This window comes from Streptomyces iconiensis (assembly GCF_028657195.3).
Classification (GTDB): Bacteria; Actinomycetota; Actinomycetes; order Streptomycetales; family Streptomycetaceae; genus Streptomyces; species Streptomyces iconiensis.
The window spans coordinates 1-57,087 of record NZ_JANCPR020000056.1 but is presented as its reverse complement, the minus strand read 5'-3'; the positions used below and the strand labels follow the sequence as shown (position 1 = coordinate 57,087).

Sequence of the window (57,087 nt, the reverse complement as noted above, 5' to 3'; positions counted from 1 at the left end):
GGTCCAGGGCGCGCGGGCGCGCGGGTCGCCGAGTGGCAGGTCGAGGACGGCGCGTACGTGGTTGGCGAACTGGGAGGTGACGGCGCCGTCCTGGGTCCAGTGCCCGGAGTTGTGCGGGCGCATGGCCAGCTCGTTGACGAGCAGACGTCCGTCGCGGGTCTCGAACAGCTCGACGGCCAGGTGTCCGACGACGCCGAGTTCGTCCGCGACGCGCAGCGCCAGCTCCTGCGCGTGCGAGGCGGCCTCGCCCGAGAGCCCGGGTGCCGGCGCGATCACGGTGTCGCAGACGCCGTCGACCTGGATGGATTCGACGACGGGGTAGGCGACGGCCTGGCCGTGCGGTGACCGTACGACGTTGGCGGCCAGCTCCCGCGCGAAGTCGACCTTCTCCTCGGCGAGCACGGGCACCCCGGCCTTGAACGGCTCGGCCGCCACGGGGTCCCTGGGCCCCCGTACGATCCACACGCCCTTGCCGTCGTAACCGCCGCGCACCGTCTTGAGGACCACGGGAAAGCCGTCGCCGGCCCCGTCGCCCCCGCCGTCGCTGCCCTCCGCGCCCTCCGCGCCCTCCGCGCCCTCCGCAGCGAAGGCCGCCACATCGGCCGCGTCGCTCACCACGCGGTGGCGCGGCGCCGGGACGCCCAGTGCGGTGAGGCGGGCGCGCATGACGCCCTTGTCCTGGGCGTGGACGAGTGCGTCGGGCCCTGGCCTTACGGGGATGCCGTCGGCCTCCAGGGCGCGAAGGTGCTCCGTCGGCACATGCTCGTGATCGAAGGTGATCACGTCGCAGCCGCGGGCGAAGCTCCGCAGTGTGTCCAGATCGCGGTGGTCGCCGACGACGACGTCGCTCACGACCTGTGCGGCGGAGTCCTGGGGAGTGTCCGAGAGAAGCTTGAACCTGATGCCGAGGGGGATGCCCGCCTCGTGGGTCATACGGGCGAGCTGACCGCCCCCGACCATGCCGACTACCGGGAATGTCACGGATCCCAGGGTACGGGGCCCCGCCCGGTGCCCTCCCCCTGGCCGTCTCCGGGGTACGGGACCCCGGCCGTCTCCGCCCCGGAACCCCACGGACCCCAGCCGTCTCCGGGGCCGGGGTCCGTCGTGGTCACCCCCTCCCGGGGGTACCGGGTGGACGGTGAGAGCATGGCCCGCCACCGGGAAAACCGGCTGCGGCATTGCCCTACGGAACGATTCTCCGGCTGGCTAGCATGGGGCAGCGGACGTCGCCGACCGGCACGCCGACCGAAGGGGCTCAGCATCACTATGGGTGAATGGCGCACAGTGCGCCCGCGACTTGAACGGCTTGTGCGGGAACTCGCCAAGTTCGGCGCCGTGGGCGCCCTGGGGTTCCTCGTGAACGTCGCGATCTTCAACCTGTGCATCCACACGTTCCAGCTCGCGCCCATCCGGTCCGGCGTGATCTCGCAGGTCGTCGCCATCGCCACCAACTATCTGGGCAACCGTTACTGGACGTACCGGCACATCGACAAGAGCCGCGTGCACCGCGAGACGTCGCTGTTCTTCCTGTTCAGCGGGATCGCGCTGGTCCTGGAGAACGGCATCCTGGCGCTGTCGCACTACGGCCTGGACTACACCTCGCCGCTCGCCGACAACATCGCCAAGAACGTCGTCGGGCTCGGCATCGGCACGGTCTTCCGCTTCTGGTCGTACCGGACCTGGGTCTTCCGGGTCAGCGACGACGGGACCGCCAAGGAGGCCCAGGGCGGCGAGGACGCCGGGAACGGCACGGACGTACCGGGGACCGCCGGTGCGGGCAAGCCCCGCGCCGCTGCCACTGCCGGGCGGAAGCGCGTACGCGGGGGCTCACGGCACGTCGACGGCCTCGCGGCTCAGGAAGAGCGCGAACACGGGCGGCAGCTGCTGAAGTAGCTCAAGCCGCCCGCCGTCGGCCTCGGCCAGGTCGCGGGCGACGGCGAGGCCGAGCCCCGTGGAGTTGTGACCGCTCACGGTGCGCTCGAAGACGCGGGAGCCCAGCGCCTCGTCCACTCCGGGGCCCTCGTCCGTGACCTCCAGCACGACCTGGTTGCCCGTGACGCGCGTACGCAGTGCGACGGTGCCGTCGCCGTGCATCAGCGAGTTCTCGATCAGGGTCGCCAGCACCTGCGCGACGGCGCCCGGGGTGCCCACGGCGCGCAGCCCCGACTTGCCCGAGCTGACGAGGGCGCGGCCCGCGCTGCGGTAGGCGGGCTTCCACTCCTCGATCTGCTGCTTGACGATCTCGTCCAGATCGAAGCTGACGGCCGAACCCGAGCGCGGGTCACGGGAGTTGGTGAGCAGCCGCTGCACCACGTCGGTGAGCCGCTCGACCTGTGCGAGCGCGATCGTCGCCTCCTCCTTGACGGTGGCCCGGTCCTCGGGGTCGTCGGTGTCGGCGGTCGCGATGATCTCCTCCAGCCGCATCGAGAGCGCCGTCAGCGGGGTGCGCAGCTGGTGCGAGGCGTCGGCCGCCAGGCGGCGTTCGGCGGTGAGCATGCGCCCGATCCGGTCGGCGCTGCCGTCGAGCACGTCGGCGACCCGGTCCAGCTCGGGCACGCCGTAGCGGCGGTGGCGCGGGCGCGGGTCGCCGGAGCCGAGGCGTTCGGCGGTCTCGGCGAGATCGGTGAGGGGCGCGGCGACGCGGTGTGCCTGGCGCACGGCCAGTACGGCGGCCGAGATGACGGCGAGCACGGCGACGGCGAGGATGATCAGCAGGGTGCGGCCGACCTCGGCACGTACGGCCGAGCGGTCCTCCTGGACGGTGACGCGCTCGCCGTGCGCGCCGGTCTCCCGCGCCTCGACGACGTCGTCGCTCGGCGGCGAGCCCACCTCGACGGGCTTCTTGCCGGGCATCTCGATGCGTACGTAGCGCTCCCGGGACGCGGTGACCCCGATCGACTCGGGGGTCACGCGCTCACCGGCGACCACCCGGCTCTCGACGGTGGACACGAGGCGGACGGCCTCGGACCGTACGTTCTCCTGGGTGCTGTTCTCGATCGTGCGGGTCTCGACGATGACGAGGGAGACGCCGAAGACGGCGACCACGACGAGAACGACCGCGAGGGTGGACAGGATGAGCCGACGGCGCACGTGCCGGCCGTCCTAACTCTTCTCGAAGCGGAACCCGACGCCGCGCACGGTGGCGATGTAGCGCGGGTTGGCGGCATCGTCGCCGAGCTTCTTGCGGAGCCAGGAGATGTGCATGTCCAGCGTCTTGGTGGAGGACCACCAGGTGGTGTCCCAGACCTCCCGCATGAGCTGGTCGCGGGTCACGACCCGGCCCGCGTCGCGCACCAGGACGCGCAGCAGGTCGAACTCCTTCGCCGTGAGCTGGAGTTCCTCCTCGCCCATCCAGGCGCGGTGCGACTCGACGTCGATGCGCACGCCGTGCGTGGCGGGCGGCTGCTGTGGCTCGGCCGGCGTACCGCGCCGCAGCAGGGCGCGCACGCGGGCGAGCAGCTCGGCGAGGCGGAAGGGCTTGGTGACGTAGTCGTCGGCACCGGCGTCGAGCCCGACGACGGTGTCCACCTCGTCGGCGCGTGCGGTGAGGACGAGTACGGGGAAGGTGTGACCCTCGTTGCGCAGGCGGCGGCACACCTCCAGGCCGTCCATACCGGGCAGCCCCAGATCGAGCACGACCAGGTCGATGCCCTCCCGCAGCCCGGCGTCGAGTGCGGTGGGGCCGTCCTCGCGCACCTCGACCTCGTAGCCCTCGCGGCGCAGGGCGCGGGCGAGCGGTTCCGAGATCGATGCGTCATCCTCGGCGAGCAGTACACGGGTCATGAAGCGATGGTAGTCCGCGTAGCCGAGCGTAAGGCTCTCCCGGTGCCCTGGTGACGATCACCTGTTGATCATTGGGTGGAATGAACACGTCACCAATGAATCCCCCGGAGGGTTGCACGCTTCCCCTGTGATCTGCGTCGCAAGCTCTTCCGTCGGGCCGCCGACGGTGACATATGGTGAGTGCACTCATGTAGTGAACGTCAAGGACCTCTTGGCCCACAGCTCCACAGGCCGGGGGTCCTTTCACGTGTGCGGGACCGTCCGGATGGCAGCGCGGCCCGCAGCGCAAGGCAAGGAAGACACATATGGCTCCCAGCCTGACGAAGGACACTCCCGGTAACCCCGGCAAGACCTTCCTCGGCCACCCTCGCGGTCTGGCCACCCTCTTCATGACGGAGATGTGGGAGCGCTTCAGCTTCTACGGCCTTCGCGCTCTTCTGGTCGTCTACCTCGTGGCGGGCGGTCCCGACGCGGGCGAGGGCGGCGCGGGCCACCAGGGCGGCGGCCTGGCCATGACCCTGGCGACGGCGACGGCGATCTACTCCGTCTACAACGCCACGGTGTATCTGCTCACGATGCCCGGCGGCTGGTTCGGTGACCGGGTCTGGGGCCCGCGCAAGACCGTCGCCGTCGGCGCCGGGATCATCATGGTCGGCCACCTGACGCTGGCGCTGCCGGGTCAGGCGAGCTTCTTCATCGGGCTCGCGCTCGTCGCCACCGGCTCGGGGCTGCTGAAGGCCAACATCTCCAAGATGGTCGGCGACCTGTACAACGGGCCCGAGGACCCGCGTCGCGACGGCGGGTTCACCGTCTTCTACATGGGCATCAACACGGGCTCGTTCCTGGCGCCCTTCGTCATCGGCACCGTCGGCCAGACCGTCAACTGGCACCTGGGCTTCGCACTCGCCGCCGTCGGCATGGGCCTCGGCCTGGTCCAGTTCCTCCTCGGCTCGCGCCACCTGGACGAGCGCAGCAGCCAGGTGCCCTCGCCGATCACGGCGCAGGAGCGCTCGACCGTCCTGCGCAAGTCCCTGATGTGGCTGATCGTGGCCGTGGTCTTCTACGGCATCGTGGTCGGCACCGGGCACTTCACGCTGAACTGGGCGATGGTCCCGCTCACGGTCCTCGGCCTGGTCATTCCGGTCGGCATGCTCGTACGCATCAAGCGGGACAAGGAACTCACCACGGCCGACCAGGGCCGGATGACCGGCTACATCTGGTTCTTCGTCGCCGCGGCGATCTTCTGGATGATCTACGACCAGGGCGCCTCGACCGTCCAGGCGTTCGGGGACGCGAAGACCTCGACACAGATCTTCGGCTGGTCCTTCCCCTCGACCTGGTTCCAGTCGATCAACCCGCTGTTCATCATCCTGCTCGCGCCGCTCTTCGCCTCGCTGTGGCTGGCGCTCGCCCGGCGGGCCAAGGAGCCGAGCACCACGGCGAAGTTCGGCTTCGCGCTGGTCGTCACCGGCCTCTCGTTCTTCGTTTTCATGATCCCGATGAGCACGGCTGCCGACGGCACCAAGGTCACGCCGATGTGGCTGGTGCTGATCTTCCTGATGCACACCATCGCCGAGCTGTGCCTCTCCCCCGTCGGCCTCTCGGTCACCACCAAGCTGGCCCCCGCCAAGTACGGCAGCCAGCTGATGGGCGTGTGGTTCCTCGCCGTCACCGCAGGCGACAGCGTCACCGGGCTGCTCTCCATAGGCGGCGCCAACCTCAGCACCACGGGCATGGTCGGCATGGAGGCCGCGCTGGCCGCACTGGCCGGGGTCGCGGTGTTCATGTACCGCAAGAAGATCACCTCGACGATGGACGAGGTGAAGTAGCCCGCGACCGCGGGCCCGTAGCCGCGGAGCCGCAGGCCCGTAGCTACGGTTCCGCAGCCGCGGACCCGTGACCCCAGGCCCGTGACCCCAGGCCCGTGACCGCGGGCCAACTCGCCGAGGCGGCAGGCCGTTCCGGAACCCCGTACGGGGGACGCCGGAGCGGCCTGCTCCGCTTCTGCCCGCCCCCTCGCCATTCTGGACGGGCACATCCGTACCCTCCGGCGAGGAACTCCCCATGGCGTCAGCCAAGACGTTCTTCGGCCACCCGCGCGGGCTGGCCACCCTCTTCCTGACGGAGATGTGGGAGCGCTTCAGCTTCTACGGCATGCGCGCGCTGCTCGTCCTCTACCTCACGGCTGCCGCCTCCGAGGGCGGCATGGGCATGGCCACATCGACGGCCGTCGCCCTCTACTCCGTCTACAACGCGACCGTCTACCTGATGTCGATGCCCGGCGGCTGGCTCGGGGACCGCGTATGGGGCCCGCGCCGTACGGTCGCGATCTCGGCCTTCGTCATCATGCTCGGCCACCTGATGCTGGCCACCACCGTGCCCGCGCTCTTCTACACCGGGCTCGTCCTCATCGGCGTCGGCTCAGGGCTGCTGAAGGCCAACATCTCCACGATGGTCGGCCACCTCTACCAGGGCCCCAACGACCCGCGCCGCGACGGCGGATTCACCGTCTTCTACATGGGCATCAACATCGGCGGCTTCGCCGCGCCGCTGCTCATCGGCTGGGCGGGCCAGAAGGTCAGCTGGCACCTCGGCTTCGGGCTCGCAGCCGCCGGCATGGCCGTCGGCCTGATCCAGTTCCTCGCCGGAACCCGGCACCTGGCAGAGCACTCGGCGCTGGTCCCCAACCCGCTGAGCCACGCGGAGCGGCGCCGCGCGCTGCGCAACACCGGCCTGGGTGTGCTGGTCCTGGCCGTCTTCTACGGCGCCGTCGCGCTCGCCGATGCCTTCACCCTCGACTGGGTGCTGTGGCCCGTCAGCATCGCGGGGCTCGCGCTGCCCACGTACTACTTCACGCGGATGCGGCGCGACAGAGAGGTCACGGCGGACGAGAAGCGGAAGCTGACGGGCTACATCTGGTTCTTCGTCGCCGCCGCCGTCTTCTTCATGATCTTCGACCAGGCCGGCTCGACCCTGAACCTGTTCGCCGAGCACAGCACCTCGGCCGATCTGCTGGGGCTGACCTTCCCGACCAGCTGGTTCCAGTCCGTGAACCCGCTGTGGGTGATGATCCTGGCGCCACCGCTGGCGGCGCTGTGGGTCAAGCTCGGCAGCCGTAACCCGTCGACCACGACGAAGTTCTCCCTCGGCCTGATCGGCGTCGGGCTGGCGTTCGGCGTGATGTCGCTGGCCATGGCCGCCTCCGCCGGGGGCGAGAAGGTCAGCCCGCTGTGGCTGATCGTCGTCTATCTCATCCAGACCCTCGCCGAGCTGTGCCTCTCTCCCGTCGGCCTCTCGGTCACCACCAAGCTGGCCCCCGAGAAGTACGCCAGCCAGCTCATGGGCGTGTGGTTCCTCGCCGTCACCGCGGGCGACTGCGTCTTCGCGCTCCTCCAGCTCGTCATCGAGGGCGCCGCCAGCGGGCGAACGGGCTTCGCCGTACAGGGAGCCGTCGCCGTCGCCGCCGGGCTGGTGTTCCTCGCGAGCCGCAGGCGGGTGAACGCGCTGCTCGGGACCGTCAAGTGAGCGCGGAGCCGGCACGGAGCGAGCGTGAAGCCGGCACCGAAACGGGCACGGGAACGGGAACGGGCACGGGAACGGGCACGGAAGTGAGCCCCGTGCGGCCCGTACGCCGTTCCCGTTCGGACCCCGCCCGGGTGCGGCGCGGAACGCCGCCGGTGACGATGTGGCCGTGCGCCGAGTGCTGTGTGTCCTCGCCGTCAGCATGGCGATGCTGCTGGGTTCGTCCTTCGCGGTTCCCGCCCCCGAGGCGGGCAGCGCGCGCGGACCCGTGCGGGCCGAGGACGCCAACGGCGCCTTTGTGCCCTTCGCCTACGGGCGGCACCCCCGCCAGCGACTCCTCGCGCTCTGGGAGGGCAACGGCGTACGCCCTGAACCGCGCAGGGGCGCCGTCGTCGTCCTGCACGGCGGCTACTGGACGGCCGACCGCTCACCGCACTGGAACACCTGGTCGGCACGGTTCGCCGAGGCCGGGTTCGCCGTCTTCGACATCGAGTACCGGCGCAACGTCGATGCCCGATGGCCCGGCCCCCGCGACGACGTACGCGCCGCGCTCGGCTGGATCCGGCGGCGTGCCCCCTACTTCGGCGTGAACCCGGGCCGCGTCTTCCTCGTCGGCTCCTCAGCCGGCGGCCATCTCGCCCTCAACGCGGGGCTCCTCGGCGCCGGGCACGCCCGGGTCGCGGGTGTCGTCGGCCTCTCCGCCGTCGCGGAACCGCTGCGTGCCTGGCACGACGGCGCGGGCACCGCGCCCGCACGCGAGCGCCGCGTCCGCGCCAACGCGCGCGTCCTGGCGGGCTGCGACCCCGCCGACTGCCCCCTCGTATGGGCCGACATGTCGGCGGCGCAGCACGCCTCGGCCGGCGATCCCCCGGCGCTGCTCCTGCACTCCCGCTGGGACTTCGTGCCCGCCACGCACGCGTGCGCGCTGGCCCGTGCCCAGCGCGCACGCGGGACACGGGCGGGGGCCGTCACCGTCGTCACCGTCCCCGGAACCCGGCACGGCGGCCCGCTCCTGGACCACCCCGGCACGTTCTCGCTCATCCTCAAGTGGCTGCGCGCCCGATCCGTGACACGTGCCTGAGCCGTGACGCGTGCCTGAGCCGTGACGCGTGCCTGAGCCTGAACCTGACGCGTGCCTGAGCCTGACGGTCCGCGCCTGTGCGTCCCGCGTGCCTGAGCTACGGCGGGCCGTCCACGGGGCCCGGGCCCGGCCCAGGTCTCGGGGTGAGTGTGGTGTCGGGTGTGAACCACGGGAGGGTACTGGTGGTTTCGGACGGGGGTGCGGGCGCGGGCGCGGGTGAGGCAGCGGGCGGGCGGGCACGGCGCCGGGCCGCGTGCGAGGGCTCGCGGACCTGCTGCTGCGGCAGCCGCGAGCGGAGGCGCTCCTTCCAGGCGCGGCGGTCCGAGACGATCTCGCCGGGGCTGCGTGGGCGGGCACGCTCCACGACCGCCATGCCGAGGCGGAAGACGGCCAGCGGCACCACGGCGAAGAGCAGGATCCAGAAGAGGGTCACGCCCCAGGGCCGGCCCACGTCCCAGGGCTGTTCCGTGAGCACCTTCTCGCCGTACTTCGCGGCGACCGTGTAGTCCCCGTGGGCCCCGGACGACAGCTCGACAGGCAACTTGACCTGCGCCTTCTTACCGGGATCCACCGTGCCACGCCACTGCTGGCGCTCCCACTCGGGCGCGAGCACACCGTGCGCCGTACCGATCTCGAAGACGGGGTCCTTGGCGCGGTCGGCGCCGAGATTGCCCACCGTCAGGACGAGTTGGCGCTGTTCGGGCGCGCCGAACCAGTTGAGCAGTCCGCTGTCGCCCTCCAGCCGCGCGGCCAGCACGGACAGCCGCCCGCCCGTACGTTCCTTCGGCAGCGGCTTGACGGGATGCCCCGCCACCTGGAACTTCGCGTCGGCCGACGCATGCGCGCCCGTCACCGTCGTCGCCCGTACGACACAGGGGCACGGCTTGGGCGGCTCGGTGACCGGGATCTTCTTGGTGAAGGTGCCGTCCTTGCCGGTGGTCACGGCCCTGCCCTCCGCGTTGGCGCACGCGTTCGTGCCGCCGATCGCGTTCTGGCCGCAGACCAGGAGCGTGAGCAGCGTGTCGGAGCGCCAGCCCTTGCCCCGCACGGTGACGCTGCCGCCCGTGCCCGCCTCGCCCTTGGAGAGGGTGATCGTGGGACGCGCCACGGCAAGCGCTGCCGCGGGCGCCGCCGCTGACGCCGCCACGGGCGCCGCGGGCGCCGCCGACGGTTCGGCCGCTGGTGCCGCCGCGGCGGGGGCGCCCGGCAGCAGGGCCAGTGCCAGGGCCACCACCAGGGTGCCCAGCGTCGCGCGTGCCGTCGTCCGGATGCTCGTGCTCACTTCGCCGCTCCCGTCAACTCACGCTGTCCGCCGCTGTCCTGGTCGCCGGGCCCCTCGCCGGCCGCCGCGCCACCGCTCTCCCCGCCGTCCCCGCCCTCTTCGCTCTCTTCGCCGTCCCCGCCCTCTTCGCCGTCCGGCGGGGCTGACCGTGCACGTGCCGCCGTGCGTCTCTTCCGCACGTACCAGCCCGTCTTCCGTACGTACCAGCCAGCGCCGCCGGCCGCGAGGGCCAGGAGCGCGAGACCCGTACCGATACCGGCCCAGGGCACGGCGGTGTACGAAGCGGTGGCCTCTCCCCGCGCGCCGCCCTCCGCCGTCACCCGCAGCCGTACGTCGGCCAGTTCGAGGTCGGGCGCGTTCGGCCACGGCTCATGGAGCGTGACGCGCTGACCCGGCAACAGCTCGACCGGAAGCGGGCGTTCCGCGCGGTGCAGCAGCTGCCCGAAGCCCCCGTCGGCGCTCACGGCGAGGCGGGGCCGCAGCGCGGTGTTGCCCCTGTTGACGAGGGTGTACGCGATCGAGGCGCCGTCGCCCTTGTCCCGCACGGCGGCCTTCTCGACGCTCAGCGCGGCGAGCGTAGGGCCGCTCACCCGCAGGTGCACGCGGACTCCCGACTCGCGGTCACCGTCGCTGACCACGACGGCCGACGGGTGGTCGCCCGGCACCGCACCCGCGGGAACGGACACCGTGAACGGAACCTCCGCACGGGTACGCGGCGGCACCTTCACGGAGTCCTCCGCGAGGGCCAGCCACTTGCCGGCGCCCTCGCTCCTTCCCTTGCCGCGCACGGCGAAGCCGCCACCGCGCGCGTTGTACGCGTCGGCGCCGCGCAGCCGGAACGTACGGGCCCGCGCGCTCTCGTTGGTGAGCGCGAGGGTGTCCTTGAGGACGGCGCCTGGAGCACCCTCCAGGTAGAAGTAGGAGCGCGCGTCACGGGACTTCTCGCCCTGTGGCGGCGCGGGCGAAGCCGACCAACGGGGCTCGTCCTTCGACGACTTCGGCTTCTTCGCCTGCGTTGTCTGCGTTTTCTGCGTTTTCTGTGCTGGCTGTGCTGGCTCCTTCAGCGGCTTCAGCTGCTTCGACTGCTTCGACTGCTTCAGGTCCTTCGCCGCCGGGACGGCCGAGGCGGGCGCACCGGCCGCGAGTACGACGGCGAGTGCGGCCACGAGTACGGAGAGGACGGCGCGTGCCGTCAGCGACGGCGGCGGAGTCCCGGCACTTCTCCGGGTGCGGGACGGCGGTGGGCCACCCCCCGTTCCCCGGTGCGGAGGCGCGGGTGCGCCGGGGACGGGGGGCGGTGCGGATGGCGCGGAACCGGCGAACGTACGGCGCTGTGCGCGTACGCCGTGGCCCGGCGCTGTACGGCCCCCCACGGTCTAGTGCCGGACCGCGGCCCTGCGCCGCGTCACCCACAGCGTGCCGGCGACTCCCGCGAGGAGCACCGTCCCGCCGAGTGTGCCGAGCGCCACGGCCGAGTCGGCCGGGCCCGTCTTGGGCAGTTCGCCGCCGCTCGGTGCCGACTGGCTGCCGCCCGATGCGGCTGCCTCGCCGCCGGAACCGCCCGTGGCCGCTCCGCCGCCGGTGTCACCGCCACCGCTGCCGCCCGTGTCCCCGCCGCCACTGCCGCCCGACGCCTTCACGTCGAGGGAGAGGGAAGGCTTCGGGTTGTTCTTGGGCGTACAGGTGGTGGTGGTACCCATCGCCTTGATGGTCAGGGTGCTGGCGGTGAAGGTGACCTTGCCGCTCTTCTTGGGTGTGTACGTACCCGTCAAGTCCGGGATCTTGATCGGGGTGTTGGCCGGAATGGCCTTGTCGTTGCTCGCCCCGGTCATCGGAACGTTGCCGGTTTCGGCACCGCCGAGCTTGACGAGGGCGCTGGGCTTCATCGCGCCCTTGCCCAGTTCCACAGGGCTGGAGGAGACGCCCTTCTGGAACGACATCGTGAGCTTGTAGCCGCTGCCGCTCTTGGTGCTCTTGATGTCGATCGGCGAGACCGCGCCCTTGTTTCCGATCGGGGTCTTGCACTGGTAGTCGACGTCGACCGTCGCGGCGCTCGCGGCCGGAGCCGACAGCATCACCGCTGAACCGGCGACGATCGCCGCCACCGCCGTAGCGGCGGCGGAACGACTGTGGCGCTTCTTGCTGTGGGACACCGGGTTTCCCCCTTCATCCTTGCTCGCAAGTTACTGACGACACATCAGATTGGGCGCTGACAGTACGCCCGACCCCTTGCCGATGGAAGACCAATTACGCGTCACCGCGAGGGGTTCGTCACAGCGGCGATCCACCCCAAATCATCCGGGGAACCCCCAAACTCCCCTCTCCACCTTCCAGTTGGGCCCAGTCGGCCCCTGCCCCGACCCCCTTGACCGCCGGGCTCCTTGGACCCCTGGCCCCTGAACTCCGCCGGCGGCGGCACGCCTCGCTCCCCCGCGACGGCGAGCAACCACAACGACGAAGGCCCGGCGGAACCAGATTCCGCCGAACCCAGTCCGCCGTGGCGTGCCGCCGTTACGGCGGGGAAGAGGGGGCGGCGGCGCGCGGCAAAGGTGAGGGTCCGGCGGAATCGGATTCCGTCGGACCCTGTCGGCTGTGGCGTGCCGCCGTTGTGGCGGGAGGAAGGTGGGCTCAGAGGTGCGGGGGGAGTGCCGGGTGGCGGGTCAGTTGGGGGCGGCGAGTTCGGCCCAGACCGTTTTGCCGGGTCCGTTGGTGTTGCGGACGACACCCCAGTCCAGGCACAGGCGCTGGACGATGAACATGCCGTGGCCGCCGGGCCGCCCGGCCCTGTGCGGGGTGCGCGGGGACGGCGCACCGCTGCCGAGGTCGACGATCTCCAGGCGCAGCACCTTCGAGCCGGCGCCGACCCGCAGTTCCTCGGGCCCGTTCGCGTGCAGGCACGCGTTCGTGACGAGTTCGGAGACGACGAGCAGCACGTCTTCGGCGGCGGCACGCTGGTCGCCCGTGGAGGCGGGGAGCCAGCCCCAGTCCTCCAGCGCCTGGCGCGTGAAGTCACGTGCCCGGGGCACGGCGCCGGTGGCGCCGACGAGCCGCAGCCTGCGGACCTGCCGCATCGGCTGGCCGCCCTGCCGCGTGGTCACGGCAGCCGTCACCGTGGCGGCACTCTCCGCAGCGGTCTCCATGGTGCCGCTCCCCCCTTCCGCATCGGAGTCTGTCTCTGACCCACTGTTGTCAGCACGCGTACCGGCCCGGGAGGCGCTGTCCGTGCCCCTCCCGGAGACGTCGCCCAAGGGAGCGCCGCCGACGGCGGCACCGGTCACGGAGGAGGCGCCACCGGCGGAGGCGTCACCCGCGGCGGCGGCGGTCGCCGAGGCGCCCTCGGGCTCCGGGCCGCAGTCGCCCGCCGGGTGCGGCCGGGTGGTGCTCATCAGTGGTTCACCTCACCGATCACCGGTTTACCGATTCGCCTTCTCGCGCCTGCCCGCGACGGGGCTGAGCACGTTGTCCACGAATGCCTGACAGATTCAGAGGTCTCCTGCCCGGCCCCACGGTGAGAACACCCACTGATTCAGCCGGACTGGTGTGATGCGCGTAACGCACTGGTTACGCACGGGGCTCGCGTTACGCGCCTGACGGATGGCCGAGCGCGGCTTCAAGATCATCATGCACGGTGAAAACGGCGCTCGCGCCGGTGATCTCGAAGACTCGCGCCACAACGGGCAGCATCCCGGCGAGATGGACCCCGCCTCCGGCCGCCTCCGCCTTCAGGCGCGCGCCGAGCAGGACGTTCAGCCCGGTGGAGTCACAGAACTCAAGCCGCGAGCAGTCCACGACGAGGCGGTTGTAGCCGTCCTCGACGCTCCGCTCCAGCGGCTCCCGCAACAGATCCGCGGTGTGGTGATCGAGCTCACCCTCGGGAGTCACCACGGCACTGATTCCCACGTGCCGTACGTCGACCGTCAGCCGGCCCCGGCTTGTACTGCCGGGCATCCCGCGGTCCATGCACACCCCTTCTGGTTCGCGTAAGGGTCTTCACTGCTTCCCCCGTCAAGCGGTTCGAACCCTACGCCCTTGACGCTTCTACCGGTAGCCGAACACCTAACAGATTGGGTCACATTCGGACATAAGGAACTTGCTATGGCTATGGAGAAGCAGGTAGGTCTAGTAGAGATACCGAACAACGTCGGCTTTGGAGGCGCCGCACCCCGCAGTGCACGTCACGGCATCGGCAGCCATATGCCGAGAATGATGGAGGACACCATGTCACCCCGGCTCGACAACGGGATATCGGATACCACCGACCCGACCGTCCCGGAGCAGATCCTTCCGGAACGGCTGCCGGACCGACCGGACACCGAAATCCTGAGCGTGGAACAGGTCACGGAGACGGCGGAAGCCGATCTGTTCGACCACCTCCAGCTCCCTGAGATCCCACCGTACGACGAGGTCGGTCCGCTCGACGCGCGGGCCCTGTCCAAGACGCTCTTCGAGCGCCTGGAGAACCTCGAAGAAGGCACGCACGAATTCGCCTACGTACGGAACACCCTGGTTGAACTCAACCTCGCCCTGGTGAAGTTCGCGGCCTCCCGGTTCCGCTCGCGCAGCGAGCCGATGGAGGACATCGTGCAGGTCGGCACCATCGGCCTGATCAAGGCGATCGACCGCTTCGAGCTGAGCCGCGGCGTCGAGTTCCCCACCTTCGCGATGCCGACGATCGTCGGCGAGATCAAGCGGTTCTTCCGCGACACGTCCTGGTCGGTGCGCGTACCCCGGCGCCTCCAGGAACTCCGCCTGGACCTCGCCAAGGCGGGCGACGAACTCGCCCAGACCCTGGACCGCGCCCCCACCGTCGACGAGCTGGCGCGGCGGCTGAGGATCACGCCCGAGGAAGTCGTCGAGGGTATGGCGGCGAGCAACGCCTACACGGCCAGCTCGCTCGACGCGCAGCCGGAGGAGGACGACACCGAGGGCGCGCTGGCCGACCGCATCGGCTACGAGGACCACGGGCTCGAAGGCATCGAGTACGTCGAGTCGTTGAAGCCGCTGATCGCCGAACTCCCGGCCCGCGACCGCAGAATCCTCTCCCTCAGGTTCGTCGCGAACATGACCCAGTCGGAGATCGGCGAGGAGCTGGGCATCTCGCAGATGCACGTCTCCCGGCTGCTCTCCCGCACCCTGGGCAAGCTCCGCAAAGGGCTGATGCTCGACGAGTGACACGGGCCGCACCGCGCGAACGCGGTGCGGGCACCGCGTGCCGAGGGCCCGGCCGGACGACACCGTCCGACCGGGCCCTCGGTGCGTTGTGTGCGTTCCCGCGCCGACGAGGGGGTGCCCCTGTCTGTGCCTTGCGGACCGCGGGTGGTTGGTGGCTTGTCGCGCAGTTCCCCGCGCCCCTTCACATCAGGTGCGCCCCACACTCACACGCGGTCCGCGTGGGGGGCGACCGCACGGGCTCCCGCCACCTCGGCCCGTTCACCCGGCTCCAGGTGAACGGCGGCCCGTTCGGCCGTGCGCCGGGCGCGGGGGCCGGTCGTCAGTACGCCGAGAACGAGGACGGCGGCGCCGCACCCCGCGATGATCCACCAGGCAGTGCGTTCGGCCCCGGCGAAGCCGTCCGCCGCTCCCCCGCTCTCCGCCGTCGCCGCGGCCATCACGGCGCCGACGACGGCGACCCCCAGCGAACTGCCCACCTGGCGGCTGGTGGAGGCGACGGCCGAGGCGACGCCCGCCTGGGAGCGGGGCATGCCGGAGACCGCGGTGTTGGTGATGGGCGCGTTGACGAGCCCGAAGCCGATGCCGAAGACGACATAGCCCGTGAACAGCACCCACAGCTCCAGATCGGCGCGAGCCGTCAGCGCGAGGAGCACGCCGGAAGCGGTGAGCGCGACCCCGGAGGCCACCAGGGGCAGCCGGGGCCCGCGCGAGCCGACGAGGCGCCCGGACAGCGGGGCGAAGAACAGCGTCATCACGGCCATCGGCAGCGTGTACAGGCCGGCGTGCAGCGCGCTCAGTCCCCGTACGTCCTGGAGGTAGAGGGACGTGAGGAAGAGGAACCCGCCGAGCGAGGCGAAGGCGCACACCGCGACGACCGTTGCGCCCGCGAAGGGGACACTGCGGAAGAAGCGCGGGTCGATCAGCGGTTCCGCGCGCCGCCGTTCGTACCACAGCAGGCCGGCGCACGACCCGACCGCGAGCGCGCAGCACCCGGCCACCAGCGGCGATCCGAAGCCTCCGTGCGGGCTCTCGATGATCCCGAAGGTGAGCGAGCCGAGCAACACGATCATCAGCGCCTGGCCCACGGGGTCGGCGCGGCGGGCGCGCGGGGCACGCGACTCGGGAACGTAGAGCGTGGTGAGCAGGAGCGCGACCAGTCCGACGGGCACGTTGACCCAGAAGATCGCCTGCCAGCCGCTCACGTCCACGAGCAGCCCGCCGAGTACGGGCCCCGCCGCCATGCTGATCCCGACGACGCCGCCCCACACGCCTATCGCGCGGGCCCGCTCACGGGGTTCGGTGAAGGTGTTGGTGATGATCGACATGGCGACGGGGTTGAGCATCGAGCCGCCGATGGCCTGCACGGCGCGGGCCGCCACCAGCCACTCCAGCCCGGGTGCGAGGCTGCACAGCAGCGAACCGGCGACGAACAGCACGAGCCCCGTACGGAAGACCCGGCGCCGCCCGATCCGGTCGGCCGTCGAACCGGCCAGCATCAGCAGCGAGGCCAGGACGAGTGTGTAGGCGTCGACGACCCACTGGAGGCCGGAGACCGAGGCGTTGAGGTCACGCCTGATGTCGGGCAGCGCCACGTTCAGCGCCGTGGTGTCGATGCTGACGATCAGCAGCGACATGCAGCAGATGCCCAGGACCAGCATCCGCCGCCGCGCGGTGAGCACACCGCCCGGCGCCCCGTCCTCGCCCGCTCGCGGTGCGCCCGCGCCCCGTTCCGCCTCGCTCACGCCGCGTCCCCCTCTCCCCTCCGTTCGCCGGAGGGCCACCTGACCAGTTTGTACGCCTCCAAGTATGTGCAGGGTGCAACCAAGCCCGTGGCCGGGGGCCGGGACGCTCCGGGAGGTCAGGGGGCGGAGGGTGCCGGAGGGGCCAGGGGTCAGCCGCCGGGCCGCACCAGCCGCGCCTCGTAGGCGAAGACCGCAGCCTGGGTACGGTCGCGCAGGCCGAGCTTCGTCAGGACGCGGCCCACGTGCGTCTTGACGGTGGACTCGGCGACGACCAGGTGTGCGGCGATCTCACCGTTGGACATGCCTTGCGCGACCAGCACCAGCACCTCGTTCTCCCGGTCGGTCAGCTCCGCGATGCTGGTGCTCGCGACCGGGCGCGAGGCGCCCAGCCGGGAGAACTCGGAGAGCAGCCGCCGGGTCACCGTGGGCGCGAGCAGCGCCTCGCCGGAGGCCACCACCCGTACGCCCTCGGCCAGTTGGCCCGCCGTTGCGTCCTTGAGGAGGAAGCCGCTGGCACCGGCGCGCAGGGCCTTGTACACGTACTCGTCCAGGTCGAAGGTGGTCAGCACCAGCACCTTGGCGCCCGTGTCCGCCGCGACGATCTCGCGGGTGGCCTCCAGCCCGTTCATCCCGGGCATGCGGATGTCCATGAGCACGACATCGGGGCGCAGTTCGCGCACCTTCTCGACGGCGGTGCCGCCGTCCTCGGCCTCGCCGGCCACCTCGATGCCCGGCATCGCGCCCAGCAGCACGGAGAAGCCCTCGCGCACCATCGCCTGGTCGTCGACGATCAGCACGCGGATCACGCGGCGCCCCCCTGTACGGAGCCGGAGCCGCCCTCGCCCCGCGGAGCGTCCCGCGGCTCGTCACACGGTGCGTCCCGCGGCTCGTCGCGAGGCGTGGTGGCGGTCGGCAGGAAGGCGGCCACCTCGAAGCCGCCGTCCTCGGTGTGGTCGGCCGTCATCTCGCCGCCCAGCATCTGCACACGCTCCCGCATGCCCAGTACCCCGTGTCCCGCGCCAGGTGACGGCTTCGCGAGGCGCTCGCGGGGGCCGTTGACGACGCGTACCCCCAGGCCGCCGAGCACATACGAGATCTCCACCCGCGCCGCCGCGCCGGGTGAATGCCGCAGCGCGTTGCTCAGTGCCTCCTGGACGAGGCGGTAGGCGGACAGTTCCACGCCCTGCGGCAGGGGCCGCACCGCGCCCGTGACCACGGCCTCCACCTCAAGTCCCGTGCCTCGTACGCTGCCGAGCAGCCCGTCGAGGTCGGCCAGGGTGGGCTGCGGTGCCTCCGGCGCCGTGTCGGCGAACGCGTCCATGCCCTCGGTCCTCACGAGGCCGAGGATGCTGCGCAGTTCGGTCAGCGCCGCGACGGCGTTCTCGCGGATCGTCGCGAAGGAGGCGGCCAGTTCGGGCGGGGTGTCGGCGACCCGGTACGGAGCCGCCTCGGCCTGGATGGCCACGACGGACATGTGGTGCGCCACCACGTCGTGCAGCTCGCGGGCGATGGTCGCGCGCTCCTCCAGCAGCGTGCGCTGCGCCCGTTCCTTCGCCGTGACCGTCTCCGTCTCCACCGCGTGCCTGTGCTCGTCCCGCCAGGCGCGCACAGCGGCGGCGGCGACCAGGAAGAGCGCCGAGACGCCTCCCATCAGCGGCAGTTCGCCCCCCGCTCCCTGGGTGAGCGTGTTCAGCACGATCGCCGTCCCGAACGAGATCAGCCACATCTCCGCCGCCATCCGCGGCCTGGTGCGCAGCACCACCAGCGTCATCACCAGCAGATGGATGACCAGCGAGAGCGCCGCCCAGGACGAACTCCCGACCGCGTTGAACAGCACGGCGACGACGCCACCCGCGTACGAGACCCAGTAGGCGAGCACCGGGCGGTGGACGACCGCCGCGAGCGGGACGCTCACCAGGAAGCACAGCGCCAGCGAGAGCACGGAGGAGAGCGAACCGAAGTCGACCGCCTTGGCGATGCCCAGCAGGAACACCGCCAGCGCACCCCCGTACGCCACGCCGTGCGGTGCCCAGCGCCCGTACTTCGCGAGCCCTGCGGGCAGCAGCCGCAGCGGCCCCCGTGGCTGCGCCAGTGGCGGCAGCGGGCGCTGCGCGAAGGCGTCCGTGAACAGGTCCTCGCGCAGCCTCGCCAGCGCTTCGTGCGCGGGCCTGTCATGCGCCGGCCTGTCCCGGGGATCCCGGGTGTCCCAGGTGTCCCGGGTGTTCCGGGTGCGTGGGTCGGGCGAAAAGGTGTTCCCCGCGTGGGGCGGAGCGTCGGCACTGGTCTGCGTCATGCGCTTCACAGTAGGCATCGCCCTCCCGCGCGGCGTCCCCACCAGTAGGGATCTGCCGGGGTCCTCTTCAAGTACTACACGGACCACCCGGGGGCGGGGCACGCGGACGCCAGGGTGCGGCTGCGGGAAATGTCAGCTGGATCAGCTGAATTGTTTCGTGGATTTCTTTTCCGTCGGACTGGTTTTACGCAGCCCGGAAATGCAAAGGTCGTGCGTCGCACATCGTTTGAGGCTTGATTGCCCGAGGAGAAAACGCACGTGAGCTATCCGTACGCCACGCAGCAGCAGCCGTTTCCCCAGCAGCAGGGCGTGCCGCCCGCACCGCCCAGGCGTCCGGCCTTTGTCGTGGTGGTTTCCGTCGTCACCGCGCTGTCAGCCGTCTTCTCCCTCATAGGCGCTTTCCTCGTCTATGCGGGCGGCAAGGAATTCGCGGACGACTACCTGCGGCAGGCCATGGACGACAATCCCGATGCCGTCGGCCTTCCTGACGGGCTCACCTCGGCCGACATCAAGGGAATGTCGGGTCCGATGTGGAACGAGGCCGTGAGCGGCCTCCAGGACACGGTCACGGTCCGGGCGGGCTTCGCCGTCTTCTTCGCACTGTGCCTGCTGCTGTTCACCGTCTTCATGCTGCGCACGGGCGCGCGCTGGGCCCGGGTGCTGATCACCGTGGTGGCGGTGGTGCAGTTCATCCTGCCGCACACGCTGATCCTGGGCGACGAGCCGCCCAACAGCCTGTTCATGACCAGCTTCCCGGCCGTGCTGCTGGGCGTACTCGCCCTGATCCTGGTCTGGTTGCCACCCGTTGGGCGCTTCAACAAGGGCCACAAGGCGGCCGGTTCGGTCCGGGTCTGAACCCGGCCCACCCGGTTCGGCGCCGCACCCCGTACGTCCGGGGGTGCGGCGCCCACGTGTTCTCACCCGGTGCTCACACGCCTACCCGCCGGGCGTTCGCCATGGATCATTGCGGCTGCGGCTGCGCGGGGGCTGGTCGCGCAGTTCCCCGCGCCCCTTCGGGGCGCGCCCGAACCTCGGGGCGGACCGGCCCTCGGGACGCGACCGAACCCCACCGGGCTTCGGCGAAGCCGCCTACGCGCCCACCCGCGCGCCCCGCTGCCAGACCTCGCTGACCAGGGGCACGCCGGGGCGGTAGGCGAGGTGGACGTGCGAGGGCGCGTCCAGCAGGACGAGGTCCGCGTGGGCACCCGGGGACAGGCGGCCGATGTCGTCGCGGCGCAGCGCCCGCGCGCCACCGGCCGTCGCTGACCACAGCGCCTCGTCCGGAGTCATGTTCATCTCCCGTACCGCCAGGGCCACACAGAACGGCATCGAGGAGGTGAACGAGGAGCCCGGATTGCAGTCCGTCGACAGCGCGACGGTCGCGCCCGCCGCCAGCAGGCGGCGTGCGTCCGGATACGGCGAGCGCGTGCTGAACTCGCATCCCGGCAGCAGCGTCGCCACCGTCCGCCCCTGCGCCAGCGCCTCGACGTCGTCTTCGGTCAGGTGCGTGCAGTGGTCGGCCGAAGCGGCCTCCAGCTCCACGGCGAGCTGGACCCCCGGCCCGTACGACAGCTGGTTCGCGTGCACCTTCGGGATCAGCCCCTTGGCCTTGCCCGCCGTCAGGATCGCGCGCGACTGGTCGGCGTCGAAGGCGCCCTCCTCGCAGAACACGTCGACCCACCGTGCGTACGGGGCGCACGCGTCGAGCATCTCGCCCGCGACGAGCGCCGTGTACCCGTCCGGGTCGTCCGCGTACTCGGGCGCCACGACGTGCGCGCCCAGGAACGTGACCTCGTCCAGCTGCCCCGCGGCCACCCGCAGCGCGCGTGCCTCGTCCGCGACGCTCAGCCCGTACCCGGACTTGGTCTCCGCCGTCGTCGTACCCTGCGCCCGCATCTCGCGCAGATACGCGGCCAGCGTCGCCGCCAGCGCCTCGTCCGACGCCTCGCGGGTCGCCCGCACCGTCGTACGGATGCCGCCCGCGGTATAGGCGCGGCCCTCCATCCGAGCGTTGAACTCCTGTGTCCTGTCGCCCGCGAACAGCAGGTGCGAGTGCGAGTCGACGAACCCGGGGATCGCCGCCCTGCCCCGCGCGTCGTGGTGCTCGTCGGTGGCCGGCGCGCTTGCCGTGGGGCCCGTCCACGCGACCTTGCCGTCCTCGATGACGAGGGCGGCGTCCTCGATGATCCCGAGGCGCGAACCGTCGCCCTGGGCAGGGTCGTTGGTGACCAGGCTTGCGATGTTGGTGAGGGCTGTTGTGGTCATGTACGGGTCCTTGGTCGGTTCCGGTGTTGCCCCGCCTCCGGTGCCGTCCCGCCACCTCGCGTGCGGGCCGCGTCCCCTGTCGGAGGCACGGTCTCGATCGGAAGCACGGTCTCGGTCGGAGGCACGGTCTCGCCCGGAGGCGCGGTCTTGGTCAGGGGCTCGGTCTCTGTCAGGGGCGCGGTCTCTGTCAGGGGCGCAGGGAGGCGATCGCTTCCGTGAGTGCCGTGGCCACGGCGGGGACGGTGGTGTGTTCGCCGTCGCGGACGACGTGCCGGCCCCCGACGACGGTGTGCCGTACATCGGCTGACGTGGCAGCGAAGACGGCGCTCTCCCCCGCCAGGCGCGCGACGGGTCCCGCCGTACGTACGGAGTCGAGCGCGACGGTGACGAAGTCGGCCAGCGCACCGCGTTCCAGCCGCCCGGCCTCGGGCCAGCCGAGCGCGGCGTGGCCGTCCTCGGTCGCGGCGCGCAGCAGCTGGCCCGCCGTCCAGTGCCCCCGTGTACGGCTGCGCAGGCGCTCGTTGAGTTCGAGCGCGCGCGCCTCCTCGAACAGGTCGATCACGGCGTGGCTGTCGGAGCCGAGCGACACCGTGGCACCCGCGGCCCGGAGCGCGGGTGCTGGGCCGATGCCGTCGGCGAGGTCGCGTTCGGTGGTGGGGCACATGCACACACCGGTGCCGCTGCCGCCGAGGGCGCTGATGTCGCCGTCGGACAGGTGCGTGGCGTGCACGGCGGTCGTGCGGCGGCCGAGCACGCCGTGTTCGGCGAGCAGTGCCGTGGGGCTCTGGCCGTGCACGCGCTCGCAGGCGGCGTTCTCGGCCGTCTGCTCGGACAGATGGACGTGCAGGGGCGCCTCGCGCTCCTGTGCCCATGCGGCGACGGTGCTCAACTCCCCTGCGGGCACGGCCCGTACCGAGTGGATCGCGGCACCGGTACGCACATGCGTTCCCTCCGGCTTGAACTGCGCGGCGCGCTCGGCCCAGGCCCCCGCCGTGCCGTCGGAGAAGCGCAGCTGCTGCCGCGCGAGGGGCTGGCCCCTGCCGTGCGGGCCGATGCCGGAGGCGAGGTAGGCGGTGTCGAGCAGCGTGAGGCGGATGCCGGCGTCCGCGGCGGCCGACACGAGCGCGTGGCCCATGGCGTTGGGGTCGTCGTACCGCTCACCGCCAGGGCCGTGGTGCAGGTAGTGGAACTCACCGACACACGTGATCCCGGCCAGCGCCATCTCGGCGTACACGGCACGCGCCAGCGCGTAGTACGAGCCGGGCGTCAGCTGCGAGGCGGTCTGGTACATCGCCTCGCGCCAGGTCCAGAACGTGCCGGAGCCCACCTGCACCGTGCCGCGCAGGGCCCGGTGGAAGGCGTGCGAGTGCACATTGGCCAGCCCGGGAAGGGTCAGCCCCCGCAGCGGTACGGCACCGCGCGGGGGTGCGTCGACACCCGTACGGACGGCGCCGAACCTGCCGTCGGCGCCGATGTCGAGGACGACTCCCGGCTCCACGATGTCGTTGAGCCAGGCGTTCTCGCACCAGTACGTCACCGGCGTCGTACGTTCCGTCCGGGTCGTACGTTCCGTCTGCCTCGTACGTGCCGGGGAGGACGATGCGGCGGAGTGCGGGGTTTCGGGCGTCACACGAGACCTTCCAGAACGTCGGCGAGTGCGGTCACGCCCGCCACGCAGTCGTCCTCCGTCGCCGACTCGGCCGGTGAGTGCGAGACGCCGGTCGGGTTGCGGACGTACAGCATGGCCGTGGGGACCGAGGCGGACAAAATACCCGCATCGTGGCCGGCACCGGTCGGCAGAACGGGCGCGTCGCCGAGCCGGGCGGCGAGCGTGTCGCGCAGCGCGTGGTCGAACTCCACCAGCGGCGTCGTGGACTCGCGCGTCACCCGCACCTCCACACCGTCCCGCACCCCGCGCTCGCCGGCCGCGCGTTCGATCTCCCCGACGACGGTGGCGAGCGTCTCCTCGTCGGGCGCCCGCGAGTCGAGCCAGCCGCTGACGAGGGAGGGCACCGCGTTGACGCCGTTCGGCTCGACGGACACCTTGCCGAAGGTCGCCAGCGCACCCGCGATACGGGCCTTCTTACGGGCCGCGAGCACGGTGTTGGCGTAGGTGAGCATCGGATCGCGGCGGTCCTCCAGGCGCGTGGTGCCCGCGTGGTTGGCCTCGCCGTTGAAGTCGAACCGCCACCTGCCGTGCGGCCAGATCGCCGAGGCGACCGCCACCGCGTGCTCCGTCTCCGCCAGTGCGCGGCCCTGTTCGATGTGGAGTTCCACGAACGCGCCGATACGCGCGAGCCGCACCGGGTCGGCCCCGAGCCCGTCCGGGTCGTGCCCCGCCGCCTCCATGGCCCGGGGCAGCGACACCCCGTCCTCGTCACGCAGCGCGTGCGCGCCCTCCACCGTGAGGGAGCCCGTGGCCAGCCGTGACCCCACGCACGAGAGTCCGAAGCGGGCGCCCTCCTCGTCCGTGAAGTTCACGATCCCGAGCGGACGCGTGAACTCCGTTCCCCTGCGGCGCAGTTCGTCGTAGGCGGCGAAAGCGGAGAGCACGCCGAGTGGCCCGTCGTAGGCGCCGCCGTCCGGCACCGAGTCCAGGTGCGAGCCGGACACCACGGCGTCGCCCGCCGCCGGGTCCCCGTGCCACGCCCACTGGTTTCCGTTCCCGTCCACCTCGTAGGCGAGCCCGCGCGCCTCCGCCTGCTCGCGGAACCACGCGCGGCACTCGGCGTCGGCGGGGGTCCACGCGTAGCGGCGGTAACCGCCCCCCGTGTGCCGCCCGAGGGGCTGAAGCTCCTTCCACATGGCGTGGAAACCTGAGGCGTGGAGACCCGCACCCCCGCGAGGGGACGCGTCCGCGCGCACACCGGGTGAAGCGGGCACATCACGCGATGCGGGCACCGTCACTCCTCCCCCTCGCGCATGGGGATACGGACGCCGCGCTCGGCTGCGACGGCCTCCGCCTCCTCGTACCCGGCGTCGACGTGCCGGATGACGCCGGAGCCGGGGTCGTTGGTGAGCACGCGGCGCAGCTTCTCGCCCGCCAGCGTGGTGCCGTCGGCGACCGTCACCTGCCCCGCGTGCAGGGAGCGGCCCATGCCGACGCCGCCGCCGTGGTGCAGCGAGACCCAGCTGGCCCCTGAGGCGACATTGAGCATCGCGTTGAGCATGGGCCAGTCCGCGATGGCGTCGGAGCCGTCGCGCATGGACTCGGTCTCGCGGTACGGGGAGGCGACGGAGCCGCAGTCGAGGTGGTCACGGCCGAGGACGAGCGGGGCAGCCAGCTCGCCCGAGGCGACCATGTCGTTGAAGCGCTCGCCCGCCGCCGCCCGCTCTCCGTAGCCGAGCCAGCAGATGCGCGCGGGGAGTCCCTGGTAGTGCACGCGTTCACCGGCGAGGCGGAGCCAGCGGGCGAGGGACTCGTTCTCGGGGAAGAGGTCCAGGAGCGCGCGGTCGGTGGCCGCGATGTCCTGGGGGTCGCCGGAGAGCGCCGCCCAGCGGAAGGGGCCCTTGCCCTCGCAGAAGAGGGGGCGGATGTAGGCGGGGACGAAGCCGGGGAAGTCGAAGGCCCTCGCGTAGCCAGCGAGTTGGGCCTCGCCCCGGATGGAGTTGCCGTAGTCGAAGACCTCGGCGCCCGCGTCCTGGAAGCCGACCATCGCCTCGACATGGCGGGCCATCGACTCGCGCGCACGGGTGGTGAAGTCGGCGGGCTTGTCCTCCGCGTACGCGGCCATGTCGGCGAAGTCGACGCCTGCGGGCAGGTAGGCGAGGGGATCGTGCGCCGAGGTCTGGTCGGTGACGATGTCGATGGGCGCACCCTCCGCGAGCAGCTGGGGCAGCACCTCGGCGGCGTTGCCGAGCAGGCCGATCGACAGGGCGCGGCGTGCGTCGCGCGCCTCGACGGCGAGGCGCATCGCGTCGGCCACGCTCTCGGCACGTACATCGAGATAACCGTGCTCGATGCGGCGTTCGATGCGGGAGGGGTCGCACTCGACGACGAGCGCGACGCCACCGTTCATGGTGACGGCGAGCGGCTGCGCCCCGCCCATGCCGCCGAGCCCGGCGGTGAGCGTGATGGTCCCCGCGAGGGTGCTCTCCCCCGCGCCCGGCCCGCCGGAGGTGGCGGACCGCCGCTGGGAGGCGAGCTTGGCCGCGACAGCGGCGAACGTCTCGTACGTGCCCTGGAGGATGCCCTGGGTGCCGATGTAGATCCACGAACCGGCCGTCATCTGCCCGTACATGGTGAGGCCGAGCTGCTCCAGGCGCCGGAACTCCTCCCAGTTGGCCCAGTCCCCCACCAGGTTGGAGTTGGCGATCAGGACACGGGGCGCCCACTCGTGTGTGGTCATGACGCCGACGGGACGGCCCGACTGGACCAGCATGGTCTCGTCGTCACGGAGCGTACGCAGGGTGCGCAGCATCGCGTCGAACGAGTTCCAGTCGCGGGCCGCCTTGCCCGTACCCCCGTAGACGACGAGCTTGTCCGGATGCTCGGCGACCTCGGGGTCGAGGTTGTTCTGCAGCATGCGGAGAGCTGCTTCCTGCTGCCAACCCCGGGCGGTCATTCCGGTGCCGCGCGGTGCCCGTACGGGGCGCGGTCCTGCCATGGGCCCTGCCTCCTCGATCGAGTGCCAGCTGCCATCTGGCGTGGTGGCGTCGTGACCGTTGTGACCGTTGTCCGGGCGGCGTGGCCGCGCTGCCAGGCCGTGCGGCCCGTGCCTGCGCGGCTGCCGTACGGCCGTTGCCTGCGCGGCCGTACAGCTGGGTGCCGCCTGCAGTTGTCACGCAAGTATTCAACTACCTTATTCGCTGAATATTCTTAGTCAACGGGTACCGCAGAACCAGGACCGGGTGCTGCCGCGCCGGGACGCGTGCTTGGCTGGCCCCCATGAGCGCCGATCCGATGAGCCACGCGGCCTCCCGTGCCGCCCACCGCCGTGACCTCGCCGTACGCGCCGCCGTCCGGAGCGGGCTGCTCGGCGACGACCACGCGCCGGTCGTCGCACTGCTGGACACCGCGTCCGTACGGGAGGCGGCGCGCGAGCTGCACGCCGCCTTCCGCGAGGTGGCGGCCCCGGACCAGCACGTACTGCACACGTTCGCCGTGAAGGCCGCCTCTCTCGTGCCGGTGCTGCGGCTGCTGGCAGCCGAGGGGCTGGGCTGCGAGGTCGCCAGCCCCGGCGAACTCGCGCTCGCCCGCGCCGCCGGTGTCGAAGCGGCCCGCACCGTCCTGGACTCCCCCGCCAAGACCCGCACCGAACTGCGCGAGGCCCTCGCCGCCGGTGTCGCGCTGAACGCCGACAACCCGGGCGAGCTGGCCCGCCTGGACGCGCTCGTCCCCTGCTCCGGCTCGGCCCCGCAGGTGGGCCTCCGGGTCAACCCGCAGGTGGGAGCCGGTGCCATCGGCGCGATGAGCACGGCGACCGCGACCTCCAAGTTCGGCTTCCCGCTGCGCGATCCCGGCGCACGCGAGGCCCTCGTACGCGCCTACCGTGAACGCCCCTGGCTCACCCGGCTGCACGCACACGTCGGCTCCCAGGGCATTCCGCTGGAGTTGATGGCCGAGGGCGTACGCGTGGTGCACGCGCTGGCCGAAGAGGTGAACGCCGCCGCAGGACGGCGCCAGATCGACACCCTCGACCTGGGCGGCGGCCTCCCCGTCAACTTCGCCTCGGACGAGACCTCACCCTCCTACGCCACCTACGCACGCCTCCTGGCCGACACCGTCCCCGGCCTCTTCGACGGCTCGTACCACCTGGTCACCGAGTTCGGCCGCTCGCTGCTCGCCAAGGCGGGCACGGTGGTCGCACGCGTCGAGTACGCCAAGTCGGCGGGCGGCCGGCACATCGCCGTCACCCACGCGGGCGCCCAGCTCGCCGTACGTACGGTCTTCGCGCCCGACGCCTGGCCGCTGCGCGTCGCCGCCTACGACCCCAAGGGCCACCCGAAGACCGGAGCACCCGTCGTCCAGGACGTCGCGGGCCCCTGCTGCTTCGCCGGCGACCTGGTCGCCCGCGAACGCCCCCTCCCCCTCCTCGAAGAGGGCGACCACACCGCCCTCCTCGACACCGGCGCCTACTATTTCTCCACCCCCTTCGCCTACAACTCCCTCCCACGGCCCGGCGTCTACGGCTTCACGCTCACCGAAGACGAGACCGTGTCCTTCACCACGGTCCGCGAACCCCAGTCCCTCGCCTCGATCGTCACCGACTCGGGCGCGGCACACGCGGACGCGCTGCTGGACGCCTGACCCGTCAGGACCTGCCACCGCGACAAGCAGACGCCCGGACTTCCGCCGCGCTACTGTCAGGTATCGGAACACCCGCGACATGTCGCGGGGGCCCGGTACGGCGCACGAGAACGCAGGAGGCCATGATGAGCGAGCAGCCGTGGACCATCGAGCGGATCCAGGAAGCGCTCGGCTCCCCCTCACTCGCTCAGCGCTTCCTCTCAGAGATCAACAAGGCACCCGCGCACCGGCTTCTCCACGTGTTCGCCAAGTGGGAGCGGATCGCGAAAGACATGGATGCGGCTTTCGAGGACAGCGACGCCATCGTCGCGGCGGCCGAGCGGGGCGAAGAGCCGCCGGGCGACTGGATCGACGGCAGCGAACGGCTCGTCGCACACCTCGGCTGAGTCCCCAGCGAACTGGGGGCCGGGCCTGCCCGGTTCGCCGCTCCTCGTTGACGAACGGTCCGTGGACATCGACCGGTTCGCGCCGGGCCAACGGTGCTCCGCGGCGGCTCATTGCGGGACCCGCAGCGGCGGGACATAGGACCTCTCGCCGTAGATGCGCGGTGTATTGACACTCTCGCCCCCAACTCCGAAGCTTTCATCGGATGTTAGGGAGGAGCGCCTGTGAAGCGTCTGAGCTGTCCGCGTCGTTCGAGTCGTCGTCCGAACCCGCGCATGCCACAGCGGCCGGCCCGTCGTACGGGGCTTTTCGGCGTCGCCTTGGCGCTGCTGCTGAGCACCGCCTGGGCGGGGGGCACGGCAGCGGCGGCGCCGGAGAGCGGGGCGCAGCAGACGCAGCGGACGCGGGGGATTCCCGGGGAGATCGAGCGGTCCTCCGATCCCCGGGTCGCCGCCTGGCAGCGGCTGCAGTACGGGATGTTCATCCACTGGGGGCTGTACTCGGAGCTGGGCGGCGTATGGAAGGGCAAGCCGGTCACCAAGGGGTACAGCGAGCAGATCCAGATGTGGGCCGACATCACCCACTCCGAGTACGCGGAGGTCGCCAAGCGGTTCCGGGCCGACAAGTTCGACCCGAAGGCCATCTGCGGGCTCGCCAAGGACGCGGGCATGAAGTACGTGGTGATCACCAGCAAGCACCACGACGGCTTCGCGATGTTCGACACCGGCACAACGGACTACGACATCACTCAGCGCACCCCCTACGGCAAGGATCCGCTGAAGCTGCTCGCGAGCGAATGCCGCAGCCAGGGGCTGAAGTTCGGGGTGTACTACTCCCTGGTCGACTGGCACGCGGGGCACGGCTTCGATCCGGACAACAACAACCCGATCCCCGCGTCCATGGAGCCGCTGATCGCCGCGCAGCTGCGGGAGCTGATGACGAAGTACGGGCCGATCTCCGAGGTGTGGTTCGACATGTCGTCGCCGACGGCGGCGCAGAGCCGCAAGTTCGCCGGGATCGTACGCAAGCACCAGCCGGGCGCCACCGTGAGCAGCCGCGTCTGGAACAACCAGGGCGACTTCCGGGTGATGGGTGACAACGAGGTCCCGGACGTCGCGCTCGACGGCGCCTGGCAGACTCCCGCCTCCGTGTACCACGAGACGTGGGGCTACCGCAGCTGGCAGAAGCGCGAGGACAAGCCCGGCAAGATACGGGACCTGGTGCGGGGGCTGCTGAGCGTACGGGCGCGCGGGGGCAACTATCTGCTCAACATCGGCCCGCGCGGGGACGGTTCCGTCGTCGGGTTCGAGGCGGACGTGCTGCGGGGCGTGGGCTCCTGGCTCGACCGTCACCCCGGGGCTGTCCTGGGCGCCTCGGCCACCCGCTTCGGCGGCCAGCCGTGGGGCGAGGTCACCGTCAACGGCAAGGACCTCTTCCTCCATGTGACCAAGTGGCCCGGCGACGGGGAGCTGCGGCTGCGGGGCCTCGCCACGGATGTCCGCCGTGTGACGGCGAACGGTGACGCGCTCGACTGGCGGCGCGAGGGCGACGACCTGGTGGTCACCCTCCCCGACCGCCCCACCGACCCCGTGCTGCCCGTGCTCCGTGTGGAGCTTCGCGGCGAACTCCGCGTCGTGCCCGCCCATACGACGGGACCAGGCGCCGACGGCCGCTGGGCCCTGTCCCCCTCGGAGTTCCACACGGGGCACAGCTACGCGGACTCCGGCAGCTACTCCTCGCAGAAGCGCACGACGGTACGGGAGACCGCCTATGTCACCTCGCCTCGCGCACGCCGCGTGAGCCTCCGCCTCACCGGCAAGGCGGACCCCGACGCGCTCTACCGCGTCACCCTCGGCTCCCGCACCCATCTGGTGCGCGGCAGCCGGCTGATGGACTCGGAGCTGGGCCCCTTCGTCCTGCGCCCCCACACGGTCACCCCACTCACGCTCACCCGCGCACGCGCCGCACATGCGGGAGAGGACCTGAACCTCACCCTCAAGCAGGTCGTCCTCAAGCCCACGCACGGATGACCCGGATCACCACGGGCCCACGCGCCGGTGCCCGCGCCTCACCTCACCAGCGCCGCGGCGCCCAACAGGCCGGATTCCTGGCCGGTCCGGGCGGTGCGGAGCGGGGGCGGCGCCGGGCGGCCGGTGGCGGCCAGCGCCTTGTGCCAGGTCTCGGCGAGAGGGGTGTGGAGCGCGGCGACCGGGGCGCAGCCCAGCCCGCCGCCGAGGACGACCGCCGCCGGGTCGAGGAGGCGGACCAGCCAGACCAGTGTGGTGGCCAGGGCGCGGCCCGCGCTGTCGAGGACATGCGCCGCCTCGGCGTCCCCCGCGGCGGCGAGCGCCGTGACCTCGCGGGCGCCCGCGACGCCGCGGCGCTCGCCCATGCCACGGCCGGACGCGTAGCGCTCCAGGTTGCCTTGCCACGTGGGGTCGACGGAGACCGGGACGCCGAGCTCGCCGAAGGCGATGGCCTCGCCACGGTGGCCCGGTACGGGGCGCCCTTCGAGGACGAGGGCGCTGGACAGCCCCGTACCGAGGGAGACGTACAGAAAGCCGGGCAGTGCAGCGCCTGCGCCCCACAGCGCCTCGCCGCGCGCGCCGCACCGTACGTCGGAGTCGATGCGCACGGGAACGCCGGGGAGGGTACGGGCGAGGACGGAGGCGGGCTGCTCGTCCCAGTCGATGACCTCGCTGCTGGTCAACCGACCGTCGGCGGTCACGTATTCGGGGAATCCGGCGCCCGCGCCCCGCACCGTCAGCCCCCGTGCGGAAGCGGCCTCCATGAGTTCGGCCGCTGCCTCGGCAACGGCAGGCACAGGGCGAAGCGGGGTGGGGCGCTGGGTGCGGTGGACCACGGTGCCATCTGGTCCGACCAGCCCGCCCGCTATCTTCGTGCCCCCCACATCGAGGGCCAGCACCACGCTCTCCGTAACGGCGGCCGAGCCGACAGCGGGAGCCTGACCGGTAGCGGGAGCCGAGTCCTCACCGTCGGCCGAGCGGGTGCCGTCGGCCGCGTCCGTGCCGGCAGCCGCGTCATCGGGTGAGGTCACGGCTGGCTCCGGTGGAGGACGCTCTCGAAGCGGTAGGCGTCGCCCCGGTAGACGGACTTGCCCAGCAGCACAGGGGTGTTGGACTGGTCCACCGTGATCTCCTCGCAGACGAGGACGGGTTCGCCGGGACCGATCCTGAGCAGTTCCGCCTGGTGTGCGTCGGCACCGCACGCCTGGGCCGCGTAGTGGCTGCGGCTCACGCGCCGGCCGCCCAGCTCCTCGATGGCGGCGAACAGCGAGCGGTCCGTCATGTCGGCCTGCTCCAGTTCCGGCACGCGGGCGCGGGGCAGCACGGAGGTCTCCACGCACACGGGGAGGCCGTCGAGCGCCCGCACCCGTACCAGATGGACCACGTCGGAGGCCGGGGCGATGCGCAGCTTCCCGGCCTCGTCGAAGTCAGCGCTGCGCACCTGCTGGACGAGCACGGCTCCGGTTGCCACGAGTCCGCGCGCCCTGGCGATGTCGGTGAAGCTCTGGAGCACGCCGGCGGGTTCGCTCACCACACCCGCGCGCACGAACCAGCCGCGCTGCGCCGAGGAGTCCAGCCGACCCTCGCTCTTGAGCAGGGCCAGCGCGTTCCGCAGGGAGCTGCGGCTCACCCCGGTCTCCTTGGCGAGCTGCCGCTCGCCCGGCAGTTGGGCACCGGGCGGGAACTCCTCCCGGTCCAGTCGCTCCAGCAGCCGCGTGCGGGCGAGTGCGACGGCGGGGCCTGTGGGCGCCGCACTCGTCGCGTCCTCGCGCGGGAGGGGGTCCTGTGTGGTCACGGCATGGGACCTTACCACTCGTCAGACCAGATGCAGACCAGTAAAACCATTACTGGACCTCTGGACTAACTGGTTTGGGCTGTGCCATGGTCAGCGGGTCCACCCGCAGAGCGGCGGGTGCGAGTCCGTTCTGAGTGAGGCAGACCATGCCGGAATCCGCACAGCCGGAGAACGTACAGCCGGGCAACGTCCAGACGCGGAACGTACAGCCGGGCAACGTACAGCCGGAGAGCCCGCAACCGGAGACCACGCGGTCACAGGCCGCACCGCCCGGACCGTCTCCCGTCCGGACAGCCGTCGTCGGCGCCGGCACCATCACACAGTCCGTCCACCTCCCGGCCCTGAAGCGGCTGAGCGGCGCCCTGCGCCTGACCGCGGTCTGCGACCTGTCCCCCGCCCGCGCCGCACGCGTCGCCGCCGAGGCGGGCACGGGGGTGCGCCCCTTCCACGACCTGGACACCCTGCTGGCCGACACCTCCGACGAGGCCCCGGACGCCGTCCTGCTCGCGACCCCGGGTACGCACGCCGAGGCGGCGCGGGCCGCGCTGCACGCGGGCAAGCACGTCCTCGCGGAGAAGCCGCTGTGCCTCACCGTCGCCGAGGCCGAGGAGCTGGCGGCGCTCGCCGAGGAGCGCGGGCTCGTGCTCCAGGTCGGCTACATGAAGCTGTACGACCCCGTACTGCCGGCGGCAGCACGGGAGTTGGCGCAGCTGGACACGCCGCGCACCGTACGCGTGACCGTCCTGCACCCGGCCGACGAGCCGCAGGTCGCGCACCTGCGCATGGGTACGCCCGACACCGACGTGGACACCACCGTCATCGAACGCGCGGCCCGCTACGAGGCCGAGCGCACCGTGGAGGCGCTCGGCGCCGGGATACCGGAGGAGCTGGGCGCCTACTACCGCGATGTCCTCAACGGCTCCGTCATCCACGAGCTGTCCGTCCTGCGCGGGCTCGGGCTGGGTCTGCCCCGTACGTTCGACGCGGCGAAGCTGTGGCCCTGGCCCGTCTCAGGCGAGCCGCCGTGCCTGCTCGCCGACGGTGAACTGCCGGGCGGCGCACGCCTCGTCCTCAACTGGAACTGGCTCCCCGACCACCCGGAGTACGGCGAGGAGATCGCCGTACTCGCGCGCGACGGCCGTCTGAAGCTCGACATGGCGGCGCCGTACCTCGTGGACGTCCGCTCACGCCTCCATGTCGAGAAGGCCGAGAAGGCACAGGAGGCGGAGAAGGCACAGGAGGCCCACGGAACAGGAACAGCCGCGGCCCCCGCGGCCGGCGGTCTGCGCTCGCACACCCTGGTGCTGCCGGGCTACGACACCGGTTTCGTACGGCAGTTGGAGGCGTTCGCCGCGTCCGTACGCGAGGGGGCTCCCGTGCTCTCGGACGCCGCGGGCGCCGCCGAGGACATCCGCGCACTCCAGGCACTGCTGGCCGCGCTCGCCCAGGCGCAGGGCCACAAGGTCGGCGGCGAAGCCGCGCTCCACGCGCAGGAGGCCGCCCGGTGATCCGCCTCGGCAACGCTCCCGTCAGTTACGGCGTCTACGGCGAGGCAGCCGGCGGCGAGGGCACCTCGCCCTCGCAGCTCCTGGCCTCCATGGCCGAGGCCGGGTACCAGGGCAGCGAACTGGGCCCGCCCGGTTTCTTCGGCACCCCGCACGAGACGGCCGACGCCTTCGAGCTGCACGGCCTGGCTGCCGTCGGCGCCTACGCTCCCGTGCACTTCGCCGAGGACGAAGCGACGATCGAACACGACCTGTCCCGTATCGCCGTGACCTGCGGCGAGCTGGCCGCCGTGGCCGAACGCACCGGGACACCGGGGCTCGTCGTCCTCGCCGACGAGGGCGACGAGACCCTGCTGCACAACCCGGCCCGCGACCCGGACGACCCGCGTGAACGCGCCCTCGCGCTGGACGACGCCGGCTGGGACCGCCTCGCGCACTACGCGCGTACCGCGCTGCGCATGGCGGAGGACCACGGGCTGCGCACGTCCTGGCACCCGCACATCTCCACCTACGTCGAGTCGGCCTGGGAGGTCGACAGACTGCTGGAGAGCACGGACGTCGGCCTCACGCTCGACATCGCGCACCTCCAGCTCGCCGGCTCCGACCCCGTCGAGTGCTGGCGCCGCTGGAGCGCGCGTATCAACCACATCCACGTCAAGGACGCCTCCATGGAGGTCCTGCGTACCGCGAAGGCCGAGCGCCGTACGGACTTCGACACGTGGTGGGCGAACGTGTGCGTCCCGTTCGGGAAGGGCGACGTGGACATCGACGCGTTCCTCGACGCGGTGATCGCCGACGGCTACGACGGCTGGCTCGTCGTCGAACAGGACCGCGAACCGACCCCCGCCGAGAGGTATCCGGCCGTCGCACAGGAGCAGGCTCACAACCACCAGTGGCTCGCCGAAGTGGTCAGGAGGCGCCTTCTCCGCTGAGACGGCAGGCCGTAGCCAACGGACAACGGATACCCAAGGGACGTACTCATGAAGAGCACCCTCTCCCGTCAGCGTGGACGCAGAGCGGCTCTCGGTACCGGCCTCGCCTGCACGGTCGCCCTCGCCCTCGGCGCGTGCAGCGTGCCGGGCGCGGGCAGCGGCGGACAGACCCAGGAGCTGACGGGCGGCCGGATCACCGAACCGGTCACCCCCAAGCAGGTCGCCGCGCACGGCAGGACGGAACTGCGGCTGATAGCGGACTCGGGCGACCAGGAGTTCCTCAGGCGGTTCGTGCCGCTGTACGAGAAGAAGTACCCGAACGTGAAGGTCAAGGTGGAGACCAAGGCATTCGCCGACTTCTCCAAGACCATCGTCAACACCATGTCGGGCGCCAACCCGCCCGACCTGATCCAGGGCAACCAGGGCTACGGCGTGGACGGGCTGCTCGTACAGAGCGGACTGCTGCGGCCGTTGGACGACGTGTCGCACGCCTACGGCTGGGATCTCGACTTCCCCTCCGGCGCCACCGGCCAGTTCCGCTGGAGCCCGGACGGCCGGCTCTTCGGCTCGGGCAACCTCTACGGCATCAGCCAGAGCAACGAATACGTCGGCGTCTTCTACAACAGGAAGGTCCTCGACAAGGCCGGTGTCGCCCCGCCCAAGACCTGGGACGACTTCACCCAGGCGCTCAAGAAGGTCAAGGAAGCCGGCGAACTGCCCATCATGCTGGGCAACTCCGACCAGTACCCCGGTGAGCAGCTCCTCGGCACGATCCAGGCACAGAAGGTGCCCGTCAACAAGAGCCGCGCCTGGATCAACGGCGTGCCCCGCACCACCTTCGCCACCCAGGGCAACAGGGAGTCGGCCGACGAACTGCGGGAGTGGGCGAAGAAGGGCTATCTCGGCTCCGGCTACAACGGCGTCAGCTCCGACGACGCGGTCACCAAGTTCACCGGCGGCAAGGGCGCCTTCCTCGTCGCCGGGTCCTGGAACGCGCCTGCGGTCGGCAAGAAGCTCGGCGACGACGCGGGCTTCGTCATCCCCCGTACGTCCGACGGGCGCACGGCAGCGGCGGGCTCCTTCGGACTGCCCTGGCACATCTCGGCCAAGAGCGACAAGACCGATGCGGCCGTCGCCTTCCTCGGCATGATGCAGAGCAGGACCGGCGCGCAGGCCATGGCCGACTCGGGCCGCCTTCCCGTGGCCACCGAGGGTGTGACGATGCCGAACGCGCTGGGCAGGCAGCAGGCCGACACCGGCAAGCGGCTGCTGGACGACGACGGGCAGACGTTCTACTTCGACTGGGCCAGCAACTCCATGCTGACGACCATCGGTTCGGCCACCCAGGATCTGCTCACGGGCCGCAAGGACGTGGACGCGTATCTGGCCGCCGTCCAGAAGGACTGGAAGGCGTTCAGGTCCGAGCAGGACGAGAAGGCCGAGAAGCAGGGAGGCGGACGGTGACCGCCGCCGCTCCGCCCGGCACCGGCGCCGACTCCGCACGCGCCGGAACTTCCGCCGGCTCTTCCCGCAGAGGTGACACCCGGATAAGGGCGTGGGCCCGCCGCCAGTACTGGCCCGCCTACCTGTATCTGCTGCCCGGCGCCGCCTTCTACGTACTGTTCGTGCTGCGCCCGCTGCTCACGACCGCGTGGATCTCGCTGTTCGACTGGGACGGGCTCACGCTCGGCTCCTGGACGGGCCTGGACAACTACACGGCGCTGCTGAGCGATCCGGCCCTGCGCGCCTCGCTGCTGCACTCCCTGGTCTTCATCTTCTTCTACGCCCTCCTGCCGGTGGCCGCCGGACTGCTGCTGACGGGTCTGATGGTGCGCATCCGCATCCGCGGACTGGCCGTCTTCCGCTCGCTGCTGTTCGTGCCGCAGGTGCTGTCCACGGTCGTCATCGCCGTCTCCTGGCGCTGGATCTACGACACGGACGGGCCCGTCAACGGGCTGCTGCGCGCCGTAGGGCTGGGCGGGATCGCGCGTTCCTGGCTGGGCGACTACACGACGGCGCTGCCCTCGGTGGGCCTGATCGGCTCGTGGATCATGTACGGGCTGTGCATGGTGCTCTTCCTCACGGGTGCGATGCGCATACCACGCGAGCTGTTCGAGGCCGCGCGGCTGGACGGTGCCGGGCCCGTACGGGAGTTCTTCACCGTGATCCTCCCCGCGCTGCGCGGCGAGATCTCCATCGCGCTGGTCCTCACGGTCACCCAGGCCCTGCGCAACTTCGACATCGTCTGGAACACCACCACCGGAGGCCCCGGCAACAGCACCAGCGTGCCGAGTGTCTTCATCTACCAGGGCGCCTTCGTCACCCGCCAGGTCGGCAGCGCAGCGGCCATCGGCATCGCGCTCACCGTGCTGACCGTGGCCGTGTGCGGCGTGATCATGCGCGTGCTGCGCGAGAGGGAAGGGTGAGGCCCGTGTCCCGTACAGGGCGTTCGGTCATGGACGGCAGCCGCCGCGAGTCCTTCGTCAGCCACGCGCTGCTGATCTTCGCCTCGCTGGTCGCGCTCTACCCGTTCGTACAGATCCTGCTCGTGGCACTGCACGAGCCGGGGGCACGGGTGACCGGCTTCTCGGTCCCCACCTCGCTGCACTTCGACAACTTCGTGACCGCCTGGAACAAGGGCCTCTTCTCCAGCGCGCTGGTCTCCAGCCTGCTGGTCGCGGTCGGCGTCGTCGTGATCACGCTCGTCGTCTCCGTCCTCGCCGGCTACGCGTTCGCTCTGTTCACCTTCCCGCTCAAGGGGCCCCTGATGGGCATCCTCCTGATCGGGCTCGTGCTGCCGTACGAGGCGACGGTCATCCCGCTCTACTACCAGATGAAGGAGTGGGGCCTCCTCAACACCTACTGGGCGCTGATCCTCCCGCAGGTCGGGCTCTCGCTCGCGCTCGGCACCTTCTGGATGCGCAACTTCTTCGCCGGCGTGCCCCGTTCGCTGCGCGAGGCCGCGGAGATCGACGGTGCCTCGCGCTTCCAGACCCTCCGCCGGATCATGCTGCCGCTCGCCGTCCCGGCCCTCACCACGCTGGCCACCCTGCTGTTCCTGTACGCCTGGAACGAGTTCCTGCTCGCGCTCGTCCTCGTCCCCAACAACCCCGATGTCCAGACGGCGCCGCTCGCGCTGTCCTTCTTCAGCAGCGACCGCCGCAACAGCGATCCCGGTGTCACCTCCGCCGCCGCCGTGCTCGTCGCCCTGCCTGTCCTCATCGGCTACATCGCGCTGCAACGCAAGTTCATCAGCGGGATGCTCGCCGGTGCCGTCAAGGAATGAGAACGCCGTGAACGCGCAACTGACCGTCTTCCCCACCGAAGCGGCCCTCGGCGCGCATCTCGCCGCCGAGATCGCCGACGGCATGGAGAGGGCCGCGGCCGAAGGCCGCCGCTACCTCCTCGGCTGCCCCGGAGGACGCAGCCCGCGCTCCACGTACCAGGCGCTCACCGCGCTCGTACGCGAGCGGGGCCTCGACCTCTCGCACGTCGTGATCGCCATGATGGACGAGTACGTCGTCCCCGCCACCGGGGGCACGGGCTACGCCGACGTACCGCACGACGCGCACTACTCCTGCCACAGGTTCGCGCGCGAGGAGATCGCCGGGCCGCTCGGCATCCCCGGGTCCCGCGTCTGGTTCCCCGAGGCGTCGGCTCCGCACCTCTACGACCAGCGGATCGCCGACGCGGGAGGGATCGACCTGTTCGTCCTCGCCTCCGGCGCGACCGACGGGCACATCGCCTTCAACCCGCCCGGCTCGCCCCTCGACAGCGTCACCCGCGTCACCGCGCTGGCCGAAGAGACCCGGCGCGACAACATGGGCACGTTCCCCGGCTTCACGTCCCTGTCCGAAGTGCCCCTCCACGGCGTGACCGTGGGCGTCGCCACGATCCTGCGCTCCTCACGTGCCCTGCGCATGGTCATCACCGGCGCCCACAAACGCACCGCCGTCCGCCGCGTACTCGTGGACACCTTCGACCCTGCCTGGCCTGCCAGCCTCCTCGCCGAGGGCGGGAACGCGGCCCTGTACGCCGACGCGGCAGCGGCGGCCGGCTGATCGGCCCTCCCCCTGGCACCGCCGGCGCGTCTGCCCGGCCCGCGCGGACAACGACCGCCGCCGGGGACGGGATTCATCGCGCGGGAGCGATGAGTTTCGCGCGCGGCCCCGGTCTCAGGTACGTCGGCAGCGGCCGAGGGGCCGAGCGCGCAGGAGGAGTGGACAGCCATGGCGGACACGCGGAACACGCAGAACCCGGCGGACCCGGCGAATACGGAGCGAACGGAGCGGACCGAGCAGCACGCGAAGTACCCGTGCGTGGGCGGCATCGTCCTGGGCAGCACGGACCCGGCCAGGCTGTGGGAGTGGTACCGCGCCGCTTTCGCTCCGGAGGCCGAGAAGGAGGGGCCCGTGCTCGCCCTCGACCTGGGCGGGACCTACCTGATCTTCGAAAGCAGGAACGACGTGGGCCGCAAGTCCGTCGAACCGGGCCGGCTGCTGGTCAACTTCCAGGTCGAGGACATCCGTGCGACGGAGAAGCATCTGATCGACGCGCTCAACGCACGCTGGGTACGCCCGGTCGAAGAGGCCGGCGAGAACGTCATGCTGGGCACCCTGGAGGACCCGGACGGCAACTACGTCCAGATCCTCGAGGTGACCGCAGACATGTCCGGCGCGTAGCGCCGTGTTCCGAGGCGAGAGCGGCGACGAGGAGTACGTACCGCACCCGCACCGCGACCCGGAGAGCCGCGCCGCCGCGCGTACGGCGGCTGCGGCCGAACTGCTGGAGCGCGCCGTCGGTTACGCGCTGGGCGCCGCCCGGTGTGTCACCCCGGCGCTGCTGGACCGGCCGACGCCCTGCGCGGGCTGGGACCTCGGCATGCTGATGGCACACGTGGACGACTCGCTGGCGGCCCTGCACGAGGGGATGGCGGGCGGCCTCATCACGCTCGTACCGCAGCGGGAGCGCACCACCGAAGGCGAACGCACCCCGGACGGTGACCGCATCACAGGCGAGAGCCTCTTCGCGGAGGAAGGGCAGAACGCGGAGGGAGGGCAGAACGCGGAGAGGGCGGAGCACGCGGGGAGGGCGAAGCACGCCGAACCGGCGGACCCGGCGGCGTCGTTCCGCCGGCGTGCCTCAGCACTGCTGGGCGCGTGGGCGAGCGCCGCGCCCGACAGGCGGCTGATCGCGGTCGCCGACTCGCCCCTGACGGCGGCGGCCGTCGCCCTGACGGGCGCGGTGGAGATCGCCGTGCACGGCTGGGACATCACCAGGGCCACGGGACAGTACGCCCACGAGGTTCCGGCCGCACTGGCACGCGAACTCCTGCCCGTCTCACACCACTTGGTGCCGGCCCCCGAGCTACGGCACCCCCTGTTCGGGCCCGAGGTCCCCGTACCGCCCGAGGCACCACCGGGCCTGCGCCTGGTCGCCTACCTGGGCCGCGACCCCGGCTGAAGGACCCGCTACACGCAGGCCACACACCCCCAAGGCCCCGACACCCCCAACGCCCACACGCCCCGCCCCCACTCACGCACGGCCGCACCGGCGTCAACGCCCCGCGCGGTCACTCGGCGAACAGTCCCCTTTCGCTCGCACTCGCGTCGAACTCCTCCAACCGCGCCTGCGCTTCGGGCAGCCCGTCGCACATGGCCTCCAGCAGGGCCCGGCCGAGCAGCATCGGCGCGCAGGCCGTGTCGAAGGCGAGGCCCGTGCCGACGGCGGCGGGGAGCAGCAGGTCACCGGGGCGCGCGACGGGCGCGAAGGCGCTGTCGGCGACGGTGACGACCGCGAGCCCCCGCTGCCGCGCGCGGTCGAGGCCCTCGACGGTCTCGCGGGGGTGCCGTGGCAGCGCGAAGCACAGCAGCGCACTCGCCCCGGCACGCGCGCACGCGTCGATGCGGTCGATGAGCATCGAGCCGCCCTCGTCGAGCAGCCGTACATCCGGGTGGACCTTGGCGGCGAAGTACGCGAAGCCGCCCGCCTGCGCGGCGGCGGCGCGCAGCCCGAGCACGGGGAGCGGGCGCGAGGCGGCGAGGAGCGCCCCGGCGCGTTCGACGGGTGCGGGATCGGCGAGGAGCGTGGCCAGGTGCCGCAGGTTCTCGATTTCGGCGTGCACCGCCTGCTGGTACTCGTTGCACGCGGAAGCGTCCCCGGGGCCCCCGGAGCCCTCGGTGCCCCCGGAGCCTCCGGGGCCCCCGCGTGCCCCGCCGCCCTCACCCCCGTCACCGTTGCCTACGCGCTCACCCTCCGGCGGCACCGTCTCGCGCAGGTGCCTGCGGAACGCGGGGTAGCCGTCGAAGCCGAGGGCAACGGCGAAACGGGTCACCGACGGCTGGCTGACCCCGGCCAGTTCGGCCAGCTCCACGCTGGAGAGGAACGGCGCGTCGGTCGCGCGGCGCACCATGCAGTGGGCGATACGGCGCTGCGTCGGCGTCAGCCTGTGCCCCTCGAAGAGCGTCTGCAACCGCGTGCTCGCACTGCCCATCCCGTTCTCCTCCCGCTTCCCGCTATTCAGTACACTCCTCCCCTGCATAACCCTATGCAGACCGTCCCCTAGGGGGCAAGGCGGCTCCGTACCGGGGTATCAGGGGGGTTAGCCCCCGTGTCCGGACCTCTGGGACCGCCGTAATGTGACGGCATGAGCGCCCGCGACCCTGAGCTGAAGAAGGAACTCGACGCGACCTTGCAAACCCGCAGGGAGCTGGGTCCCGAGTACGAGGACGAGCTGATCGACTCCTTCCTGGAGAAGGTGGAGCAGCGGCTCGACACCGTGGTCGACAAGCGCGTGCGGCGACAGCTCGCCGAGCAGCAGATGGTGGTGGCGCGCGGGAGCACACGCCCGCAGCAGTCCCAGACCCACACCTACCCCGACGGGCTCGGCGCCCGGCTGGGTCTGGCCGTGGCCTCGCTGGTGCTGGCCATTCCGCTCTCCGCCATCGCCGCCGTCAACGCGGGCCTGTCCGGCCTGATCTCCTGCTGGATCGGCATCGTCGCCGTCAACGCTCTCCAGGCGAGCCGCTCCTGGTTCTCCTGGGGACGCGACAACGGCGAGCCCCGCCGCAAGGCGACCGACTGGGAATGAGCACGGCCGGCCCCGCGCGGGGCCGGAGCCGGGGAACGTCACGACCGACGGAACGGCGCAACACGCAACGGCGGAAGAGCGGCGGAACGGGGACCGTCGCACCCCGGCGCTCACGCACCCGGGGGCGGGACGACACGACGGTCCCCGTCAAGCACACGCGCCGGGTCGGGACCCTGGCCGCGTGTACGGCGCCGCTGGCGACCGGGAGCCGCTCCGGAAGTCCGTGACGCCGGCATTCCCACTGTGCGCGACCGGTGTTAACCCCGGTTTTCCGCGCCATGACACTTGGCGCCCGCCCCGCACACCTTCCCGCCCGCCCCCGAGGGGCGCCAACGGCACGGGCGCCGCACACACATGTGCGGCGCCCGTGTCCACCGGCGCGAGCAGATCCGCAGACGCATCCGCAACAGCGGAGCCGCAGCCGGAGCGTTACTTCCTGTCGCCGGCCAGGAAGGCCAGCAGGTCCTGCCTGCTGACCACGCCCGACGGCTTGCCCTCCGCGAGGACGACAGCGGCGGCTGCGCCCTCCAGGACCGCCATCAGATCGGCGACGGCCTCACCCGCGCCGACGTGCGGCAGGGGCGCGCTCACATGCTTGTCCAGCGCGTCGTCGAGCGAGGCACGCTGGGCGAACAGCGCGTCGAGCAGGTCCCGTTCGACGACGGAGCCGATGACCTCGGCCGCCATCACATCCGGGTGCCCGGCGCCGCGCTTGACCACGGGCATCTGTGAGACGCCGTACTCGCGCAGCACCTCGATCGCCTCGCCGACCGTCTCCTCCGGGTGCATATGAACGAGGGACGGCATCGGGCCCTCCTTGAACCGCAGCACGTCCCCCACACGGGCCACGGAGGCTCCGCCCTCCTCCAGGAATCCGTAGTCGTTCATCCACTCGTCATTGAAGATCTTGCTCAGATATCCGCGCCCGCTGTCCGGCAGGAGGACCACGACCACATCGTCGGGGCCCAGCCCCCTGGCCACCTCCAGCGCCCCGACGACCGCCATTCCGCACGAGCCGCCGACGAGCAGCCCCTCCTCCTTGGCCAGCCGCCGCGTCATCTGGAAGGAGTCCTTGTCGGAGACGGCGACGATCTCGTCCGTCACGGTGCGGTCGTAGGCGTCGGGCCAGAAGTCCTCGCCGACGCCCTCGACCAGGTACGGGCGCCCCGAACCGCCCGAGTACACCGAGCCCTCCGGGTCGGCGCCCACGACGCGGACGGCGCCGTCACTGATCTCCTTCAGATAGCGGCCCGTTCCGCTGATGGTGCCTCCGGTGCCGATGCCCGCGACGAAGTGCGTGATACGGCCCTCCGTCTGCTGCCACAGCTCCGGACCCGTCGACTCGTAGTGCGAGCGCGGATTGTCGGGGTTGCTGTACTGGTCGGGCTTCCAGGCGCCGGGTGTTTCGCGTACGAGCCTGTCGGAAACGTTGTAGTAGGAGTCGGGATGCTCGGGGTCGACGGCCGTCGGGCACACCACGACCTCGGCGCCGTAGGCGCGCAGCACATTGATTTTGTCCATGGAGACCTTGTCGGGGCAGACGAAGAGGCAGCGATAGCCCTTCTGCTGCGCCACGATGGCCAGCCCCACACCGGTGTTGCCCGAGGTCGGCTCCACAATGACGCCTCCGGGGCGCAGTGCCCCGGATTCCTCCGCGCTCTCGATCATCCGCAGGGCGATCCGGTCCTTCACCGAACCGCCGGGGTTGAAGTACTCGACCTTGGCAAGAACGGTGGCCTGGATACCGTCCGTCACACTGTTCAGCTTGAGCAGCGGGGTGTTGCCGACAAGCTCGATCATCGACTCGTGATACTGCACCGTGGTCTCCGCGCGTAGTCGTGGGGCCGCGTGGTTGCGAGCCCGTGGCGACACCATATTGGGCAACATGCGCACGCTGGGGGCGCGTTGCACGCCGGGCCGCGCGGGGCAACACAGTCTTGAGGGACGCGCGTGCGGCGCATCGCCCCGCATGGAGCCCGCGCCCGGCACCATCCGTAGTACCCACGCACAGCACCGCATCACAGAAGCAGCACCCCCGCACCACCCAGCGGCACCCCCGCACCCACCCGGCACGACCAGCACGCAGCACCCGGACCCCACCCCCCACACCAGCACCATCCCGTACGGAGATCCCAGGAGGCGGAGACAGCACAATGCCGATGTCGAAGGCGTCGAGCGCGAGAGTGGCCCGGCGAATCGCGACCGCAGCCGCCTATGGAGGCGGCGGTATCGGTCTGATCGGCGGGGCGGCCATCGGCCTGCTGTTCACCGAGATCCAACTCGCGAAGCGGAGGGTCGGCGGCTCCGACGACCAACCGCCCGCTGCCGACGGGCTGTACGGCAGCAGCTTCGCCAGGCTCTCCCCCGAACGCCCCCTGCGCCTCGCCTTCCTCGGCGACTCCACGGCGGCGGGCCAGGGCGTGTACAGGCCCCGGCAGACCCCCGGCGCCCTGCTCGCCTCCGCGCTCGCCGCCGTCGCCGAACGCCCGGTCGAGCTGCGGAACGTGGCCGTGCCCGGCGCGCAGTCCGACGATCTGGAGCGGCAGATCACGCGGCTGCTGAGCGAACGGGACCTCGCCGAGGCCCCCGATGTCTGCGTCATCATCATCGGCGCCAACGACGTCACCCACCGCACGCCGCCCTCGCGCTCGGTCCGCCATCTGTCCGACGCGGTGGCGAGGATGCGCACAGCGGGCTGCGAGGTGGTGGTGGGCACCTGCCCCGACCTCGGCAGCGTCGAGCCCGTAGGACAGCCGCTGCGCTGGATCGCGCGGCGGCTGAGCCGGCAGCTCGCGGCGGCGCAGACCATCGCCGTCGTGGAGGAGGGCGGCCGTACGGTGTCGCTCGGCGACCTGCTCGGGCCCGAGTTCGCCGCGAACCCGCGCGAGCTGTTCGGACCCGACAACTACCACCCCTCGGCCGAGGGGTACGCGACCGCCGCGATGGCCGTGCTCCCCACCCTGTGCGCCGCGCTCGGCCTGTGGCCGACCGAGGACGACAGGCCGGACGCACGGCGCAGGGAAGGCATCCTTCCGGTCGCCCGCGCCGCAGCGGAGGCAGCGGCCGAGGGCGGTACCGAGGTCGCCGGGATGCGCGGCCCCTGGGCGCTGCTCAAGCACCGCAAGCGGCGGCGGCTGCCCCCGGCGGAAGAGGCGACACCCAGCCCGCCCCTCCCCGACACCGGAGGCACGGCCTCCGACCCCCCGCGCTCTCCGACCCGAAGGGGCTGAGGACGCTGAGGGCGGTGAGGTCTGAGCCGCTGAGGACTGAGGGCTGAGGAGGCTGACGGCTGAGGGCTGAGCCTGCCCGGGAAGCAGCAGCCCACCCCACAAAAGCAACCGCTTAGAAAGAGGTCCGCGTCACACGTTTCAAGCAGTGACCCGCACGCTACGTACCGGTAGCTTCCGCAGCATACGTACGTCGCCGCAGACACCCTCCAGGAGCCGTGATGCCCGAAGCCGTGATCGTCTCAGCCGCCCGCTCTCCCATCGGACGCGCCTTCAAGGGCTCCCTCAAGGACGTTCGCCCCGATGACCTCACCGCGCAGATCATCCAGGCGGCGCTCGCCAAGGTCCCAGGACTGGACCCCGCGCAGATCGACGACCTGATGCTCGGCTGCGGGCTCCCGGGCGGCGAACAGGGCCACAACCTGGGCAGGGTCGTCGCCGTGCAGATGGGCATGGACCATCTGCCGGGCTGCACGATCACCCGTTACTGCTCCTCGTCGCTCCAGACGACCCGCATGGCGATGCACGCCATCAAGGCAGGCGAGGGCGACGTGTTCATCTCGGCGGGAGTCGAGGCCGTCTCGCGCCAGGTCAACGGGTCCTCCGACGGCATGCCGAACACCCACCACCCGCTGTTCGCCGACGCCGAGGCCCGTACGGCGGCGCGTGCGGAGAAGGGCGGCGAGGGCTGGACCGATCCGCGCGAGAACAACGACGTGCCGGACGTCTACATCGCGATGGGGCAGACGGCCGAGAACCTCGCCCGTCACAAGGGCATCACCCGCCGTGAGATGGACGAGTTCGGCGTGCGCTCGCAGAACCTCGCGGAGAAGGCCATCTCCGACGGCTTCTGGGAGCGCGAGATCACCCCCGTCACGACGCCTGAAGGCACCGTGGTCGGCAAGGACGACGGGCCGCGCGCCGGCGTGACCCTGGAGGGCGTCGAGGGCCTCAAGCCCGTCTTCCGGCCCGACGGACTGGTCACGGCCGGCAACTGCTGCCCGCTCAACGACGGTGCGGCGGCGCTCGTGGTCATGTCGGACACCAAGGCACGCGAGCTGGGCCTGACGCCGCTGGCCCGGATCGTCTCCACCGGCGTCTCCGCGCTCTCCCCCGAGATCATGGGCTACGGCCCCGTCGAGGCGTCGAAGCAGGCGCTGGCCCGCGCGGGCATGGCGATCGGGGACATCGACCTGGTCGAGATCAACGAGGCGTTCGCCGCGCAGGTGATCCCCTCGTACCAGGACCTCGGCATCGACCTGGACAAGCTCAACGTCAACGGCGGCGCCATCGCCGTCGGTCACCCCTTCGGTATGACCGGCGCACGCATCACCACCACGCTCATCAACTCGCTCCAGTGGCACGACAAGCAGTTCGCGCTGGAGACCATGTGCGTGGGTGGCGGACAGGGCATGGCGATGGTCCTGGAACGCATGAGCTGAGCCCTCGGCTGAGCCCTCAGCTGCGCCTTGAGCGCGCCTTGAGCTGCGCTTCACCGGGGCCCGCACGGGACCGAATTGCCGCCAGGCGCACGCCGGAACCGGGCTATACATCAGCGAGACCGAAGCGCCCCCAGGATGTGATATACACCCTGGGGGCGCGACATATCCGCAGGTCAGAGCGGTGCGCTCAGATAACGACGCCCCTGCCACCTGTCCACTTCGGAGTGGTTTGCACTACGGTCGGAGAGCATTCGCGCCAACGCTGTTGTAGGAATTCAGGGGGATCGAACCGGAACCGGGAGTACGTCAGTGAGCGCCATATCCCTCATCCTGCTGTGCGCCGCGGCCCTGGCCGCCGCGCTGGGCGGGGCCGCACTGCACACCGCGCGCGGGCTGCGCGGCCAGTTGAACGCCCTGCGCTGCCAGCTTGAGGCGGAGCGCGCCCGCACGGCCACACACGGGGTTCCGCACGCCCGCGAGGCGTGCGAGGTCCGCGCCGCGGTCGCCGAGGCGCTCGCGGAGGAGCGCGAACGCGAACTCGCCGAGGCGCGCGCCTTCTGGGCCGCGCAGGAAGCACGTGACGCCGGCCCCGAATCGGGCTCGCTGCTCGCGGGACACGGCACGGAGTACGAGGTCGCGCAGGGCGATCTCGCCGACCAGCTCGACGCGTTCGCGGACGCGAGCGGATACGACGACTCAGAGTCGGGGGAGATCTTCATCCCGCGCCAGGCAGGTCCCGAGGAGGGCGACGTCGACGTACAGGGCACGCACGGGCCCCTCGAAGGCGACGAACCCGAGATCGAGCCCCCCGGCCTGGCTGCCGCACGCCGCCGCCACCCCTCGCACCCTGACTTCAACCTCAACGGCGACCCCGTGCACTCGCCGGCCCCTTCGACCGCGCCGACCGTCGCCGACCATGAGCGCACGGTGGACCGGCTCGCCGAACTCGCGGGCGCGCGCACCCCGTTGGCCGACGTACGGCCGGGACCGCTGGGCACGCTCGACGTGTACGTCTTCGCCGACGGCACCACCGTCTGCCTCTCCCCGGGCCACCGCGCCACCAGCGAGGCGCTCTCAGAGGCCCTGCGCCTCGGCGAACCCCCCGTCCTCATGGGCGGCTCAGGCGTCGCCGGCTCCTACGCGCTCACCTTCGGCTTCCCCAACGGCGACACCGCCTACCTCCTGGCCGACCGCGTCATCGCCTCCCACTGAGCCGCCGCACACGCCAGCCGCCACACAACCGGCCCCGCGCCGCCTCTTTCCTCCGCCTCACCGGCGCCCGGCCACACCGCACATGTCCGGCGGTGCCGAGCCCGCACAGGCCGGGGGTGACGCGAGGCGGGGTCCCTCAGAGGGCGCGAGCGGCATCCCGTACAAGGGCAACGCACTCGGCGAGCACGGGCACAGCCTCGTCAGCGGGCGCGGCGGCAAGCGCGAGCGCGACATCGTGTGTGGCGACGGAGAGTTGGTCCCCCACGGCGAAGACCCCCGCGTCGGGCATGACCCGCGGCGCACCACTCGCACCACCCGGCCCGGCGGGATCACCCGGACCGGCCGGCCCAGCGGCGGCGGCGCCTTCCAACCGCTGTGCCCGCGCGGAAAGTTCACGAGCGAGGGTGAGCCCCACATCGGCTGCGCCCTTGCGCAGAGCGCTCTGCGGCATCGCGCGGAGCCGGTCGGCCAGCCGTTCGGCGGAGTTGATCAGCGGGGACGTATCGACAGCGGGCACCCCGCAACTCTAAGCGCCGCCGTCGGACTGTTGCCAACGCCCCAACGCTCAGGCAACGTGGCGTCAAGGACTCACTAAGAAAGCGTCCGGAGGCGCCGATGTCCCAAGTCTTCTCCGAAGAGACCCACCGGAACCTGCTCTCCCGCATTCCCCACTGCACCGGTCGTGAAATCTCCGACTGGCTCCGCACAGTCGACGAAGGCCCCTCGCTCTTCCGCTTCGAGGAAAAGGTGAGCTGGCTTCGGGGCGAACACAACCTCGCCTACGGACACGCGAAGGCGATCATCCACGAACACGACCTGCGGCGCGCCGCACGGAACCTTTAGGGAGCTCTGGACACGCGGGAGGGCCCGGAAGGCATCAACTGCCTTCCGGGCCCTCTCAGCGTCCGTGCGGCCGGGGCTCACAGCCGGCCCCGGCCCGGCTCAGCTCCGGCGGTCACGCCGCCCGTCGCCGCGTATGCGCCACGGTTGCCGCGGTCACCGCAGCCACCGCGGTCATTGCGCTAGTCGCCCTGGAGGATGGCGATCAGCCGCAGGAACTCCAGGTAGATCCACACCAGGGTGAGGGTCAGCCCGAACGCGGCCATCCAGGACTCTTCCTTCGGGGCGCCATAGGCGATGCCGTCCTCGACCTGCTTGAAGTCCAGCGCCAGGAAGCACGCGCCGAGCAGGATGCCGATGACGCCGAAGAGGATGCCCATGCCACCGCTGCGGAAGCCGAGGCCGTCACCGCCGCCGAAGACGGCGAAGAGCAGGTTGACCGCCATGAGCAGCACGAAGCCGATCGCGGCGGCCATCACGAAGCGGTAGAACCGCTGGGTGACACGGATGATCCGCGTCTTGTACATCACCAGGACGGCGGTGAACACCGCCATCGTCCCGAGCACGGCCTGCATCGCAGCGCCGTTGACGTATCCGTCGACGAAGTTGCTGAGCGCCCCCAGGAAGAGGCCCTCGAAGGCCGCGTAGGCCAGGATCAGCGCAGGAACGGGCTTGCGCTTGAACGCCTGGACGAGCGACAGCACCATCGCGACGAGCGCGGCGCCGATGGCCAGTCCGAGCGACATGTCCGTGATCCAGGCCACGGCCGCCATGACGACGACGAGGCCGACGGTCATACCCGTACGGGCGACGACATCGTCCATCGTCATACGCGCTGCCTGCGGCGGCGCTGCCGGCGGGGTGGCGTAGGGCTGCCCCGCGGTCTGTGTCTGCTGCGCGTAGGGGTTGGTCTGCTGCTGTGCGTACGGGTTGGTCGCGTACGGGTTCCCGGCCTGCGGCTGCTGGGCGTGGAAACCGGCGTAGCCGCCGTTGTCGCGGCTGAACCCCCGTCGCGAGAAGACCGGGTTGCTGCTCCTCATCTCACTCCTCCATGGCCGCACGGCACGGCCTTGCGTCCAGCGTAATGCGTTAGTAAAAACAGCACGCTAGTGCAGAGTCAACAACGAAGAAAAGGGACTCATTGTTCCGGCTGCCTCACAGTACGGACTCGGCCCCGCCTCACCACGTGCCCCATGGGCCACGGTGCGCGAGGTACGCGCGGTGCGCCGCACCCGTGCGGGTGACTCACCCCTGACCGTATCCCCGACCGCAGCCGCGCCCGTAGCCATCGCCGTACCCATCGCCATGGCCGTAGCCGTGGCCGTCGCCGTAGCCGTCGGTGGAGAGCAGCGCCCCCTCGGCGAAGCGGGTGAGCAGCGCCGAGGTGTAGGGCACGCAGTCGGCGGGCGGGCGCGCCGGCTCGGCCCATACGAGCTGGGAGTGGCGGTGCGGCTCGCGGTTGTACGGTCTGCCGCTCCAGCGCTGTGCGGTGAAGGCGACACCGAGGCGCTGGCACCCCTCCGGGTTCCGGTGGTCGATGAGGTGGCAGAACTCCAGGTCTCCCGGTGCGATGGTCACCCCCACCTCCTCGTACGCCTCGCGCAGCGCGCCCTCGCGCACGGTCTCGCCGGCCTCCAGGTGCCCGCTCGGGGGCGCGAGCAGGCCGCTCGCGTAGACCTGGCCGGCGCGGCGCAGCAGCAGCACCCGGCCGTCGTCCCTGTGCATCAGCACGAACAGGTCGACCACCCGCCGGTGCCGCTCCACCACCGCGCTCACCCGGTCCACCCCCCGCGGCCCTGGTGGTCACCGTGGTGACCGCGTTCGAATACGGGGTACGGGGCGGTGCGACGGGTGCGTGGACGCATGGCTCCTCCTCGGTTGACGCCGGTTCGGATGGATGCTCGGGAAACGACGCTCCTCGGGGCGATGTCACGGGCCCTCAAGTGGTCGCCGTCGTCCGGAAGTTCGAGTGCGGGGTCAAGGGGCCGACGCGGCAACGGCCGCCGGTGCGGCGGCCGTTGTGCGATTCACCCTGGCGTGGCCCGCCACCCGGATCGGGGATTGCGCCCCGGACACCCGCAGCCGGGAGACGGCGGGCCGGTGCTTACAAACGGCGGGGAACCTGTTAGTTTCTACAGTGCTGTAGTAGTAATCCCCGTACAGCATCGCTGCCCGGGCCGCGCACCCGTCGGCCCGGGCAGCGTCATCTCCGAGTGTCACGCCTGAGAGTCCGGAAGGGCAGCGGATGAGCGTCAACCTGGCCAAGGGCCAGCGGATCAGCCTGGCCAAGGCCGACGGCGGTTCCCTCACGGTCGTACGGATGGGGCTCGGCTGGCAGGCCGCTCCCCGCAGGGGCTTCCTGGCCAAGCTCACCGCACGCGAGATCGACCTCGACGCCTCGGCCGTGCTCTTCGCCGGCGGGGAACCCGCCGACGTGGTCTTCTTCCAGCACCTCCGCAGCGAGGACGGCTCCGTGCGCCACACCGGCGACAACCTCACGGGCGGCGCGGGTCAGGGCGGGGACGACGAGTCGATCCTGGTGGACCTGGAGCGGGTCTCCGCGCACATCGACCAGATCGTCTTCACCGTGAACTCCTTCACCGGCCAGACCTTCGAGCAGGTCCAGAACGCCTTCTGCCGCCTCGTCGACGAGACGACGGGCGAGGAGCTGGCCCGGCACACCCTCACCGGAGGCGGCCCCGTCACGGCGCAGATCATGGCCAAGGTGCACCGCACGGCCACGGGTTGGGACATGCAGGCCATCGGGGTGCCCGCCGACGGGCGTACGTTCCAGGACCTGATGCCCGCGATCAGCGCCCACCTGTAGCCCCCGGGGACGGGGGCGGACCCGGGGGCCGGGCACTGTCCGGTCAGGTGCGGCGCAGCCGTGGCCCTGAACGACCCCGAACGGCCCGACCAACCCGGATACGACCCGGATACGACCCCGAACGGTCAGCGTCCGCCCGCGGCGGCCGGTGGCTGGGCCAGGAGGGGGGCGATCTCGCCGCGTGCCGAGCAGCCGAGCTTGCTGAGGATGTGCTCGACGTGCGCGTCGGCCGTGCGCTTGGAGATGACGAGGCGCTCTGCGACCTCACGGTTGGTGAGGCCCTCGGCCACCAGACCCGCCACCTCGCGCTCCCTGCAGGTGAGAACCGCATGTCCGGTGCCTTGCGAACCCCCGCCCGGCGCCGGCGCGTTGGGGTGCTCGCGGTCCGAGGCCGCCAGCTCGACCGCTTCGGCGACGGGCAGCGCGCGCCCGCGCCGCATGAGCTTGTCCCTGCGGCTCTCCCCCAGCGCCTCGGTGACACGGGCCATCGCCTCGCCGTGAAAGGCGGTCAGCCTCTCGACGCCCCACATGAGTTCGAGGTCGCGCTGCCAGAACGCGTCGGCCGCGCCCAGCAGCCAGGCAGCACGCACATAGCGCGCGGCATCGGCGGCGTGCCAGGCCAGCGTCTCCAGGCACACCGCCGTACCGCCCGGCTCCTCCCCGGCCGCCTTGAGCCGTACGGCCTCGCGCAGCGGGACCGCGCTCTCCTCGCGGTAGCCCTCGATCCACAGCGCGAGACCGTGGAAGTAGCGCAGGTAGCTGCGGAAGAAGTTCTCTTCCCCCGTCTCCTGCGCGAGAGCCCGCGCCTTCTGTGCGAGTGCCCGCGCCTCCTGTCCGAAGGCGCGCGCGTACTCCCGCTCGTTGCGCACCGACAGGTCGCTGCGGCCGAGGAGCGCGGCGCGTACCGCCTCGTGCACGAAGCTGAGCGCCAGCTGGTGCCGTTCGCCCGCCGCCGCCAGCAGGGGGCGGGCCGCGGCGATGCACGGACCCGCACGCTCGGTGTCGCCGCTCATCAGGTGCACGAAGCCGAGGTAGTGCGTGGCCAGGCCGCGCAGCCGCTCGTCGTCGAGGCGCTCGGCGATCTCCGCCGCCTCCCGCACATACGGCATCGCGGCGCCGGCCCCGCCCTGGACGACGGTGTGGTGCGCGAGGTGGCACAGCCCCTCCGCGCGTTCGGCCGTCGGCTCCGTACACAGCTCCAGGCCGCGGCGCAGCCAGTGCCGTGACTCGCTGAAGGAGGAGTGGAACGTCCAGTAGGGCGACAGCGCCGCGGCGAGCGCGAGCGCCTCATGGGGGCGTTCGCGCAAGGAGTACGCGTACTCCAGCGCGAGGCGGAAGTTGGGCAGGTCGCGGGTGATGTCACGGGTCAGCCGCCGCTGGCCGGCGTCGGCGCTGTGCGCGTGGAAGTGCTCGGCCGCCGCGCGGAACCAGGCCAGGTGCCGGTCCCTGCACTCCTTCTCCTCGCCGATGCTGGCCAGCCACTCCGCGCCGTACTCACGGATGGTGTCCAGCAGCCGGTAGCGCGGCAGGCTCTCGTCGTCCACGCGCAGGACGACGGACTTGTCCACGAGTGCGACCAGGTGCTGCACGATCGCGCGCCCCGTCAGATCGCCGCCGGCGCAGACCTGTTCGACGGCGCGGATGTCGAAGGAGCCGGTGAACACCGACAGCCGCGCCCACAGCAGTCGTTCCTCGGCCGAGCACAGCTCGTGACTCCAGCCGATGGTGGTGCGCAGCGTCTGATGGCGCGGCAGCGCCGTACGCCTGCCGCCGGTCAGCACCCGGAAACGATCCTCCAGATGCGCGGCGAGCTGCGCCAGCGAGAGCGCGCGCAGCCGTACGGTCGCCAGCTCGACGGCCAGCGGGATGCCGTCGAGACGGCGGCACAGGGCCACGACCTCGGAACGGTTGCTGCTGGTGACCCGGAAGCCGGGTACGACAGCGGCGGCGCGCTGCGCGAACAGGTCGACGGCGCTGCCGTCGGCGCCCGTGAGGCCGCCGCCGCTCTCGCCCTCCTCGACCTCCAGCGGCGGGACGACGTAGGTGTGTTCGCCGGGCACGTCCAAGGGCTGGCGGCTGGTGACGAGGACGGTGACGCCTGGCGCCTCGCGCAGCACCAGGTCGGCGAAGAGGGCGCAGGCGTCGACGAGGTGGTCGCACGTGTCGAGGATGAGCAGCATGCACCGGCGGTGCAGGTGCTCGACGAGCAGGTCCAGCGGCTCCCTGCCGCTGGTCTCCGGCAGCCCGAGCATGGAGGCGAGGGTCGCGGGGAGCAGCTCGGCGTCCCGTAGCTGCGTCAGTTCGGCCAGGCACAGCCCGTCGGGAAAGGTGTCCTTGACGGCGGCGGCTGCCCGCAGTGCGAGCCGCGTCTTGCCGACGCCGCCGGGACCGACCAGCGAGACGAGCCGGGCCCTGCGCAACAGCCCGTCCACGCGGGCGAGTTCCTCGTGCCGTCCGACGAAGCTGGTGACCTCTGACGGAAGAGCCGAGCTCCGCCGCCTGAACCCGAAGCCCATACCGCCCCCACCCGAAAGCCGTGACGTACGCATCCCGTACGTCAGGGTACTCACACCGTCACGCTGTGCGAGCGGCCCCGAAGGCGCGACCAGCCGCACGGACGACCGGGAGCGCTTCCGCGCGGACGGCGAAAGGCACGCGCGTACGACGGGTGAGGCGGGGGCGGCCCATGCGGCGGCCGGTCAGGAACGGGCGGTGATCGGGAACGGACGGTGACCCGGAACGGGCGGTCGGCCGGTCAGGAACGGACGAGCAGGACGGCGCCCGCCACCACGGCGCCGAGCAGCAGCGCGGCGACACCGTGGAGAAGCCGGTGGGTGCGCAGCACGGGGAGCAGCCGGTCGACGGCGAGGCGTCCGGGGCCCATGAGGGTGAGCGCGGCTGCGCCCCCGATGAACAGCAGCTCGTACTCGACGCCGTCGGGCGCGAAGAAGCCGCCGCCCCACTTGACGGCCAGCGCGTTGAGCATGGTGCCGAAGACCGCGGCGCCGGCGAGCGGCGCGAGCAGGCCCAGTACGAGGGCGAGGCCGCCGAAGGTCTCGGTGAGCCCGGCGACCACGGCCATCGTCTTGCCCGAGGGGTAGCCGACGGAGGTGAAGAACCCGACGGTGCCCTCGATACCTCCGCCGCCGAACCAGCCGAACAGCTTCTGCGCACCGTGCGCCGCGAGGATCAGGCCGACGGCGAGACGCAGGACCAGCAGCCCCACGTCGTACGGGAGTGGCGCGGCGGAAGCGGCGCCGTCCGGTGTGCGGTTCGCGGACGCGGCTGCGGGATCGGCGCCAGGGGTGGGGAGTGTGGCGTGGGGGGACGACATGAGCGGAGCCTCCTACGTCGGAGCGGGACGGTCTGAAGTGCGGTTCTGCGGCCGGTTATGCGGCCGGTTCTGCGGTGTTTCCGTGCTTCGGCTTCGGTGCCTCGGCCACTCGGTGCTTCGGTTCTTCCGTTGCATGGGACATGTAGTTCAAATTCGAACCGACGGCCGGGGCGACCGTACAAGACGGTTTGAATTTGAACAACCGCGTAGGATGGCCCCATGGCTGAGACCAGGTGGCTCGACGAGCACGAAATGGCGGCCTGGCAGGGCTTCCTCGAAGCCACCAGCCGGGTGTCCCGCCATCTTGAGCAGCAGCTCAAGGACGACGCGGGGCTGTCGCATCCGCAGTACGAGATCCTCGTGCGGCTCGCGGCGGCGCCCGACGGCGAGGTGCGGATGACCGAACTCGCCGAGGGGCTGTTCACGTCCAAGAGCGGACTGACGTACCAGGTGGGCCAGTTGGAGAAGCGCGGCCTCGTGACCCGCCGCTCCTGCCCCACCGACGTACGCGGCGTCCTCGCCGTTCTCACCCCCACCGGCCGCCGAACCCTCCGTGAGGCGGCCCCCGGCCACGTCGCGGCCGTACGTGCCTCGCTCATCGACGTCCTGGACGAGGAAGAGCTCACGGTCCTCGCCCGCGCCCTCGGCCGCGTCGGCTCACGCCTGCGCCCCGACGGCGCTGCGGGGCCGGTGGGCCCGCCGGCCCCGTAGCCGGGCGGGACGTTCTGGCCTTCTCGCCGCCCCGCCGCCCCGTAACAGGGACACTTGAGACCTCTCATCGACCGGCTGGAGGAGAGCGGCACGGTGAACGAGCCCCGGATCACGATCAGTCTGACTCCCGACGAGGCGCTGGTCCTGTCGGACTGGCTGGAACGGCTCCAGATATCGGAACTCGGCGACGCCGTGGACGACCCCGCCGTATGGGCGCCCTTGCACCGCGTCGCCGGCACGCTCGACAAGGCGCTTCCCGCACTGCTCGCACGGTCCCCCGGATCGGAGGCCGAGCACCTGGCCGCCGCACAGGCCAGGCTGCGGGGCGAGGACCCGGTGTGAACTCCGGGCGGGCTGAGGCGAGCGGGCGACACGGGACGGGAAACCCGTTTGAGTGGTCCGGCCGCACGCTGGCAGGCTGAGGCGATGATCGATACGGGACTCTCCGGACGCACCGTCCTGGTCACAGGCGCCGTCAACGGCATCGGTGAAGCCACCTCGCGCGCCTTCGCCCGCCAGGGTGCCAAGGTCGCGGCGCACTGGTATCGGGGCGGGGAGAATCCCGAGGGCGTGTCCTACGCGCACACCACAGCGCGTGCCGAGCAGGCCGAGGCGCTGGTGCGGGCGCTGCGCGAGGACGGCGCCGAGGACGCGGCGCCCTTCCCCGCCGACCTCTCACGCCCGGACGCCGCGGGCGACCTGCTGAACGCGGTGACCGAGCGGCTGGGCCCCGTCGACGTCCTGGTGAACAACGCGGCGCACTGCGAAGTACCGGACGGGACAGCGGAGTTGACGTTCGAAGGCCTGGAGCGCACCTACCGCGTGAACACCTTCACGCCCGCACTGCTCACCGCTGGACTCGCGCGGCGCGGCAGGGAGGCGGCGGTCGTCAACATCTCCACGGACGCGGCCCGCGCCTTCCCCGGGCAGGTCGGCTACGGCACCTCGAAGGCGGCACTCGAAGCGTTCACCCGCGCAGCGGCCCTGGATCTGGGCCCGCACGGCATCCGCGTCAACGCCGTCGCGCCCGGCCCCGTACAGACCGGCTGGATGCCGGACGACCTGATCGAGCAGGTCGTGCCCCGTATCCCCCTGCGCCGCGTCGGGCTGCCCGAGGACATCGCGGACGCCGTCGTGCACCTCGCCTCCCACCAGTCCCGCTGGGTCAGCGGCCAGGTGCTCCAGGTCGCGGGCGGCCACGCGCTCTGACCCGGGCGCACGCGCCCGACCCGCGTAACAGCCCTGGCACGCCACGGGAGTGACCCGGTTGGAGGCGTGCCCGGGGTTGGCGTACCGCGTTACCCGGAATGAGTGGTTGCGGACGGAACGAGACTGGGCGGCGGACGGCGATGAGGATGATGATCGAGGGCTTCGAACGCGCGATGGAACGGTGGGCGGCGAACGTGTGGACCTTCGTACGCGGGCCGCGGCACAAGCCCATGGAGGTGGTCGCCGTACTGCGTAAGGAGTGCGACGACAACGCCATGATCGTGGGCCACGGCCGCACCCTCGTACCCAACCTCTTCACCATCGAGCTGCCCCATGAGACGCACCGCCGACTCGACGTGCACAGCGCCGAGTTGGCGCCCCAGCTCGCCGCGCAGGTGCGGCGGCACGCGGCCGAGCGGCGCTACACGTTCGCGGGGCCCGTCACGGTGCGGCTGCACCCGGCGGGCGACCCGGGCGGGAGCCGTTACCGCGTACGCAGCCACGTCGAGGCCAGGCCGTCCGCCACGCCCCCGGCGGAACTCACCCAGGTCCTTCCGCTGCCCACCCCGTGAATCGCCGGTTGCGGTCACACGGAACGGGTACTCACGGGCCGATATTTGCCCCGTGGGAATCCGCGGCACAACGGGACTCCCCGTAGCGACCAGGACCACGTACGAGGCACACAGGAACCGAAACGGGCAGGGCAAGCCGGCGCAGGAAGGAGACCGAGCGTGGAGAGCGAGACCCCGAGTGGGGTGATGGAGGTGACGGTGCAGCTCAGCGAGTGCGGTGAGGAGGATGCCCACGCCGTGTTCGGCATGCTGGGCGCGCTCTACCGCAGCGACTGGGACCCGGCGGCGGCCGGCGGAGCGGGAACCGGCACGGGCCCCGACGTATGGATGGCCCAGTTCGATGTGACCCCGGGCGACGAGCGCGCGAGCGCGGTGGCCCTGGGCACCCCGGTCGCGGCCGAGTTGCAGGGCTCGCCCCAGGCGGTCGACCGGCTCCGCAGCGTCCTGGAGGACGCGTTCGCGGTACGCGAGGAGATGACGGTGGCCGGCGATCAGGAACGCCAGACCCGGCTCAGGCTGGAGCGCCGCTGAGCTTCCTGCGCGAGGGGACGGAGCGTCCGCCTGGCCGAGCAGGACGGACAGGACCGGAC

The 57,087-nt window shown here is 71.5% G+C and carries 52 protein-coding genes (1 of these 52 only partly in view); 28 read left to right on the top strand and 24 right to left on the bottom strand.

Annotated elements, in window-relative coordinates; translation table 11 throughout:
- Positions 1–981 carry the 5' portion of a 5-(carboxyamino)imidazole ribonucleotide synthase gene (locus NMN56_RS36715; RefSeq protein ID WP_274046641.1) on the bottom strand. It extends 219 nt beyond the left edge of the window, so only the first 981 of its 1,200 coding nucleotides appear in the window; the start codon lies at positions 979–981; its stop codon lies off the left edge, out of view.
- A gap of 303 nt (positions 982–1,284) precedes the next feature.
- On the opposite strand from NMN56_RS36715, the gene NMN56_RS36710 reads away from it, so the two are divergent.
- Positions 1,285–1,893: a GtrA family protein gene (locus NMN56_RS36710; RefSeq protein WP_280842911.1), complete on the top strand. Its 609-nt coding sequence runs from the start codon at positions 1,285–1,287 to the stop codon at positions 1,891–1,893.
- Here NMN56_RS36710 and NMN56_RS36705 read toward each other — a convergent pair.
- Together NMN56_RS36705 and NMN56_RS36700 are read right to left on the bottom strand one after the other, a co-directional pair.
- Positions 1,828–3,090: an ATP-binding protein gene (locus NMN56_RS36705; RefSeq protein ID WP_274046643.1), complete on the bottom strand. Its 1,263-nt coding sequence runs from the start codon at positions 3,088–3,090 to the stop codon at positions 1,828–1,830. The two genes, NMN56_RS36710 and NMN56_RS36705, sit on opposite strands and share 66 nt — an antisense overlap.
- Positions 3,091–3,102: 12 nt before the next feature.
- A complete protein-coding gene (locus NMN56_RS36700; RefSeq protein WP_274046644.1) occupies positions 3,103–3,783 on the bottom strand; it encodes a response regulator transcription factor in 681 nt (226 codons plus the stop codon).
- 305 nt (positions 3,784–4,088) lie between these two features.
- Here NMN56_RS36700 and NMN56_RS36695 point away from each other — a divergent pair, with 305 nt between their 5' ends.
- The 3 genes from NMN56_RS36695 to NMN56_RS36685 all read left to right on the top strand — a co-directional run bounded on the left by NMN56_RS36695 (position 4,089) and on the right by NMN56_RS36685 (position 8,386).
- The gene (locus NMN56_RS36695) at positions 4,089–5,612 is read left to right on the top strand and encodes a peptide MFS transporter (RefSeq protein WP_274046646.1); all 1,524 of its coding nucleotides are present in this window, start codon (positions 4,089–4,091) and stop codon (positions 5,610–5,612) included.
- 235 nt (positions 5,613–5,847) lie between these two features.
- Positions 5,848–7,308 carry a peptide MFS transporter gene (locus NMN56_RS36690; RefSeq protein WP_274046647.1) on the top strand — a complete coding sequence of 487 codons (1,461 nt, stop codon included), beginning with the start codon at positions 5,848–5,850 and terminating at the stop codon, positions 7,306–7,308.
- A gap of 166 nt (positions 7,309–7,474) precedes the next feature.
- Positions 7,475–8,386, top strand: coding sequence for an alpha/beta hydrolase (locus NMN56_RS36685; RefSeq protein ID WP_274046649.1), 912 nt, complete (start codon positions 7,475–7,477; stop codon positions 8,384–8,386).
- Positions 8,387–8,483: 97 nt separating this feature from the next.
- Here the strand turns inward: NMN56_RS36685 and NMN56_RS36680 are convergent, their stop codons facing one another.
- The 5 genes from NMN56_RS36680 to NMN56_RS36660 form a co-directional block, all read right to left on the bottom strand.
- Positions 8,484–9,668, bottom strand: coding sequence for a hypothetical protein (locus tag NMN56_RS36680; RefSeq protein WP_430542808.1), 1,185 nt, complete (start codon positions 9,666–9,668; stop codon positions 8,484–8,486).
- The gene (locus NMN56_RS36675) at positions 9,665–10,834 is read right to left on the bottom strand and encodes a COG1470 family protein (protein ID WP_274046650.1); all 1,170 of its coding nucleotides are present in this window, start codon (positions 10,832–10,834) and stop codon (positions 9,665–9,667) included. Before NMN56_RS36675 ends, NMN56_RS36680 begins: the two co-directional genes overlap by 4 nt.
- Before the next feature lie 210 nt (positions 10,835–11,044).
- Entirely contained in the window at positions 11,045–11,821 is a 777-nt protein-coding gene (locus NMN56_RS36670; RefSeq protein WP_430542807.1) for an LPXTG cell wall anchor domain-containing protein, read from the bottom strand.
- 507 nt (positions 11,822–12,328) lie between these two features.
- Positions 12,329–13,054 (bottom strand): ATP-binding protein, encoded by a 726-nt coding sequence (locus tag NMN56_RS36665; protein ID WP_430542806.1) that lies wholly within the window; start codon positions 13,052–13,054, stop codon positions 12,329–12,331.
- Positions 13,055–13,247: 193 nt separating this feature from the next.
- Positions 13,248–13,628, bottom strand: coding sequence for an STAS domain-containing protein (locus tag NMN56_RS36660; RefSeq protein ID WP_274046652.1), 381 nt, complete (start codon positions 13,626–13,628; stop codon positions 13,248–13,250).
- A 246-nt stretch (positions 13,629–13,874) separates the two neighbouring features.
- On the opposite strand from NMN56_RS36660, the gene NMN56_RS36655 reads away from it, so the two are divergent.
- Complete coding sequence (locus NMN56_RS36655) at positions 13,875–14,840, top strand: RNA polymerase sigma factor SigF (protein WP_274046740.1); 966 nt, start codon at positions 13,875–13,877, stop codon at positions 14,838–14,840.
- 203 nt (positions 14,841–15,043) lie between these two features.
- Here NMN56_RS36655 and NMN56_RS36650 read toward each other — a convergent pair whose 3' ends face one another.
- From NMN56_RS36650 to NMN56_RS36640, 3 genes are all read right to left on the bottom strand, one after another.
- A complete protein-coding gene (locus NMN56_RS36650; RefSeq protein WP_274046741.1) occupies positions 15,044–16,498 on the bottom strand; it encodes an MFS transporter in 1,455 nt (484 codons plus the stop codon).
- Positions 16,499–16,731: 233 nt separating this feature from the next.
- Positions 16,732–17,355, bottom strand: a complete 624-nt coding sequence (locus tag NMN56_RS36645) for a response regulator (protein WP_430542809.1) — start codon at positions 17,353–17,355, stop codon at positions 16,732–16,734.
- Between the two features lie 29 nt (positions 17,356–17,384).
- Positions 17,385–18,875: a sensor histidine kinase gene (locus NMN56_RS36640; protein WP_274046655.1), complete on the bottom strand. Its 1,491-nt coding sequence runs from the start codon at positions 18,873–18,875 to the stop codon at positions 17,385–17,387.
- Between the two features lie 258 nt (positions 18,876–19,133).
- On the opposite strand from NMN56_RS36640, the gene NMN56_RS36635 reads away from it, so the two are divergent.
- On the top strand, positions 19,134–19,730 hold the full coding sequence (locus NMN56_RS36635) for a hypothetical protein (protein ID WP_274046656.1): 597 nt from the start codon (positions 19,134–19,136) through the stop codon (positions 19,728–19,730).
- Between the two features lie 234 nt (positions 19,731–19,964).
- On the opposite strand, the gene hutI is transcribed toward NMN56_RS36635, so the two are convergent.
- The 4 genes from hutI to hutU form a co-directional block, all read right to left on the bottom strand.
- A complete protein-coding gene (hutI, locus tag NMN56_RS36630) occupies positions 19,965–21,140 on the bottom strand; it encodes an imidazolonepropionase (RefSeq protein WP_274046657.1) in 1,176 nt (391 codons plus the stop codon).
- Positions 21,141–21,327: 187 nt separating this feature from the next.
- Entirely contained in the window at positions 21,328–22,677 is a 1,350-nt protein-coding gene (locus NMN56_RS36625; protein WP_274046742.1) for a formimidoylglutamate deiminase, read from the bottom strand.
- 89 nt (positions 22,678–22,766) lie between these two features.
- Positions 22,767–23,945 (bottom strand): allantoate amidohydrolase, encoded by a 1,179-nt coding sequence (locus NMN56_RS36620; RefSeq protein ID WP_274046743.1) that lies wholly within the window; start codon positions 23,943–23,945, stop codon positions 22,767–22,769.
- Between the two features lie 98 nt (positions 23,946–24,043).
- Positions 24,044–25,747, bottom strand: coding sequence for a urocanate hydratase (gene hutU, locus NMN56_RS36615; protein ID WP_274046658.1), 1,704 nt, complete (start codon positions 25,745–25,747; stop codon positions 24,044–24,046).
- Positions 25,748–26,028: 281 nt separating this feature from the next.
- On the opposite strand from hutU, the gene NMN56_RS36610 reads away from it, so the two are divergent.
- The 3 genes from NMN56_RS36610 to NMN56_RS36600 all read left to right on the top strand — a co-directional run bounded on the left by NMN56_RS36610 (position 26,029) and on the right by NMN56_RS36600 (position 29,804).
- The gene (locus tag NMN56_RS36610) at positions 26,029–27,390 is read left to right on the top strand and encodes a type III PLP-dependent enzyme domain-containing protein (protein ID WP_274046659.1); all 1,362 of its coding nucleotides are present in this window, start codon (positions 26,029–26,031) and stop codon (positions 27,388–27,390) included.
- A 125-nt stretch (positions 27,391–27,515) separates the two neighbouring features.
- Positions 27,516–27,776, top strand: coding sequence for a hypothetical protein (locus NMN56_RS36605; RefSeq protein ID WP_280842912.1), 261 nt, complete (start codon positions 27,516–27,518; stop codon positions 27,774–27,776).
- A gap of 273 nt (positions 27,777–28,049) precedes the next feature.
- Positions 28,050–29,804, top strand: a complete 1,755-nt coding sequence (locus NMN56_RS36600) for an alpha-L-fucosidase (RefSeq protein WP_274046661.1) — start codon at positions 28,050–28,052, stop codon at positions 29,802–29,804.
- Positions 29,805–29,842: 38 nt separating this feature from the next.
- On the opposite strand, the gene NMN56_RS36595 is transcribed toward NMN56_RS36600, so the two are convergent.
- Positions 29,843–30,832 (bottom strand): ROK family protein, encoded by a 990-nt coding sequence (locus NMN56_RS36595; protein ID WP_274046663.1) that lies wholly within the window; start codon positions 30,830–30,832, stop codon positions 29,843–29,845.
- Positions 30,829–31,596, bottom strand: coding sequence for a GntR family transcriptional regulator (locus tag NMN56_RS36590; RefSeq protein WP_274046664.1), 768 nt, complete (start codon positions 31,594–31,596; stop codon positions 30,829–30,831). Before NMN56_RS36590 ends, NMN56_RS36595 begins: the two co-directional genes overlap by 4 nt.
- Before the next feature lie 146 nt (positions 31,597–31,742).
- On the opposite strand from NMN56_RS36590, the gene NMN56_RS36585 reads away from it, so the two are divergent.
- The 8 genes from NMN56_RS36585 to NMN56_RS36550 all read left to right on the top strand — a co-directional run bounded on the left by NMN56_RS36585 (position 31,743) and on the right by NMN56_RS36550 (position 39,496).
- Positions 31,743–33,104 carry a Gfo/Idh/MocA family protein gene (locus tag NMN56_RS36585; protein WP_274046665.1) on the top strand — a complete coding sequence of 454 codons (1,362 nt, stop codon included), beginning with the start codon at positions 31,743–31,745 and terminating at the stop codon, positions 33,102–33,104.
- Positions 33,101–34,033: a sugar phosphate isomerase/epimerase family protein gene (locus NMN56_RS36580; RefSeq protein ID WP_274046666.1), complete on the top strand. Its 933-nt coding sequence runs from the start codon at positions 33,101–33,103 to the stop codon at positions 34,031–34,033. Before NMN56_RS36585 ends, NMN56_RS36580 begins: the two co-directional genes overlap by 4 nt.
- Before the next feature lie 48 nt (positions 34,034–34,081).
- Positions 34,082–35,497, top strand: a complete 1,416-nt coding sequence (locus tag NMN56_RS36575; protein ID WP_274046667.1) for an ABC transporter substrate-binding protein — start codon at positions 34,082–34,084, stop codon at positions 35,495–35,497.
- Positions 35,494–36,459 (top strand): carbohydrate ABC transporter permease, encoded by a 966-nt coding sequence (locus tag NMN56_RS36570; protein ID WP_430542804.1) that lies wholly within the window; start codon positions 35,494–35,496, stop codon positions 36,457–36,459. Before NMN56_RS36575 ends, NMN56_RS36570 begins: the two co-directional genes overlap by 4 nt.
- Before the next feature lie 5 nt (positions 36,460–36,464).
- On the top strand, positions 36,465–37,319 hold the full coding sequence (locus NMN56_RS36565) for a carbohydrate ABC transporter permease (RefSeq protein ID WP_274046668.1): 855 nt from the start codon (positions 36,465–36,467) through the stop codon (positions 37,317–37,319).
- Positions 37,320–37,326: 7 nt separating this feature from the next.
- On the top strand, positions 37,327–38,094 hold the full coding sequence (locus NMN56_RS36560; RefSeq protein WP_274046669.1) for a 6-phosphogluconolactonase: 768 nt from the start codon (positions 37,327–37,329) through the stop codon (positions 38,092–38,094).
- A 168-nt stretch (positions 38,095–38,262) separates the two neighbouring features.
- Entirely contained in the window at positions 38,263–38,715 is a 453-nt protein-coding gene (locus tag NMN56_RS36555) for a VOC family protein (RefSeq protein ID WP_274046671.1), read from the top strand.
- 4 nt (positions 38,716–38,719) lie between these two features.
- Entirely contained in the window at positions 38,720–39,496 is a 777-nt protein-coding gene (locus tag NMN56_RS36550) for a maleylpyruvate isomerase family mycothiol-dependent enzyme (RefSeq protein ID WP_274046673.1), read from the top strand.
- Positions 39,497–39,605: 109 nt separating this feature from the next.
- Here the strand turns inward: NMN56_RS36550 and NMN56_RS36545 are convergent, their stop codons facing one another.
- A complete protein-coding gene (locus tag NMN56_RS36545; RefSeq protein WP_274046675.1) occupies positions 39,606–40,526 on the bottom strand; it encodes a MurR/RpiR family transcriptional regulator in 921 nt (306 codons plus the stop codon).
- Between the two features lie 153 nt (positions 40,527–40,679).
- On the opposite strand from NMN56_RS36545, the gene NMN56_RS36540 reads away from it, so the two are divergent.
- The gene (locus tag NMN56_RS36540) at positions 40,680–41,123 is read left to right on the top strand and encodes a hypothetical protein (RefSeq protein WP_274046676.1); all 444 of its coding nucleotides are present in this window, start codon (positions 40,680–40,682) and stop codon (positions 41,121–41,123) included.
- Between the two features lie 429 nt (positions 41,124–41,552).
- Here the strand turns inward: NMN56_RS36540 and NMN56_RS36535 are convergent, their stop codons facing one another.
- Positions 41,553–42,941, bottom strand: coding sequence for a cystathionine beta-synthase (locus NMN56_RS36535; protein ID WP_274046677.1), 1,389 nt, complete (start codon positions 42,939–42,941; stop codon positions 41,553–41,555).
- A 335-nt stretch (positions 42,942–43,276) separates the two neighbouring features.
- Between NMN56_RS36535 and NMN56_RS36530 the strand changes: the two genes are divergently transcribed.
- From NMN56_RS36530 to NMN56_RS36520, 3 genes are all read left to right on the top strand, one after another.
- Entirely contained in the window at positions 43,277–44,353 is a 1,077-nt protein-coding gene (locus NMN56_RS36530) for an SGNH/GDSL hydrolase family protein (protein WP_274046679.1), read from the top strand.
- Between the two features lie 218 nt (positions 44,354–44,571).
- Complete coding sequence (locus NMN56_RS36525) at positions 44,572–45,792, top strand: acetyl-CoA C-acetyltransferase (protein ID WP_274046680.1); 1,221 nt, start codon at positions 44,572–44,574, stop codon at positions 45,790–45,792.
- A 309-nt stretch (positions 45,793–46,101) separates the two neighbouring features.
- Positions 46,102–47,004, top strand: coding sequence for a hypothetical protein (locus NMN56_RS36520; RefSeq protein WP_274046682.1), 903 nt, complete (start codon positions 46,102–46,104; stop codon positions 47,002–47,004).
- A 136-nt stretch (positions 47,005–47,140) separates the two neighbouring features.
- Here the strand turns inward: NMN56_RS36520 and NMN56_RS36515 are convergent, their stop codons facing one another.
- Complete coding sequence (locus NMN56_RS36515; protein ID WP_274046745.1) at positions 47,141–47,455, bottom strand: hypothetical protein; 315 nt, start codon at positions 47,453–47,455, stop codon at positions 47,141–47,143.
- Between the two features lie 164 nt (positions 47,456–47,619).
- Here NMN56_RS36515 and NMN56_RS36510 point away from each other — a divergent pair, with 164 nt between their 5' ends.
- Complete coding sequence (locus tag NMN56_RS36510; protein WP_274046683.1) at positions 47,620–47,847, top strand: DUF4287 domain-containing protein; 228 nt, start codon at positions 47,620–47,622, stop codon at positions 47,845–47,847.
- A 179-nt stretch (positions 47,848–48,026) separates the two neighbouring features.
- On the opposite strand, the gene NMN56_RS36505 is transcribed toward NMN56_RS36510, so the two are convergent.
- Positions 48,027–48,884 (bottom strand): Bax inhibitor-1/YccA family protein, encoded by an 858-nt coding sequence (locus NMN56_RS36505; RefSeq protein WP_274046684.1) that lies wholly within the window; start codon positions 48,882–48,884, stop codon positions 48,027–48,029.
- A gap of 205 nt (positions 48,885–49,089) precedes the next feature.
- Complete coding sequence (locus NMN56_RS36500) at positions 49,090–49,620, bottom strand: NUDIX domain-containing protein (protein WP_274046685.1); 531 nt, start codon at positions 49,618–49,620, stop codon at positions 49,090–49,092.
- Positions 49,621–50,089: 469 nt separating this feature from the next.
- On the opposite strand from NMN56_RS36500, the gene NMN56_RS36495 reads away from it, so the two are divergent.
- Positions 50,090–50,671 carry a TerD family protein gene (locus NMN56_RS36495; protein ID WP_274046686.1) on the top strand — a complete coding sequence of 194 codons (582 nt, stop codon included), beginning with the start codon at positions 50,090–50,092 and terminating at the stop codon, positions 50,669–50,671.
- Positions 50,672–50,796: 125 nt separating this feature from the next.
- On the opposite strand, the gene NMN56_RS36490 is transcribed toward NMN56_RS36495, so the two are convergent.
- Entirely contained in the window at positions 50,797–53,241 is a 2,445-nt protein-coding gene (locus tag NMN56_RS36490; protein ID WP_274046687.1) for an ATP-binding protein, read from the bottom strand.
- 185 nt (positions 53,242–53,426) lie between these two features.
- Positions 53,427–54,005 carry a DoxX family protein gene (locus NMN56_RS36485; protein ID WP_274046688.1) on the bottom strand — a complete coding sequence of 193 codons (579 nt, stop codon included), beginning with the start codon at positions 54,003–54,005 and terminating at the stop codon, positions 53,427–53,429.
- A 219-nt stretch (positions 54,006–54,224) separates the two neighbouring features.
- Here NMN56_RS36485 and NMN56_RS36480 point away from each other — a divergent pair, with 219 nt between their 5' ends.
- The 5 genes from NMN56_RS36480 to NMN56_RS36460 all read left to right on the top strand — a co-directional run bounded on the left by NMN56_RS36480 (position 54,225) and on the right by NMN56_RS36460 (position 57,028).
- Positions 54,225–54,716, top strand: a complete 492-nt coding sequence (locus tag NMN56_RS36480) for a MarR family winged helix-turn-helix transcriptional regulator (RefSeq protein WP_274046690.1) — start codon at positions 54,225–54,227, stop codon at positions 54,714–54,716.
- 54 nt (positions 54,717–54,770) lie between these two features.
- On the top strand, positions 54,771–55,058 hold the full coding sequence (locus NMN56_RS36475) for a hypothetical protein (protein WP_274046691.1): 288 nt from the start codon (positions 54,771–54,773) through the stop codon (positions 55,056–55,058).
- A gap of 84 nt (positions 55,059–55,142) precedes the next feature.
- Positions 55,143–55,925, top strand: a complete 783-nt coding sequence (locus NMN56_RS36470; protein WP_274046692.1) for an SDR family NAD(P)-dependent oxidoreductase — start codon at positions 55,143–55,145, stop codon at positions 55,923–55,925.
- 140 nt (positions 55,926–56,065) lie between these two features.
- Positions 56,066–56,497: a DUF3662 domain-containing protein gene (locus tag NMN56_RS36465; protein ID WP_274046694.1), complete on the top strand. Its 432-nt coding sequence runs from the start codon at positions 56,066–56,068 to the stop codon at positions 56,495–56,497.
- A 159-nt stretch (positions 56,498–56,656) separates the two neighbouring features.
- The gene (locus NMN56_RS36460) at positions 56,657–57,028 is read left to right on the top strand and encodes a hypothetical protein (protein WP_274046697.1); all 372 of its coding nucleotides are present in this window, start codon (positions 56,657–56,659) and stop codon (positions 57,026–57,028) included.
- Positions 57,029–57,087: the final 59 nt, after the last annotated feature.

Coding starts and splice junctions, on each gene's coding strand:
- NMN56_RS36700 (WP_274046644.1), bottom strand. CDS start 3,783: ATGACCCGTGTACTGCTCGCCGAGGATGACGCATCGATCTCGGAACCG.
- NMN56_RS36695 (WP_274046646.1), top strand. CDS start 4,089: ATGGCTCCCAGCCTGACGAAGGACACTCCCGGTAACCCCGGCAAGACC.
- NMN56_RS36690 (WP_274046647.1), top strand. CDS start 5,848: ATGGCGTCAGCCAAGACGTTCTTCGGCCACCCGCGCGGGCTGGCCACC.
- NMN56_RS36665 (WP_430542806.1), bottom strand. CDS start 13,054: ATGAGCACCACCCGGCCGCACCCGGCGGGCGACTGCGGCCCGGAGCCC.
- NMN56_RS36660 (WP_274046652.1), bottom strand. CDS start 13,628: ATGGACCGCGGGATGCCCGGCAGTACAAGCCGGGGCCGGCTGACGGTC.
- NMN56_RS36655 (WP_274046740.1), top strand. CDS start 13,875: ATGGAGGACACCATGTCACCCCGGCTCGACAACGGGATATCGGATACC.
- NMN56_RS36650 (WP_274046741.1), bottom strand. CDS start 16,498: ATGCTGGTCCTGGGCATCTGCTGCATGTCGCTGCTGATCGTCAGCATC.
- NMN56_RS36645 (WP_430542809.1), bottom strand. CDS start 17,355: ATGGTGCGCGAGGGCTTCTCCGTGCTGCTGGGCGCGATGCCGGGCATC.
- NMN56_RS36640 (WP_274046655.1), bottom strand. CDS start 18,875: ATGACGCAGACCAGTGCCGACGCTCCGCCCCACGCGGGGAACACCTTT.
- hutI (WP_274046657.1), bottom strand. CDS start 21,140: ATGACCACAACAGCCCTCACCAACATCGCAAGCCTGGTCACCAACGAC.
- NMN56_RS36620 (WP_274046743.1), bottom strand. CDS start 23,945: ATGTGGAAGGAGCTTCAGCCCCTCGGGCGGCACACGGGGGGCGGTTAC.
- hutU (WP_274046658.1), bottom strand. CDS start 25,747: ATGGCAGGACCGCGCCCCGTACGGGCACCGCGCGGCACCGGAATGACC.
- NMN56_RS36610 (WP_274046659.1), top strand. CDS start 26,029: ATGAGCGCCGATCCGATGAGCCACGCGGCCTCCCGTGCCGCCCACCGC.
- NMN56_RS36605 (WP_280842912.1), top strand. CDS start 27,516: ATGAGCGAGCAGCCGTGGACCATCGAGCGGATCCAGGAAGCGCTCGGC.
- NMN56_RS36600 (WP_274046661.1), top strand. CDS start 28,050: ATGCCACAGCGGCCGGCCCGTCGTACGGGGCTTTTCGGCGTCGCCTTG.
- NMN56_RS36585 (WP_274046665.1), top strand. CDS start 31,743: ATGCCGGAATCCGCACAGCCGGAGAACGTACAGCCGGGCAACGTCCAG.
- NMN56_RS36575 (WP_274046667.1), top strand. CDS start 34,082: ATGAAGAGCACCCTCTCCCGTCAGCGTGGACGCAGAGCGGCTCTCGGT.
- NMN56_RS36555 (WP_274046671.1), top strand. CDS start 38,263: ATGGCGGACACGCGGAACACGCAGAACCCGGCGGACCCGGCGAATACG.
- NMN56_RS36545 (WP_274046675.1), bottom strand. CDS start 40,526: ATGGGCAGTGCGAGCACGCGGTTGCAGACGCTCTTCGAGGGGCACAGG.
- NMN56_RS36540 (WP_274046676.1), top strand. CDS start 40,680: ATGAGCGCCCGCGACCCTGAGCTGAAGAAGGAACTCGACGCGACCTTG.
- NMN56_RS36530 (WP_274046679.1), top strand. CDS start 43,277: ATGCCGATGTCGAAGGCGTCGAGCGCGAGAGTGGCCCGGCGAATCGCG.
- NMN56_RS36525 (WP_274046680.1), top strand. CDS start 44,572: ATGCCCGAAGCCGTGATCGTCTCAGCCGCCCGCTCTCCCATCGGACGC.
- NMN56_RS36515 (WP_274046745.1), bottom strand. CDS start 47,455: ATGCCGCAGAGCGCTCTGCGCAAGGGCGCAGCCGATGTGGGGCTCACC.
- NMN56_RS36510 (WP_274046683.1), top strand. CDS start 47,620: ATGTCCCAAGTCTTCTCCGAAGAGACCCACCGGAACCTGCTCTCCCGC.
- NMN56_RS36505 (WP_274046684.1), bottom strand. CDS start 48,884: ATGAGGAGCAGCAACCCGGTCTTCTCGCGACGGGGGTTCAGCCGCGAC.
- NMN56_RS36495 (WP_274046686.1), top strand. CDS start 50,090: ATGAGCGTCAACCTGGCCAAGGGCCAGCGGATCAGCCTGGCCAAGGCC.
- NMN56_RS36485 (WP_274046688.1), bottom strand. CDS start 54,005: ATGTCGTCCCCCCACGCCACACTCCCCACCCCTGGCGCCGATCCCGCA.
- NMN56_RS36480 (WP_274046690.1), top strand. CDS start 54,225: ATGGCTGAGACCAGGTGGCTCGACGAGCACGAAATGGCGGCCTGGCAG.
- NMN56_RS36470 (WP_274046692.1), top strand. CDS start 55,143: ATGATCGATACGGGACTCTCCGGACGCACCGTCCTGGTCACAGGCGCC.
- NMN56_RS36465 (WP_274046694.1), top strand. CDS start 56,066: ATGAGGATGATGATCGAGGGCTTCGAACGCGCGATGGAACGGTGGGCG.